The organism is Pararhodobacter aggregans, from assembly GCF_003075525.1.
GTDB lineage: Bacteria > Pseudomonadota > Alphaproteobacteria > Rhodobacterales > Rhodobacteraceae > Pararhodobacter > Pararhodobacter aggregans.
Window position 1 is genome coordinate 1 of record NZ_QDDR01000004.1, and the last position, 56,245, is coordinate 56,245.

The window sequence follows — 56,245 nt, forward strand, 5'->3', positions numbered from 1 at the left end:
CGCGGCTGTCTGTCAGGTCATTCGGCAGCCACGCCGACGGCGTTTGCGGCGCGCGGCAGGACGAAATCGAAGGTGAGAAGCAGGTCGGTGTCCGCGCCGGCCGGGGCCTTGCGGAATTCGCCGATCAGTTCCTCCTTGACGGCAAAGACCGAATCCTCGTCCAGATGCGCGCTGCTCGAATCGTAGATCTGCGAGATGAGCGGGCGGAAGCCTTCGCGCGTGACCATCATGTGCAGGTGCCCGGGGCGCATGCAATGATGGCCCATGTAGCGGATCAGCTCGCCTGCGGTCTCGTCGCCGGGGATCGGGTAGGGGACCGGCCGGATCGCCTGGAAGGCGTAATGTCCCTGGGCGTCGGTCTCGAAGCGGCCGCGCAGGTTGTAGTCGGGCTGGTTCGGATCGTGGTTCTCGTAAAGCCCGTTCGGCGCGTCTTCCCAGACGTCGATGATGGCCCCGGCGACCGGCCGCCCCTCGGTGTCGCGGACATGACCTTCGACCAGCACGGTTTCCTGCCCGTCAAACGCGGCCTGCACGGTCGAGGCGCCCTTGGGCAGGATCGGCGCGTTCTGGCGGAAGAAGGGGCCAAGAACGGTCGAGACCGTCTCGGGGCCTTCGACCGGGTTCGACAGCATGTCGACCAGCACCTCGACCCCGAGGATGTCGCCCAGAAGGATGAATTCCTGCCGCTTGTCCGAGCAGGTCTGCCCGGCACGGGCGAGGAAGTCGCAGGCCTGCAGGAACTCGCCATGGGTCAGCTTCACGTCTTTGCAGAAGCCGTGCAGATGGGTAATCAGAGCCTCCATGATCTCGCGCTGGCGGGCCGAGATCGTGTCGTGGCGTCCCAGGGATGCGATGACGGTATCGGTCACGGTGTCGACGGTCATTGTGCGCATGAGTTCCTCCTCCGGAATTTCGGTGCGTGATGCGCGCGAAGGCTTGCACGATGGGCCGGGCCGCGACCAGACGGACCCGGGGTATGATGCAATACCCGATCCGGTCTGGGCGCGCCGCCTGAGCGGGCGGTATCCGTGGTTACTGCGGACGACGCTGGGCAACACGCCGAGCGTCGACTTCGGCCCGGGTGATCCCGCCTTTGCCCGTCAACCGACCGAGCGTGTCTCGATCAGCCAGCGTGTTGAATGCCGCGCGGTGATCGCCGGCACCCTGTGCGATTGGTGCGGTGTCGCGGCGTGAGCCGCCCCGTCGGAACCGATCACGGGCGCGCTAGGGACGGCCTGCCAGAGCCAGCCGGGCCGAGGCAGGCGCCATGGCCGCCTGTCGGGCCAGATAGATATGGTGGAAGGCATCCACCCGCCCGCCGGGGAGCTGAACATCCTCGCGCTGCCAGTCCCAGCCCTGTTCGCTGAGCCGGTCCTCGAAGGGATCCGAGATCTCGGCCGACCAGAAGGCGGCGATCCCGCCCGGCCGCAGCGCATCGCGCACTGCGTTCAGGCCGTTGCGTTCGTAAAGCCGCTGGTTGTCGCCGCGCACCAGGAAATCCGGCCCGTTGTCGGTATCCATCAAGATGACGTCGAAACCGGCTTCGCTGTCGTTCAGAAGGTCCATGACATCCATGACCCGCAGGTCGACGCGCGGATCGTTGAGCGGATGACCGGCCAGCGGCGCCAGAATGCCGCGGTTCCACTCGGCGATCGCCGGGATCAACTCGCAGACCGTGACCTGCGCGCCGGGTCCCGTGAGGTCGAGCGCGGCGCGCAGGGTGAACCCCATGCCGAGCCCTCCGACCAGGACGCGCGGTTGACGCATGTCCTCGAGCCGCCGCAGGCTGCGCTCGGACAGCACCGCTTCGGAGCGCCACATGATGTTCGACATCAATTCGATGCCGTTGAAGCGGATTTCGTAGATATCATCGCGTTGACGCAAAATGATGTCGTCGCCCGCCTCGGTCGAGGCGCGGGCCAGTTCGGTCCAGAGTGTCATGACATATCCCTCGGCCCCGTCAGGGTGCCGCTGTGGTCTGTTGCAAGGGAATGGTTTGGGGTTGCCCGACGATCAGCGCACAGGCAACCCGGACACATGGCGTGCCGTGGTCCCGATCAGCAGCGGGAAGAGCACCGCGCTGTAAAGGCTGTCATGATCGTAACTCATGGGCGCCCTTGTGCCTCAACGCCTCGCCCGGGGCAATGGCGGGGCGGGCGTCTCAGCGCCGATCCGCATGCAGGGAACCTGCGCGAGCGTCCCGGCGAAGATCGGACAACGAGAAAACACCGATCCGGGGTGTTCTGGTCTTCTGGGACAAGGAGATCAGAAGCCGAAGAAGCGCCGGAGCCGTGACGCCGGGTTCAGGGCCCGTGCGGCGCCGGACGGCGGAGCGGATTTCCTGCGACGCGGCGACCACCGGGGCCCGTGTCGCGCCCGTGCGCAGAGCCTTGTCTCACGGGCAGAAAGCGCCCGTCAAAAGCGGCGTCTCACGCAGCAGCCCGGGCTCTCCTGCGCCAGATGCCGTGCCCCGGCGGAGCAAGGTCACGCCTTGCACCGGGCGCTGCTCCTCTCCACATTGATCCGAATCTTCAAACCGGTCTATCGTCCCCGACAAGGACAGGGAGATCGTGTTGAACCTCTCGCACCGCGAAGCAGATCTGATCTTTGCCATCATGCGCGAGCTGTCGGGCGAGTTTGCCCATGACGAGGTGCGCAAGCGGGTGGGACGGTGGCTGCTGGAGCTGCTCGACGCCGATTTCTTCGCCTCTTATGTCTGGGACGACGAGGCGCAGCGCTATGTCGCAGGCGTCGACATCAACATGACGCCCGACAACCTGTCGCGTTACGAGGGCCATTACCAGTTCCACGACCCGATCACGCCGACCCTGCAGCGCCGTCGGCGCGCCACGCCGGTCAGCGCCATCATGCCCCATGACCGGCTGAGGCGGACCGAGTTCTTCAACGATTTCCTGTTCAAGGACGGCCTCTATTACGGGATAAACTATTTCGCCCGGGACTGCGGCGAAGACATCGGTGACCTGCGCATCTGGCGCTCGCAGCGCAAGGAGGATTTCACCGCCCGCGACGCCATGCTGGTCGATGCCATCGGGCCGAGCCTGGTGAACGCGCTGACGCGGGCGAACCGCCTGAACGGCGGCGCGGGTGCCCGGCGCTTCGCGCAATGCCCGGACATCTGGGAGCTGACCCAGCGCGAGGCGGAAATCGCGGACATGCTGGTCTCGGGCCTGTCCGACGAGGACGTCGTCCAGATCCTGTGCATCTCGAAACCCACGCTCCGCACGCATGTCGGCTCGATCTTTCGCAAGACCGGGGCGCAGCGGCGCAGCCAGCTTGGGTCCATCCTGGCGCGGTCGCGGCGCTGAATCTCATCATTTGTGATGATGGTGGCGGGGGCGGCGCCTCCGCATACTTCGGGTCACTGACCCGGAGATCGCCATGCCCCCTTCCCTGTCCGAGACCCTGATCGCGCTGGAAAGCGGCGCGCTGAGCGCACAATCGCACGCCGAGAGCGTGCTGGAGCGCGCGGCCGAGAGGGCCGATCTGGGCGCCTTCATCACGCTCGACCCCGAGGCCCTGCGCGCCGCCGCTCGTCGCAGCGATGCCCGCCGCGCCGCAGGACAGGCGGGCGTTCTGGAGGGCGCGGCGCTGGCGATCAAGGACAACATCGACACCGCCGATCTGCCGACCACCGGTGGAACGGGGGCCCTGAAGGGACCGGCCGCGGCGGATGCGCCGGCGCTGGCCCGGCTGCGCGCGGCCGGGGCGCTGGTTGCGGGCAAGACCAATCTGCACGAGCTGGCCTTCGGCATCACCTCGAACAACGGCGTCTTCGGCCCGGTCCGCAACCCGCATGACCCCGCCCTCATCGCCGGCGGCTCCTCGGGCGGCACGGCGGCGGCGATCGCGGCGGGCATCGTGCCTGCGGGGCTGGGCACCGACACCGGAGGCTCCACCCGTGTTCCGGCCGCGCTCTGCGGGATCGTCGGGTTCCGTCCCACCACCGGACGCTATCCCGCTGGCGGTGTCGTCCCCCTGACCTCGACCCGCGACACCATCGGACCGATGGGCGGCAGCGTCGCCGATGTCGCCCTGCTGGACGCGGTGTTGGCCGGCCAATCGTCGTCGCCGGCGCTGCCGGATGCCTCTGTCCTGCGCCTCGGCGTGCCGCGCCGGGTGCTGTGGGAGGCACTGGAGCCCGAGGTCGCCGACCGCTGCGAGGCGGCGTTGGTCAGCCTCGCCGCAGCCGGGGTCACGCTGATCGAAACCGACCCCGAGGATCTCTGGGCCGATGACGCGGCGGCGTCCTTTCCGATCGTGCTCTACGAGACGATGCAGGAACTGCCCGTCTATTGCGCCGCGCGCGGCGTCGATTTCGACGCGCTGATGGCGGGCGTTGCCTCGCCGGATGTAAGGGCCATCCTCGAAAGCCAGCTCGGCGAGGGCGCGATGCCGCAGGCCGCCTGGCGTGCCGCGCTGGATGTGCACCGCCCGGCGATGCAGCGCAACTGGGCTGCCTGGTTTGCCACCCACGAATTGCACGGCGCGCTGTTCCCCACCACGCCGCTGCGCGCCCGCCCCATCGGCGCCGATGAGGTCGTGCGCCTGAACGGCGCCGACCTGCCGACCTTCGCCACCTACATCCGCAACACCGACCATGGCTCGGTCATGGGGGTGCCGGGGATCAGCCTGCCGCTGCCGGGCGCGGGCCTGCCCGTCGGGCTGGAGCTCGACGGCCTCGCCGGACAGGACCGCGCGCTTCTGGCCATCGCGGCGCGGCTGGAGGTGATCCTGGCCCACTGACGCCGATATCAACAAGAACAGGGAGAAAGACATGAAACGACTGCTCATTTCGACAGCGATCGCCGGGCTCATGGGCGGAACGGCACTGGCCGAGGTCCGGATCGGCGTGCTGGTTCCCGACAGCGGCCCCGCGGGGCTGTTCGGCCCCTCGGCGCGGCAGGCGGCGGCGCTTGCCGCCGAGGACATCAACGCGGCTGGCGGCATCAACGGCGAACCCGTGGAGCTGATCTTCGCCGATGTGGGCGTACCCCCCGCGCAGGCGGTGCAGGCGGTCCAACGGCTCTGGCGGTCCGACGGCGTGCAAGGCTTCGTCGGCATGCATGACAGCGCGGTCCGCGCCGCCATCACCGGGCAATTGCGCGGTCAACTCCCCTATGTCTACACCGCCGTCTACGAAGGCGGGGAATGCGCGACCGGCACCTATGTCACCGGCGAGACCCCGGCCCAGCAGCTGGCACCGGTCATCCCCTGGCTGGCCGAGAATGAAGGGGTGAGCCGCTGGTATCTGATCGGCAACGATTACAACTGGCCGCGCGACACCAACGCCGCCGCGCAGGAGATCATCGCGGCCTCGGGCGGGACGGTCGTGGGCGAGGAATACGTACCGCTCGGGGCGTCGGATTTCGACGCCTCGCTGGGGCGGATCCGCAGCTCGGGCGCGGATGCGGTGCTGGTGACGCTGGTCGGCGGCGATTCGGTCGGCTTCAACATCGCCTATTCGGCCTTCGGTCTGGACCAGCAGGCGCTGCGGCTGGGCACCCTGATCGAGGAGAACACCCTGGCCGGGATCGGCAGCGCCAATGCCAACCGGCTCTTTGCCTCGATGGGGTATTTCGCCGGGATCGATAGCGACGCCGCCCGCGACTATGCCGCCCGGCTCGGCGCCACCTTCGGGTCGGACGCCGCTCAGCCCAACGGGATGGGGGAATCGATTTATGACGGGCTGATGCTTCTGGCCGCGCTGAGCAATGCCGCGGGCTCGCTCGACGCGGCCGCTGTGGCGGCGGTGGCGGATGGCACCGCCTTCTCCTCGCCGCGCGGCGAGGCGGTCCTCGATGGCAACCATGTGGCGCAGACGATCTTCCTGGCCGATGGCTCGTCCGGCGCCTTCGAGGTGGTGACCCGCTTCGACAGCGTGCCCTCCGGCGTGACCTGCCCGTGAGCAGCGATGCGCTGGTCCTGTTCGCGCTGAACGCGACCTGGCAGATTGCGGCCCTGGCGCTTCTGGCGCTGGGGCTCGGGCTGGTGTTCGGGCTCTTGCGCATCATGAACATGGCGCATGGCGACTTCGTCATGCTGGGCGCCTATGCCCCCGTCTTGACCGCGCAATGGGGCCTGCCCCCGCTCGCGGCAATTCCGGTCTGCCTGCTGATGGTGGGCCTGACCGCGCTGATCGTCGAGCGGCTTGTCATCCGCCATCTCTATGCGCGCATGTTCGACAGCCTGCTGGCGACCTGGGCCCTGTCGATCCTGATGCGCGAGGGGGCGGAACTGGCCTTCGGTCCCCAGTTCCGCAACGTGCCCCTGCCATTCGAGGGGGTCACCCAGATCGGGACTGTCGGCTATCCCAGCTACCGGTTGCTGGTGATCGGGCTGGTGGCGGCGGGGTTTCTGGCGCTCTGGCTCTGGTATCGACGCAGCCTGACCGGGCTGAAGCTGCGGGCGATGGTTGACAACCCCACGCTGGCCGAGGGCGCGGGGATCAACACCGCGCGCCTTTCCGCCGGGGCTTTCGTCGCAGGGTGTCTGCTGGCCGGGCTGGCGGGGCTGTTGCTAGCGCCGACGCTCAGCGTCTATCCCGGCATGGGGCTCGATGCGCTGATCCGGTCCTTCTTCACCCTGATCGTGGGCGGGCTCGGCACGCTCGAGGGGCTGGCGGTCGGTGCCGCGGTCATCGGCGGGCTGCAGGCGGGGCTCAGCGCCTATCTCAGCCAGACGGCGGGCTATCTCGGCGTGCTGATCCTGGCGATCCTGTTTCTCTGGAGGCGTCCGGATGGGCTCTATCGTCACCGTTAACCTGGCCCTCGCCGCCGGGCTCCTGCTGGTGCCGTGGCTGGGGGGCGACTTTCTGGCGTGGCAGATCGGGCTTTTCCTCCTCTACGGCGTTGCAGCCCAGGGCGTGGGCTTCGCCTGGGGGCGGGGCGGTTTCCTGCCCCTGGGCAATGCGCTCTTCTTCGGGCTGGGCGCCTATGGGGCGGCGGCGGTGCTGAAGGCCACGGAGGGCGCGCTCTGGGTCAATCTGGCGGCCATGGCGCTGATCGCGCTGCTCTGCGCGGCCTTGGCCTTCGGCATCGCGCTGCTGCTGTTTCGCGGGCGGATGGGGTCGGGGCCCGGCTTCTCGCTGGTGACGCTGGCGCTGGTCCTGATCGCGGCCCAGATCGCCGAGACCACGCCGGCGCTGACCGGCGGGTTCAACGGCTTCTCCGGCTATCCGCCGCTCGCGGGTCTGGACCCGTTCGGGGGCCTTTATCCCGTCATCGTTGCCCTCGTGGTCGCGGTGACCCTGTCGCTGACGCTGATCGAGCGCCTGCCTGCCGGTCTGATCCTGCGCGGGCTGGTCGCTCAGGAGGAACGGCTTGAGTTGCTGGGCTTTGCGCCCCACCGGGTCAAGGCCTGGGCCTTTGCCGGATCGGCGGGGATCGGCGCGCTGGCCGGATCGCTCTACGCCAGCCATCAGGGGATCGTCACGCCGCAGGCCATCGGCTTCATGCTTTCGGCCGAACTGGTGATCTGGGCGGCGGTCGGCGGGCGCTTCTCGCCGCTCGGGCCGCTGCTGGGGGCGGTGGCCATCGGCTGGGCCTCGTCGGCGCTGAGGGATACCGTCGCCTGGTGGGAGGTCGGTGTGGCCGCGGTCTTCCTGCTGGTCGTGCTGCTGCAACCCGGCGGGGCGATGGACCTGATCCATCGGGGCATCGCGCGGCTCGGCCTGACCCGGCGCAGGCGCGATGCGCCGCCCTTGCCCGCGCCACCCTCGCGGGCGGCGGCGGCGCGCGGCCCGCTCCGGCTTTGCGATGTCGGGCTGAGCGCAGGCGGCATCCGCATCCTCGACCGGCTGAGCCTGGCGCTGCCCGAGGCAGGCATTCTCTGCGTGATCGGCCCCAATGGTGCGGGCAAGACCACGATGCTGAACGCGGTGACGGCGCGGCTGCCGGTCCAGTCGGGGCAGATCACCCTGGGCGCGGTGTCGCTTGGCGGCAAAGCCACGTGGCAGATGCTGGATCACGGCATCGCGCGCAAGATGCAGATCCCGACCGTTTTCGGTGCGCTGACCCTGCGCGAGAACCTGCAACTCGCCGCGCTGGCCGGGCGGATGCGCGGCCTCGACGCCCTGCGTCCATCGCCCCTTCGCTGGCAGACGCCGCCGGTGGCGCGCCTTCTGGCCGATCCCGAGGTGCCCCTCGCCGCGGGTCTCGACAAGGACGCCGGGCATCTGCCGCAGGGCCACCGTCAGTTCCTGGAGCTTGCCATGACCCTCAGCCCCGAACCGCGGCTGGTGATGCTGGACGAGCCCGCCGCCGGCATGTCACCCGCCGAGACCCAGCTGATGGTGCGTCTGGCGCGCGACTACCAGCAGCAGACCGGCGCGGCCATCGTCGTCATCGAGCATGACATGCATCTGGTCGATGCCCTGGCCGACGAGGTCGCGGTCCTCCACCAGGGCCGGACGCTTGCCACCGGCTCCCTGGCCGAGGTCCGCCGGGATCCGCTGGTCGCAGCCGTCTATGCGGGGGGCCACAAATGACCCTGCAGCTGGAGGCGATCACCGGCGGCTATGGCGATACGTTGGTGCATCGGGACCTGTCGCTCGCGCTGCCCGCCGGTCAGATCACGGCCATCGTCGGCCGCAACGGAACCGGCAAGACCACGCTCGCCCGGCTGATCGCGGGCGAGCTGCCGCTGCAGGGCGGCGCGATCCGGCTGGCGGGATACGAGATCGGCGGGCTTCCTGCCCATGCCAGGGCGCGGCGCGGCATCGTGACCATGCCACAGACCGGCATGGTGTTCGATACGCTGAGCGTGCGCGAGAACCTGCACCTGACCGGCGGCACCCCCGACCAGATCGCCCGCATCGCGCAGACCTTCCCCCGGCTGGGCGAACGGATGGCCCAGCGGGCCGGCTCCATGTCCGGCGGCGAGCGCAAGATCCTGGGATTCGCCCGGGCCATGCTGGGAAACGGCAAGGTCCTGGTCCTGGATGAGCCCTCGGAAGGTGTTCAGCCCGAGAACATCCAGCGGATGCAGGCGGAGATCACCGCCCGGAAGGCGGCTGGCGCCGCCATCCTGCTTCTGGAGCAGAACGTGTCGATGATCGTCTCGATCGCCGACCGGGTGCACGCGCTCGACACAAAGGGCTTCACCTTCACGCTGGAACGGGCGGACATCGCCCGGGAGGCGGTGCTTGCCGCGCTTGAGATCTAGGCGTGTCCGGCGGCGGGCTTCGCGTCTGCGGCGCGTGGGCTGCCCCTGTCACGCGCCCGGCGGCTCCGAACCCGAACCGCTCCACCGCGCTATGGCCGCACCGGGAAAGGGCGGAGGCGCGGAAGGCGCCAATTGAACAGCCCCCAGGGCCAGGACCCGTTCATCGCCCTGAGCCCGCCCGGGCTGGATGGTTCAAGCGCCCGGATCGACCGGGGGGTGCTGACAAGCAGTTCTTCTGGCTGGCCGACGAGCCGATGGAGCGGTCGGCGCCGTTCTTTCCCAACCGATCTTGACCCGCAGACCGGAGCGTTCGTGGCACACACCTTTTGCACCACGGCTTTCCGGGGCCGCAACGTCCCCTGTCCCGCCTTCCTCCTCGCCGAACACACCGATGTCGGCGACCGCGAAGGAATGAGCGCGGTGCTGCTCTCGGGCCTCGGGGTGTACTGATCCCGATCGCCGATACGCTGGCGGTGGTAGATGGATGGCGGTCAATGCCCCCGCCCGCTGGCTGCGCCCGAAGTTCCCCGGAACGGCCTCCGCCGGGCCATCCGGCGCCGCCTTGGTCGCCCCTCAGTCCGTGGGCATGTCGCGGGGAACCAGCGATTTGGCGTGATCGGGCAGGTCGGTGTCCGAGAAATATTCGGGATGGGCCGCGGCGATGCTGGGGAGCGCCAGCAGGATCTCGCGCAGATGGCGGCGCATCGCCTCGGCCGCGCCCTCGCCATCGCGCCGGGCGATGCAGTCGAGGATCGCCTGATGCTGGCCGATCAGCACCTTCATCGGCGTGGCATTGGGCAGCGACAGCAGCCGCACGCGGTCGGTCTGGAACCGGGCGGAATCGACGATGCGCAGGGCGAAATCATTGCCCAGCGTATCGGTGATCGTGCCGTGAAACGTCTCGTCCAGCAGGTTGAACCCGGCGAAATCGCCCGCCTCGGCCGCCGCGCGCTGTCGGTCGATCAGCTCCTGCAGCGCGGCGACCTGCTGCGGCGTGGCCAGCCGGGCGGCGTGACGGGCCAGATCGCTTTCGATGGCCTCGCGCACGAAGCGGGCATTGCAGACCTCGCGCACCGAGATCTTCATCACCCAGGTGCCGCGGCTGGGCCGGATCTCGACAAGGCCGGCTTCCGAGAGTTTGATGAAGGCCTCGCGCACCGGTTGGCGCGAGACGCGGAATTGCGCCGCGATATCCTTCTCGGACAGCGCTGACCCGGGCGGCAGGTCGATGGCCGCAATCCGCCGCCGCAGCAGCGCGATCAGCTGCGGGGCCAAGGGTTTCGTGGGTTCAAGCGCGGTCTGCATCAGTCAGTTCCTGTCAGCACGATTTGCGGTTGTCAACGGGAGCCCGATATGCAACATACCGGTATGGTGGTTGGGAGGCAAGCCACGGCTGCAGGGGGGAGAAGGCCCTGCGCGCCTCGATCGCACCAAGGGCCAAGGGAGGAGAGACCATGACCATCGAGACGCTCACCCGGCAGACTCGCCGGAGCTTTCTGGCGACCGGCGCCGCCGCGCTGGCCATGCCTGCGCTGGCGACGCGCGGGCTGGCGCAGCAGACCTATACCTGCCGCATCGCGCATACCGAGGGGATCGGAACGCCGATCACCAACGCCTTCGACGCCTGGACCGAGATGCTGAACACCCGCTCGGGCGGCCGCATCGACGCGCAGCATTTCCCCGCCGCGCAGCTGGGCGGTCTGGCCGAGGCGCTGGAGGGCAGCCGGATCGGCACCATTCAGGTGACCACTGCCGGTCCCGACAGCGAGGAAGCCATCGCCCCCGAAATCGCCGCTTTGGGCGGGGCGCCGGGCTTCATCTACAAGAACGAGGCCCATGTCGACGCCGTGCTGCAGGGCGAACTCGGTCGCCGCGCCTCGCAGATCGCCCGGGAAAAGACCGGGGTCGAATTCGTGGCCTACGGCGAGACCGGCTTCCGCCACATCCTGGCCAAGCGCCCGGTGCAGTCGCTGGCCGATCTGGAAGGGCTCAAGATCCGCGTGCCGCAGCTGCGCATCTGGGTCGATTTCTGGTCGCTGCTGGGCGCCGCGCCGACGCCGCTGCCCTATTCCGAGCAATATTCTGCGCTCTCGACCGGGATCATCGACGCCATCGACTCGGATGTCTTCTCGATCGAGGGCTTCCGCTTTTACGAACAGGCCCGCTATCTGACGCTGACCGGCCATTGGTTCCTGCCGAAGGCCGTGCGCGTCAACGCCGCCTGGCTGGACAGCCTGCCGCAGGATCTGCAGGATCTGGTCCGCTCCTCGGCGCAGGAGGCCTTTGCCGAGCAGCGCCGCGTCAACCGCGCGCTGGCCGACCAGACGCTGGAGGGGCTGCGCGCGCAGGGGGTCGAGATCTTCGCCCTGCCCGAGGCCGAACTGGCGCAGATGGAGGCACGGACCGAACCCCTGTTCGAACAGTTCGGATCGGTCAGTCCCGAAACGGCCGAGATGATCGCCGCCATCCGCGCCCTGGGCTGAGATTGACGGCATGACTTCTGCATCCCCCGCAGGCGCCCCTCTGGTGGCGCCTGACCCCGGACCCGTCCCGATGCTGCGCCGCCGCGTGGATCAGGGCGTGGAATTCGCCTGCGTCGCCCTGCTGCTGGGGGCCGTGGGCGTGGCCTGCCTGCAGGTCGTCATGCGCTATGTCTTCCGCGCGGCCCTGCCCTGGCCGGAAGAGGTGGCGACCTGGCTGTTCACCTGGGCGGTGATGCTGGGCATGGCGCTGGCCACAGGACGGGGGGCGCATATCGCCATCGACCTGGTGCCCCGGCTGCTGCCGGGGCGCGCCAGGCGGGGGCTGGAGTTCGTGACCCTCGCGGTGATGGTCGCGGCCTCGCTGGTGCTGGTCATCCACGGCATGGATTACGTGGACCGCGCCATCGCCGCCTCGCCTGCCTTGCAGATGCCGATGAAATACCTGTTCCTGGCCGTGCCGGTCGGCGCGGCGCTGAACCTCTTCTTCCTGGCCTGGCCCGACGGGCGGCGCGGCTTCTTGCAGGGGCTGGGGACCCTGGCCCTGGGCGGGCTGATCTACTGGTCCGTCCGCCATGGCGCAGGCTTTCTCTATTCCCCGGCCTCGGGGCCTTGGGTGCTGGTGGGCGTGGGGCTCGGCGCCATCCTTCTGGGCGTGCCGGTGGCCTTTTCGCTGATCCTCGGCACCTTCACCGCCTTCGCCTCGGCCAACCCGATCCTGCTGGTCACGCTGGCGCAGAACATGGGCGCCTCGCTCAATTCCTTCACCCTGCTGGCGATCCCCTTCTTCATCCTTGCCGCGGCGGTGATGAATGTGGGCGGCATCACGCCGCGGCTGATCGAGCTGGCGATGATGCTGGTCGGCCATCTGCGGGGCGGGCTGGCGCAGGCCAATGTGGTGACGAACACCATGCTGGCGGGCGTTTCGGGCTCGTCCACCGCCGATGCCTCGACCGTCGCCAAACTCTTGGTGCCGGAAATGGCGCGGCGCGGCTATGACCGGCCCTTCGCCGCGGCGCTGACCGCCGCGGGCTCGACGCTCGCCAACCTGATCCCGCCGTCGCTGGGCCTCATCATCTATGCCGCGCTGGCCTCGGTCTCGGTCGGGGCGCTTTTTGTCGCCACGCTGGTGCCGGGCCTGCTGATGGCCGCGGCGCTGATGATGGTGGTCTATGTCATCTCTCGTGCGCGGGGGTACGGCGGCGACATGCCCAAGGCCAGCGGCCGCGACCGGCTGCGCGGGCTGGTGATGGCGATCCCGGCGCTGATCCTGCCGGTGCTGATCGTCGGCGGCGTCCGCTTTGGCGTCTTCACCGCGACCGAGGCCGGGGCGGTGGCCATGATCTACGCCCTTTTCTGTGGCGCCTTCCTCTATCGCAAGCTGACCGGCCGCGCCCTGGTCGCCGCCGTGCGCGAGGCGATGATGGACACGGTGGTGATCGTCGTCATCATCGCCGCCGCCGCCCCCTTCGCCTGGGTGCTGGCCTATGAGCGCGTGCCGCAGCGCATCGCCGCGGGCCTCGCCGTGCTGGTCGAACGTCCGTGGCTGCTGATGCTGGCGATCAACGCCTTCCTGCTGATCGTCGGCCTCTTCATGGAGATGATCGCGGCGCTGGTGATCCTGGTGCCGATCCTGGTGCCGCTGGTCGTGCTGGCCGGGTTCGATCCGATCACCTTCGGCCTCGTCATCGTCATGAACCTGGTGATCGGCGCGCTGACCCCGCCGTTGGGGGTCTTGATCTTCACCACCGCGCGGGCGGGCGGGGCCGATCAGGTCGCCACCTTCCGCGCCGTTCTGCCCTTCCTTGCCGCGATGCTGGTGGTGCTGATGCTGGTGGCCTTCGTGCCGGCGCTGACCCAGGTCCCGCTGCGCTGGCTGGGACAATGAAAGGAGCCGCGGCATGAGCCGTCTGTGTATCGCCATCGTCGGGCTGGGGATGGCCGTGACCCCCCATGCCCGCGGGCTGATGGATCTTTCCGACCGGATCGAGGTGCTGCATGCCTTCGCGCCCTCGGCCGCCCGGCGCGCGGCGTTCGGCGCGCGCTATCCCTTCCCGCTGACCGACAGTCTGGACAGGATCCTGGCCGACGATCGGGTCGAGGCCGTCGCCGTCTTCACCCCCGCCAGCAGCCACGCCGAGATCGGCCTCGCCTGCGCGCGGGCGGGCAAGCATGTGCTGATGGAAAAGCCGCTCGACATCTCGACCGGGCGGGCCGAGGCGCTGGTCGAGGGTTGCCGCGCGGCAGGGGTGCGGCTGGGCGTGGTCCTGCAACACCGCTTCCGCCCCGCCGCGATACGGGCGGCCGAACTGCTCGCCGCGGGCGCGCTGGGGCGGGTCGTCGGCTGTTCCACCACCATCCGCCTCTGGCGGCCGCAGGCCTATTACGACGAACCGGGGCGGGGGACGCTGGCGCGGGACGGCGGCGGGGTGCTGATCTCGCAGGGGATCCACACGCTGGACCTGATGCTGTCGCTGGCCGGTCCCGTCGAGACGGTGACGGGTTTCGCCGAAACCACCGCCGTCCACCGGATGGAGACCGAGGACATGGTCTGCGCCGCCGCCCGCTTCGCCTCGGGCGCCATCGGCACCATCGACGCGACCACCGCCGCCTATCCCGGCTTCCATGAGGAAATCACCCTGACCGGCACCGCGGGCACGCTGGCCCTGCGCGGCGGGACGCTGCTGGCGCGCTTCCACGACGGGACCGAGGAACGGGTCGAGGCCGATACCGGCGCGGGCGGCACCGGGGCCGATCCGATGGCCTTCCCGCACGATTGGCACCGCGCCGTCATGGCGGATTTCGCCGAGGCCATCGCTGACGGCCGCGACCCCCGCGTAACGGGTGAGGAGGCCTTGCGGGTTCACCGCCTGATCGACGCGCTGATCGAGACCGGAGCCTCCGGCCAGCCGGTGCAGGTGCGGGCATGACGCTGCGCTTTGCCGCCATCGGGCTGGACCACCGGCACATCTATCACATGGTCGGCGAATTGCTGGCCGCGGGGGCGGTCTGCGCCGGCTATTGCCCGGAAACCAGCGACCCGCGGGTGCTGGAGGGGTTCCGCGAGCGTTTCCCCGACCTGACCCCGCGCCCGCGCGAGGCGCTGTTTGACGACCCCGATATCCAGATCGTCCTCTGCGCCGCGATCCCCGTGGACCGCCCGGCCATCGCCATCCGCGCCATGCAGGCGGGCAAGGACGTGATGCTGGACAAGCCCGGCGCCACGGCCCTCGATCAGGTCGCGGCGCTGGAGCAGGTCGCAGCCGAGACCGGGCGCCTGCTGTCGATCTGCTTCTCCGAGCGTTTCGTCGTGCGCGCCTGCGAGACGGCCTCGCGGCTGGTGGCCGAGGGCGCCATCGGCCGGGTGATTCAGACCACGGGCCTCGGCCCCCACCGGCTGAACCGGGCGATCCGGCCCGAGTGGTTCTTCCGGCCGCAGGCTTTCGGCGGCATCCTCACCGATATCGCCAGCCACCAGATCGACCAGTTCCTGCATTTCACCGGCGCGGAAACCGCCCGCATCGCTGCCGCCGCCACCGCCAACCGCGCCTTGCCCGATCTGCCCGATTTCCGCGATTACGGCGATATCCTGCTGGACAGCGGCGAGGCGCGGGGCTTCATCCGCGTCGATTGGTTCACGCCCGACGGCTTGCCGACCTGGGGCGACGGACGGCTGTTCCTGACCGGGACCGAGGGCACGATCGAGCTGCGCAAATACCTCGACCCGGCCGGGCGGCCCGGGGCCGATCACCTGTTCCTCTGCGACCGGCACGGCATGCGGCATCTCGACTGCTCGGCCGAGCCGCTGCGCTATTTCACCCGCTTCCTGGCCGATGTGCGCGACCGCACCGACACCGCCATGCCCCGGGGCCATGCCCTGAGGGTCACGCGGCTGGCCATCGAGGCGCAGAGTCTCGCCGATGGAGGCCCGCGATGAGGCACAGCTGGCGCTGGTTCGGTCCCCGCGATCTGATCCGGCCTGAGGATATCGCGCAGGCCGGGGTGCAGGGCGTCGTTTCGGCGCTGCATCACGTGCCGAACGGCCGGGTCTGGACGCCCGATGCCATCGCCCAGCGTCAGGCCGAGGTGGCGACGGCCTCGGACGGCACGCCCTCGGGCCTCGAATGGGAGGTGGTCGAAAGCCTGCCGGTCAGCGAGGACATCAAGAAGCAGAAGGGCGAATGGCGCGCGCATGTCGCGGCCTACAAGACCTCGCTCGAACATCTGGCGGGGGCCGGAATCCGGGTGATCTGCTACAATTTCATGCCGGTGCTGGACTGGACCCGCACCGATCTGCGCTGGCGCCGACCCACGGGCGCGCGGACCATGCGCTTCGACATGGCCGATTTCGCGGCCTTCGACATCCACCTGTTGCAGCGCAAGGGCGCGGCGCAGGATTTCGCGCCCGCCGTGGTCGAGGAAGCCGCCCGGCGCCTCGCCGCGATGGACGACACGGCCCGCCGCGCGCTGGCCGATGCCATCACCATGGGCCTGCCCGGCTCGACCGAGGCGATGGACATGGGCGCCGTCCGCGACCATCTGGCCGAATATGGCGCGATCAGCGCCGAGCGGCTGCGCGGTCATTTCATCGACTTCCTGTCCGAGGTGGTGCCGGTGGCCGAGCGTCTGGGCCTCAGGCTTTGCTGCCATCCCGACGATCCGCCCTTCCCCCTGCTGGGCCTGCCGCGCATCATGTCCACCGCCGGGGATTACGCCACCGTGCTGGGCGCGGTCGACAGCCCCGCCAATGGCATGACCCTGTGTTCGGGGTCGCTGGGGGTGCGGGCGGACAACGATCTGCCGGCGATGATGGATCGTTTCGGGGCGAAGGTGCATTTCCTGCATCTGCGCAACGTGACGCGCGAGGCTGACGGCTCGTTCTTCGAGGACGAGCATCTGGAAGGGGAGACCGACATGGTCGCGCTGATCGCCGCCGTCCTGCGCGAGGAGGCCCGCCGCCGCGCTCAGGGCCGCGAGGATTGCGACATCCCCATGCGCCCCGACCACGGGCAGGAGATCGTCGACGACCTGCGTCGCGGCGGTCAGCCGGGCTATCCGCTGGTGGGGCGGCTGCGGGGGCTGGCCGAATTGCGCGGGGTGGAGCGGGCGCTCAGGGTCACGGGGGCCTACGCATGAGCCTGGGCGACGGTTTCCTGCATCCCGACCGGCTGCTGCCCGCCGATCCCGGCCTGCGCCGCATCGCCCGCGACCTCTACGACGGCACCCGCGATCTGCCGATCGTCAGCCCGCACGGCCATACCGACCCCGCCTGGTTCGCCAGTGACGCGCCCTTCACCGATGCGGCCAGCCTGCTGGTCACGCCGGACCATTACCTGCTCAGGATGCTGCACAGCCGGGGGGTTTCCTATGACGCCCTGGGCGTGCCGCGGCTGGACGGGGCGCCCGTCGCCTCGCCGCGTGAGGCATGGCGCTGCTTCGCCCGGCATTACGGGCTTTTCACCGGCACACCCTCGGCCCTGTGGCTGGATCACGCCATGGGTGCGGTGCTTGGCTGTCCCGAGCGGCTGAGCGAGACGAACGCCGATGCGCTCTTCGATCATATCGGCGGGGTGCTGGCCGGGCCCGGCCTGCGCCCGCGGGCGCTGATGGACCGTTTCGGGGTCGATGTCATCGCCACCACCGACGGCGCGCTGGACAGTCTGGAGCATCACGCCGCGCTGGCGGGGCAGGGCTGGGGCGCCCGGGTGCGCCCGACCTATCGCCCCGATGCCGTGACCGACCCCGAGGCGCCGGGCTTCGCCGCGGGCCTCGACCGGCTGGGCGCGCTGACCGGCTGCGACACCGCCGACTGGGCCGGGATGATCGAGGCGCATCGCCACCGCCGCGCCGCCTTCCGCGCGCTGGGGGCGACCGCCACCGACCACGGCACGCCCTCGCCCCTGACCGCCGACCTGCCGCTGGCCGAATGCCAGCGCCTGCTGAATGGCGCCCGCGCGGGCAGTCTGACCCCGGCCGAGGCTGAACTGTTCCGCGCCCAGATGCTGACCGAGATGGCCGGCCTCTCGGCCGAGGACGGGATGGTCATGCAGCTGCACGCAGGCTCGCGGCGCAACACCGACCGGGGGATGTTCGCCGTCCGGGGGGCGAACATGGGCGCCGACATTCCCCATCGCGCCGATTGGGTCGGCGGGCTTAACGCGCTGCTCAACCGGCACGGCCATGCGCCGGGGCTGCGGCTCATCGTCTTCACCCTCGACGAAAGCGCCTATGCGCGCGAACTGGCGCCGATGGCTGGTTATTGGCCCTGCCTGATGCTGGGGCCGCCCTGGTGGTTCCACGACAGCGCCGAGGGGATCCGCCGCTACCTCGATCAGGTGGTGGAAACCGCGGGCTTCGCCAATCTCGCCGGGTTCAACGACGACACCCGCGCGCTGCTTTCGATCCCCGCCCGGCACGATGTCTGGCGCCGGGGTGTGGCCGGGTTCCTTGCCCGGCTGGTGGCCGAGCATCGGCTGGACCGCACCGACGCCGCGCATCTTGCCGCCGATCTGTCGGGCGATGCTGCCAGAAGGGCCTATGCGCTGTGACCCATCCTCTCGCCGCCCTGTTGAGCCACCCCAACCGCCCCCGCCCCGGCATCCTGCATCTGGGCCCGGGCGCCTTTTTCCGCGCGCATCTCGCGGTCTATACCGAGGGCGCGCTTCAGGCGACCGGCGGCGATTGGGGGATCGAGGTTGCGGGCCTGCGCGACGGGGAAACCGCCCGGCAGTTTACCGCGCAGGAGGGCTGCTTCACCCTGCTGGTCCGCGATGGGGCCGAGACGCGGGCGCAGGTGCTGGGCCCGGTGCGGGGCGGCGTGGCGCCGGACGGTATCCTGTCCCGCATGGCCGCGCCCGAGATCCGCATCGTCACGCTGACGCTCACGGAAAAGGCCTATGGCCTCGATCCCGCGACCGGGGGGCTGGACCCGCACCATCCCGCCATCGCGGCCGACCTGACCGGCAGCGCCCCGCCCCGCAGCGCCGTGGGCCTGATCGTCGCGGGGCTCGCCGCCCGGCGGCGGGCCGGTCTGCCGCCCTTCACGCCGCTGAGTTGCGACAACCTCGCGGGCAACGGCCACCTGCTGCGCCGGCTGGTCCTCGATTTCGCGACCCTGCGCGACCCGGCGCTGGCCGAGTGGATCGCGGCCGAGGTGCCGTTTCCCAGCACCATGGTCGACCGCATCACCCCGGCCAGCACCCCGGCCACGCTGGCGGATGCACGGCGCCTGACCGGCGTCGACGATCCGCTGGCGGTGGAAACCGAGCCCTTCCTGCAATGGGTGATCGAGGATCGCTTCGCCCAGGGCCGCCCGGACTGGGACCGCGCCGGGGCGCTGTTCGTTGAGGATGTCGCGCCCTACGAGGCGATGAAACTGCGCATGCTCAACGGCACGCATTCGCTGCTGGCCTGGCTGGGGCTGGCCGCGGGGCATGAATACGTGCGCGACGCCATCGCCGATCCCGCGATCGCCCGGGCCGCGCAGACCCATCTGGAGGCCGCGGCGCTGACCCTCGCGCCGGTGCCGGGGGTCGAGCCCGCCGCCTATGCCGCGGCCCTGCTGGAGCGGTTCGGCAACCGCGCCATTGCCCACCGGCTGGAACAGATCGCCATGGACGGCACCCAGAAACTGCCGCCCCGCATCCTGACCCCGGCGGCCGAGGTGCTGGCGCGGGGCGGGGATACCGACAGTTTCGCCCGGGTGACGGCCGGTTGGGTCTGGCACGCGGCGCAGCACGAGCCGCTGCGCGACCCCCGGGCCGAGGAGATCCGCGCCCGCCTTCAGGGCGTGCCGCGCGATCCCGTCGCGCTGACCGCGGCGCTGATGGCCTTGCCCGGTCTGGTCCCGCCGCCCCTGCGCGATGACCCGGTCTGGAACCGGCAGGTCGCCGGGCATGTGGCGGCGCTGAAGGGCGGTGCCGCGTGATCCGGGTGGCCTCGGTCGGGGAATGCATGCTGGAGCTGCAGGCGCGCGGGCCCGGCTGGCATCTGGGCCACGCCGGGGACACGTTCAACACGCTCTGGATGCTGCGCGCGCTGCTGCCGCCCGGGGCCGAGACGGATTTCATCACCGCCTTTGGTGATGACCCGTTTTCCGACCGGCAGCGCGACTTCATGGCCTCGCAGGGGATCGGCACCGCCGCCAGCCCGCGCCTGCCGGGGCTGCGCCCGGGGCTTTACGCCATCACGCTCGATGCGGCAGGCGAGCGGTCGTTTTCCTACTGGCGGTCGGACAGCGCGGCGCGGCGGCTGGCGGATGATCCCGCCGCGCTGCGCCTCAGCCTTGCGGGGCGGGATCTGATCCATGTCTCGGGAATCACGCTGGCAATCCTGACGCCCGAGGCCCGGCGCGTCCTGCGCGAGGAACTGGCGCGGGCGCGGGAAGGCGGCGCGCTGGTGGCCTTCGATCCGAACTGGCGCCCGGCGCTCTGGCAGAGCCCCGAAACCGCCCGCGCCGCCATGAACGACCTGCTGGCGATCTGCGACATCGCCTTGCCGAGCTGGCCGGACGAGGGCGCGCTTTTCGGCGATGCCGATCCCGAGGCCTGCTGCCGGCGACTCCTGTCGCTGGGCGTGCCCGAGGTGGCGCTGAAGCTGGGCGCCGACGGGGCGTTGATCGCCGCGCCGGGGGCGCCAGGACAGACAATCCCCGCCCGGGCCGACGTGACGCCGCTCGACACCACCGGTGCCGGTGACGGGTTCAACGGCGCCTATCTGGCGGCGCGGCTGGAGGGGCACCCGCCCGCCACCGCCGCGGCGCTTGCCAATCGGATGGCGGCCGAAGTCATCGGCGTCTATGGCGCGCTGGCCGAGCCCGGGGCCCTGCGGCGCTGCTGGATCGAGGCAGGGCGCGACAACGGCCGGGCGGGTCGCTGAACCCGGCCCGGCGACACCCGGGACCAGCCACCGGCCCGTCCGCGATCCAGGCGCTTTCAGGGCGGAAGCGGTCGGCGATCTGACGCGTCGGGCCAAGGGAAACAGGCCTCTCACCATTGGCAAGAAAACCGGGCTGTCGGGCCAGATTTCCTTGAAAAATTTCCACTATTGCCGCCGGGATCCTGCGCCGCTTCCTCGGCCAAGATTGCAAGGCCTTCGCCAGCAGACGGGCAATTGCGAAACAATGTGTTTCACAAGTTAAGCCAATCATGGTCTAATCGCCCGGTCGCGTATCGAGTCACCCGGGAGTATTTCACCATGCCGCCGACCACCGGTTACGTTGTGGGAACGTCGTCGAATGACGTTTTCGATCACTTTGATTACGGACAAGTCTGGGGCAGGGCGGGAAATGACACGCTGACGCTCACCGCGGGAATAGGCTATGCGGCTGACGGTATTCCCTATCAGATCCACGCCTGGGGCGAGGAAGGCGACGATACCCTCAATCTTTCGTTTCGCTCGGTTGCCACGCCGGGCGGATACCGGCTCGGGCATCATGTCAGAGGTGACAACGAAGAGCGGGATGGCAATGAAATCACGCTCGGCGAGGATACGTTCAACTTTGTGGATATCAACAACGTTCAGCCGGGGAATGTCGCTGTCGGGCGGCTTGAGGATTTCGACGCGTCCCGGGACACGATCCAGATCGAGGGCGTGACGCTGAATCTGCAAAGCCTGCCGTCGAACGTCCGGATCGTCGAATACAACGGCACGCACGATCAGTACGAATCCTCCGAACCGCAGCAATGGCTCCTCATCACCAATTCCGTCGGCGGCAGGATCTTCTATGCCTTGGAGGGCGCCCGGGTTGACATGGATCCGACGATCCCCGGCGCGGGCCATGGCGGGATGGAAGAAGCCCATTTCATCCCCTGGACTTCGATTGCAACCGTCGATGCCCTGCCGGACGTAGCCTTCATCGACAAGCAGAACTTTATCCCCGCCGGATACACGAAAGTGGCAGGCGGCCTCTATATCAATGACGGTGACGCCAACAACGGCAGATGGGATCAATCGGGCGATCCCACCGTTCAGGAGAACGTTCTTGCCGTGGTCCAGGGCGGAAGCGGTCACGACCTGATCGCGGCAGGCCAGAACAACGACATGGTGCAGGCGGGCGGTGGCGCTGACACGGTCTGGGGCGGGTCGGGTTACGACACCCTGTACGGCGGCACGGGCAACGATTCCCTCATGGGAGGGACCGGAAACGACCTGCTTCGTGGCGAGGGTGGCCTCGATATCCTGGACGGGGGCCTCGGCGACGACACGATTTTCGGCGAGGCGGGCAATGACATCGCAACCGGGGGCGATGGTCAGGACGTGATCCATGGCGGAGCGGGCCACGACACGCTCTCGGGCAATGTCGGAAACGACACGCTCTTCGGAAACGGCGGCAATGATTCTCTGGCTGGCGGTTGGGGGAATGACTATCTGGATGGCGGCCTGGACAATGACGTCTTGTCCGGCTGGGATGGCAACGACACTCTATTGGGCGCCGCCGGGAACGACACGCTCTTCGGGGAAAACGGCAATGATCTTCTCAATGGGGGTGACGGCGCGGATTCGCTGCTTGGCGGGATCGGCAATGACACGCTGCTGGGTGAAATCGGCGACGATACGCTGAATGGCGAGGATGGGCTCGATTCACTCGGGGGAGGAGACGGGGCAGACCTCGTTCTGGGCGGGAACGGTAACGACACGCTGCACGGAGGGGCGGGCAACGATCACCTTCAGGGCAATGTCGACAACGACACCCTTTATGGCGACGCAGGCAACGACCTGCTCGAAGGTGGCTGGGGCGATGATTATCTCGACGGGGGCGACGATCACGACTTCCTTTCTGGCTGGGACGGGAGTGACACGCTGCTGGGGGGCAACGGCAACGACACGTTTCAGGGCGGAAATGGCCATGACTATCTCAACGGCGGAAGCGGAGCGGATGCGCTGAACGGCGGCGCCGGCCGAGACACGCTTTATGGCGGCGGCGGGCGCGATGTCTTTGACGGAGGGTCGAATGACCTTGCGGCCGATGTCTACCGGATCGAGAATTCCTGGGAATCGCCGCTTGGTGCAGGCAACCGGGATCAGTTCCTCAATTTCGAGCTTGGACGCGATAAGATCGACCTGACCGAGATCGACGCCAATTGGAATGCCGCGAATGACCAGGGCTTTTCCTTCGCGGGGATCGTGCCGACGGCGCATTCGATCTGGTATGTCTCGCTCGGGGGCGACCTGCTTATCCGGGGCGACATGAGCGGCGACGGGGTCGAGGATTTCGAGTTCGAAGCCGATGGTCTCAATGCGATCGGCGCATCCGACTTCCTCCTCTGACCGGCCTTTTGAAATGCCGGGGTCCGCTCTCCGGAATTGCCGGGCCTGCCCGAGGACAGGCAGGTTCCGGGCCGGGGCCGGGATGTGCCGCCCCCGTCGTCGGCAGGAGACAATCGCACGGCCCTTGGGTATGGTTATTTCTCTTTGTGTCCGAGGTCCTCTGGTCTCGGGCGTTGTGACTGTCAGGATGGATGGACGTGGATACCGACTTCCGCGAGGCTGCAGATACCCGATCCCGAGCCGACCGGCAGCCGACCCCTTCGGCATCGGGTCTGCCGCCTGTGCTGACGTTTCGGGACGTTCTGGCCGGACCATCGGCTGATCGGAACACGCCGGGCGTGCTGTGGCCGGATTTCGACTCCCAGACCCATGCCCGCCTGTGGCGGCGCAACCGCGCGGTCTGCACCCGGCCCGAGATCGACGGCAGCAATCCGGTTATCGTCACCGACCCGGGCATGTTCGTCTCGATGTATGACAATCACTTCGGCCACATGGTCGCAGAGACCGTCCCGCGGCTTCCCCAGTCGCTGGTCGAGGCGCCGGACATGCCGCTTTGTTTCACCTGCGACCGGCCGATGCGGGTTGACCAGACCTCGGGCATGTTCCGGTCGGTGCTTGGCTGGCTGGATGTGCCGCCGGAGCAGGTCCGGCTCATCCACGAGCCGACAATGTTTCGCGAATTGCATGTGGCCGTGCAGGCAGAATATCTCGACGGGCCCCCGCCGTTGCAAGGCTATCTCGATCTGCTCGAAGCGCGGATTGGCCACAAGATCGACCCTGTGCGCCCTGAGGGGATTACCTTTGTCACCCGCGAGGGCCTCGCGCCGCAGAAGGGCCGTCACGCCGCCGAAAGCTACCTCACCGCCTGCCTGAAAGAACTTGGAGTGCGGATCGTCCACCCCGAGGCCCTGCCGCTGCCCGATCAGATGCAGATCTACGCGAGCAGCCGGTATCTGGTCTTTTCCGAGGGCTCGGCCGCGCATGGCCGTCAGCTTCTGGGCCGGGTGGATCAACACATCTCGATCCTCAGGCGCCGATACCGCAGCCAGCTGGCCATGAACCAGTTGCAGCCGCGCTGCGCCTCGCTCAGCTATGTCCCGTCTTTCGGCGGATCCCTCCATGTAGCCGACGAGTGGGGCAAGAAGATCCGGCACGCGATGGCGTCGCTCTATGCCGTCGCGCCGGTGCTGGCGCATTTCGAAGCTCTGGGCGTGCCGTTGCGGCGGGTGTGGGACAACGAGACCTATCTGCGGTTGCGCGACGAGGATGTGCTGGAATGGGTCAAGCGGATGTATCGCTCCGATATCCAGCCATGGCTCAAACCCTACAACACGGATGCCTATCTGCTCGATCAGTTCGAACCGCTCGGGTTGGGGCATCTGCGGGCCCGGGCCGCCGCGCTGATCGGTGCGAGCCGGCCGCCTGTCGCGTCGGTGCACCCAGCCGCGGCGCAGAAGGTGCCGCCGCCACCGCCGCCCCAACCCCCGGCCACTCAGGCGCCCGGCACCGATCTGCGGCGGTCCACGATCGCGCTGCGGGGCGAACGCGGCATCGACCTCTTTGCCCGGATCATGGAGCCTGGGCAGATGCGGCCCGGTTTCCGCTGCATCGCGACCCTGGTCGGGCAGGGGGCCGAGGCGCGGCTTCATCTCTACCGGCATGCGCTGATCCCGCATATCCGCGTGCTGACGGGTGTCGCCGCCGAGGCGCAGAACGACCCGGTGCTCGCCGCCCGCTTTTCCCTGTTCGACCCGGAGGGCTGGCCGCAGCCGGGCGGCGCCGATCCGTCGCGGATCGTGCAGTATCACGACCTCATCGCCGCCTGGCAGGTCGCCGATGCCGTCGCCCGGCGGTTCCTTGCGCGGCTGGAACACAGGCCGGATGGTTTGTTGGCAGAGCCGGGCGCCCTGGTCTCGGGCATCGGTCCGCTGCATGATTTCAACCGCCTGACCCTTGGCGTGCAGGCCGCGCGGCTGTTGGAACCGGTTCTGGCCAAGCGTCTCGACACCCGGCAGCCGCTTGGCGAGGCGACGGAAAGCACCGGCCAGGCCCTGAGATTGCTGGACGATTTGTGTACCCGGGCAGGCGAAGCGGAACTGGCGCGCGCCTGCCGCGCACTGGCCGCCCGGATTGAGGCGTGAGCCGGTCGCGCTTTTGCCGCCCTTGAAGGCGGGCGACATTGCGGCGCGCCAGGTCACCCGGCGCCGGGCAGGGCCCCCGGCGATATCCGTGCGGCGGGTTCCCCGCAGGCGGCAGCGCCGAGATCGAATCGCTGGCCCGGCCGCCCGCGGGCAAGGCCCGTCCGCGCACCCGACCTGAAACCCGCGCCATAGCCGCGACCCGGGTCCAGCCCCCTCGGAGGCGTGTGAAGCCTGTCGGTCCCGCTCACGATCGGAGCCGATGCAGGGCCGTTGCGGGGCGGGGTGGTCAGGTGTCGCTTGACTTGCATACGAATGCATTGCATACGAATGCAAGACAGCGGGCCCGGGGAGGGACGCCGCGACTCACATCCGGGAGGAGACCATGAAGACACCGTTTCTTGCGGCGCTGACCCTTGCGGCGAGCCTGCTTGCCACCACGTCGATGGCGCAGACCGTCATCCGCATCGCCCATGCGCAGCCCGAAAGCTCGCCGCTGCATCAGGCGATGGAGCATTTCCGCCAGACGCTGGAAGAGCGGTCGGACGGCGGGTTCGAGGTCGAGATCTATGCCGGCGGCCAGCTGGGCAGCGTCACCGAGACGCTGGATCTGGTGCAATCGGGCAATATCCAGATGGCGACCGGCGCCTCGGTCAACCTGTCGCCCTCGATCCCCGAGCTGGGCGTGCTGGACCAGTTCCTGCTGTTTTCGGACGAAGAGCACGCCCGCGCCACGCTGGACGGCCCGGCCGGCGACAGCCTGAACGCAGCGATGGAGGCACGCGGCCTGGCCGGCATGGGCTTCCTCGAACTCGGCTTCCGCAGCTTCTCGGGCAACCGGGCGCTCGACAGCCTCGCGGCGTTCCAGGGTTTCCGCCTGCGTTCGGCCGACAACCCGGTGCAGATCGCGGCCTGGCGGGCCATCGGCGCGGTGCCGCTGCCGCTGGCCTGGGGCGAGATCTATTCCTCGCTGCAACAGGGTCTGATCGACGGTCAGGAAAGCGCGCTGTCCTCGATGGTGGTCGAACGCTTTTACGAGGTGCAGAGCAATGTCTCGCTGACCGGCCATATCTACTGGCCCGAGGTCTGGTTCGCGAACCTCGACTTCGTCAACAGCCTGTCCGAGGAAGACCGCGCGCTGATGAGGGAAGTCGCGGCCGAGACGGTGACGCTGCAGCGCCAGCTGGTGGCCGAGGCCAATGCCGCGACGCTGGCCCAGCTGACCGAAGCCGGCCTCGAGGTCACCGAACTGCCGGCCGAGGATCGCCAGCAGATGGCCGCGACGATGAACGCCGCCATCGAAAGCCTGATCCGCGAGCGGGTCGGCGACGCCTTCTTCGACCAGTTCCGCGCCTCTCTCGCGCAGTAACGGGCTTGCCGGTCGGCCAATCCGGCCGACCGGCGCACCAGGCATCGCGCAGGAGGAGCGCCCATGCAACGCTGGCTGCGACTGGCCGAGAGGTATTTCGAGCCGATCATCATCGTGACCAGCCTCGGGGTGGTCATCGTCCTGCTCTTTGCCGATGTGGTCGCGCGTTTTGCCTTCCAGACCTCGGTTCCCTGGGCCGGAGAGGTCGCGCGCTTCGCCTTCGTCTACATGATCTATTTCGGCATCAGCTATGCCATCCGGGAAAAGCGGCACCTGCGCGTCACCATCCTGGTCGACGCGGTGCCGAGCGCGCTGCGCCGCTGGATCATGGCCTTCGCCGAGGCGGTCTTCCTGGCCTATTCCGTCGCCGTCTGCGTGCTGGGCGTTCAGATCACCGCCAATGCCATCGAGCGCGGGCAATCGCTGTCGGCCACGCAATGGCCGACCGGCTGGCTCTATGCCGCGATCATCTTCTCGGGCGCGCTGTCGGCGCTGCGGCTCAGCCATTCTCTGTGGATGATCCTGCGGCACGGCCAGGAACCCCTGCGGGAGAACACTGCGCTTGAGGATGAGGGGATTCAGCGCGAGGGAGCGGGCTCATGACCACCGCCATTCTGTTCGGCAGCTTCGCGGTCCTGCTGCTGGCGGGCGTGCCCATCGGCATCGCCCTCGGCGCGGCCAGCCTGCTTGCCATCGCCTATATCCCCTTCCTCGGCTTCGATTTCTACGCCCTGGGGCTGGTCAGCGGGATCAATTCCTTCACCCTGATCGCCGTGGTCCTCTTCACCCTCGCCGGCAGCGTCATGAGCCGCGGCGGCATCTCGCGCCGGCTGATCGCCGTGGCCGAGGCGTTTTTCGGCAACGCGCCGGGGGGCTTGGGCACCGTTACCATCATGGCCTGCCTGTTCTTCGCGGCCATCTCGGGCACCGGCTCGGCCACGGTCGCGGCCATCGGTCTGGCGATGATCCCTGCGCTGGCGCGGCGCGGCTATGACCGGGCCTATGCCGGGGCCATGGTTGCCTCGGCCGGGGCGCTGGGGGTGATGATCCCGCCCTCGGTGGTGATGATTATCTACGCGGTGACGGCGCAGGTCTCGGTCTCGGCCCTGTTCCTCGCGGGCATCATCCCGGGCATCGTCATCGCCATCGCGCTGATCCTCTACAACATCTACCAGACCCGCAAAGGCGGCTGGGAGGCCAAGGGCGTCGCCGCCACCTGGCGCCAGCGCTGGCAGGCCGTCAACCAGGCCAAACTGGCGTTGCTCATGCCGCTCGTGGTGCTGGGCGGGATCTATGGCGGCATCGTCACGCCGACCGAATCCTCGGCCGTGGCCGTGGTCTATGCGCTGCTCGTCTCGACCTTGGTCTACAAGGAATTGTCCTGGCGCGAGCTTGGCACGATCATGCTGCAATCGGCCCTGCTGGTCAGCGCGGTTCTGGTCATCATCGGCGCCTCGGTCGCCTTCGGCCGGATCATCGCGCTGGAACGCATCCCGCTGGAGCTGTCGCGCTTCGTCCTTGGCATCACCGACAACTGGATCGTCGTGCTGCTGGCCATCCTGGTGCTGCTGCTCATCATCGGCACCTTCCTCGAAACGCTGGCGGCCATCGTCATCCTCACCCCGGTCCTGTTGCCGATGGTGACGCAGCTGGGCATCGACCCGATCCATTTCGGCGTCATCATGATCGTTGCGCTGGCCATCGGCTTCGTGACGCCACCGCTGGGCGCCAACCTGTTCATGGCCTCGCAGGTCGGCGGCATCCCCTTCGACGATCTGGTCAAGCGGATCTTCAAATGGGTGCTGGTGATGACCGCGGCCCTGCTGGTGATCAGCTTCTGGCCGGATCTGTCGCTCATCCTTCCTCGCCTGTTTCTGGGCTACGGGTCATAATCAGGAGTTCCCATGACCATCACCTATCTGAAGACCGCCAAGCCCGCCGCCGAGCGTGCCGAGGATGATGCAAAGGTCCGCTCCACTGTCGAGGCGACACTGCGCGAGATCGAGACCGGCGGCGATGCGGCCATCGCCAGCCTGAGCCAGAAATTCGACGGGGTGAGCCGTCCCTCGTTCCGCCTGACGCCCTCGGAGATCGAGGCGGCGATGTCCCGGGTCAGCACCCGCGACATGGAGGATATCCGCTTCGCCCAGACCCAGATCCGCCGCTTCGCCGAGGCGCAGCGCGCCTCGATGACCGATATCGAGGTCGAGACGATGCCCGGCGTGGTCCTCGGCCACCGCAACATTCCGGTGCAGAGCGTCGGTTGCTATGTGCCCGGCGGCAAGTTCCCGATGGTCGCCTCGGCGCATATGTCGGTGCTGACCGCGACCGTCGCCGGCGTACCGCGGATCGTCGCCAGCGCTCCCCCGGTCAAGGGCGAACCCCATCCCGCCATCGTCGCCGCCATGCATCTGGGCGGCGCGCATGAGATCTACGTGCTGGGCGGCATTCAGGCGGTCGGCGCCATGGCCATCGGCACCGAGACCATCGAGCCGGTGCATATGCTGGTCGGTCCCGGCAACGCCTTCGTGGCCGAGGCCAAGCGCCAGCTCTATGGCCGCGTCGGCATCGACCTGTTTGCCGGGCCGACCGAGACCATGGTCATCGCCGACGACACCGTCGATGCCGAACTGGTGGCGACCGACCTGCTGGGGCAGGCCGAACACGGCTACAACTCGCCCGCTTGCCTGATTACCAACTCCCGTGCGCTGGCCGAAGCCACGCTGGCCGAGATTGACCGCCTTCTGGCCATCCTGCCGACGGCCGAGACCGCCTCGGTCAGCTGGCGCGATTATGGCGAGGTCATCCTCTGTGACAGCCATGACGAGATGCTCGCGGTGGCCAATGACATGGCCTATGAGCATGTGCAGGTGATGACCGACCGCGACGATTGGTATCTGGCGCAGATGCACAGCTACGGCGCGCTGTTCCTCGGTCCGCGCACGAATGTGGCGAATGGCGACAAGGTCATAGGCACCAACCACACCCTGCCGACGAAGAAGGCGGGCCGCTATACCGGCGGGCTCTGGGTCGGCAAGTTCCTGAAAACGCACTCCTACCAGCGCGTCACCAGCGACGAGGCGGCGGCGACCATCGGCGCCTATGGCTCGCGGCTGTGCATGCTGGAAGGCTTCGTCGGCCATGCCGAGCAATGCAACATCCGCGTGCGCCGCTACGGCGGGCGCAATGTCGGCTACGGCATGGCCGCGGAATGAGCCTGCCCCGCACCCCGTCGTTCCGGCTCGAGGGCAGGCGCGCCCTGGTGACCGGCGCCTCCTCCGGCATCGGTCTGGCCTGCGCGAGCGCGCTGGCCGATGCCGGGGCCGAGGTCATGATGGTGGCGCGCGGCGCCGACCGGCTGGAGGAGGCCGCGGCCGAGCTGCGGTCCGGTGGTGCCAAAGTCGGTAGCCGCGCGCTCGACATCGCCGATATACCGGCGCTGCGGGCCTTCGTTGCCGCAGACGGGCCCTTCGACATCCTCGTCAACGCGGCGGGGATGGCGCGGCACGGCGCGGCGCTGGACACGACCGAGGCGGATTTCGACGCCGTCGCGGCGGTCAACATCAAGGCCGCCTATTTCACCGCGCAGGCGGTGGCGCAGGGGCTGATCGCGGCGGGCAAGCCCGGCAGCCTGATCCAGATCTCCAGCCAGATGGGCCATGTCGGCGGCGTGGATCGCGCGGTCTATTGCGCGACCAAGCACGCGGTCGAGGGGATGACCAAGGCCATGGCGATGGAATGGGGGCCGCAGGGTATCCGGGTCAACACGATCTGCCCGACCTTCATCCTGACGCCCCTCACGCAATCGACCTTCGACGATCCCGCCCGCCGCGCCTGGATCGAGGAGAAGATCAAGCTCGGCCGCGTCGGCCGGGTCGAGGACGTGATGGGCGCGGTGCTGTATCTTGCCTCGGACGCGGGTGCGATGGTCACCGGGACGGCGCTGAAGGTCGACGGGGGATGGACGGCAGGATGAGCACCAAGGGTCGCATCACCGCACAGGATGTCGCGCGTCTGGCCGGGGTCAGCCAATCGGCGGTCAGCCGGGTTTTCACGCCGGGCGCCTCGGTCTCGCCCGCGACGGTCGACAGGGTGCGCGCGGCGGCCGACACGCTGGGCTACCGGCCCGATGCGCTGGCCCGCGCCATGATTACCGGCCGCAGCCGGATCATCGGGCTGGTGGTCGCCTATCTGGAGAACCAGTTCTATCCGCTGGCCATCGAGAAGCTGTCCCGCGCCCTGCAGGCGCGCGGCTATCACGTGCTGATCTTCATGGCCGAGAACGCCACGGACAATGTGTCCGAGGTGGTGCGCGAACTGATTGACTACCGTGTTGACGGGATCATCACCGCCTCGGTCTCGCTGTCGAACGAGCTGACCGGACGGCTGGCGGGGCAGGGCATCCCGGTGGTGAATTTCAACCGCGGACAGGAGGATCCCCGCCTGACCGATGTCACCTCGGACAATGTGGCGGGCGGGCGCCGGGCGACCGACTACCTGATCGCCGCAGGACACCGGCGCATCGCCCATATCATGGGCTGGCAGGGCTCCTCGACCGGGCGCGACCGGGCCGAGGGCTTCCGGCAGGCGATGGCGGCGGCGGGGCTGGAACCCGTGGCGATGATCGACGGGATGTACGACCGCGAGGCGACGATCCGGGCCACGCGCGACCTTTTCACCCGCCCGGACCGCCCCGATGCGCTGTTCGTCGGCAACGACCATATGGCTTTCGCGGCGATGGACGAACTGCGCTTCGGGCTGGGCCTCGGCGTTCCGGGCGATGTCTCGGTCATCGGCTATGACGATGTGCCGATGGCCGCCTGGCCCGCCTATGACCTGACCACCATCCGCCAGCCGGTCAACCGCATGGTCCGCGCCACGGTCGAGGCGATCCTCGGCATGATCGAGGGCGATGTCGCCCCCCAGAAAACCCACATCGACGGCCCGCTGGTCGAGCGGGGCTCCGCCCGCCGCCCGGATACCAACCTGAAGGAAGCATCAAGATGACGCCTGCCCAGATGGACGCCCGCATCGTCCGCTACGGGGATCTCAAACCCTGCAAGACCGCCTTCATTGACGCCCATACCCCGGGCAGCGATCAGAAGGAGAATTTCACCATCATCGGCGGCGGCGTGTCCGAAAGCGCCGACCAGCATGTCCATATCACCGAGACGCCGGGCTTCAACATCGGCGCCGCCGGGCAGCCGCCGAAATGCCGCAACAGCCTGCACAGCCATCGCACCGCCGAGGTGTTCTTCGTGCTCAAGGGCCGCTGGCGCTTTTTCTGGGGCCGCTGGGGCAAGGCGGGCGAGGTGGTGCTGGAAGAGGGCGACATCATCAACATCCCGACCGGCATCTTCCGCGGCTTCGAGAATATCGGCACCGATTACGGGATGATCATGGCGGTTCTGGGCGGGGACGACGCCGGTGGCGGCGTGATCTGGGCGCCGCAGGTGATCGAGGATGCGCGCAACCACGGGCTGGTACTGGGCGAGAACGGCAAGCTCTATGACAGCAAGAAGGGTCAGGCCCTGCCTGCGGGCGTCTCGCCCATGCCGCTGCTGAGCGAGGAGCAGTTGAAGGACTTCCCCGAGCTTACCACGGCGCAGGTGCTGCCCGATTATGTCGCCCGCTACTGGGACATGGTGGCGCTGTCCGATCGCCAGCCCTGCAAGGTGCTGGGCGCCGAGGGGCTGTTGCGCGACCGGCCGGGGTTCGAGATCGACTTCCTGACGCGCGGCTCGATCCCCGGGACCGCCTATGCGACCGACCGGCACGAGGTGCTGATGCCGGTGCGCGGGTATTGGCGGATGGATTGGGACGGCGGCAGCACCGTGCTGAACCCGGGCGACACCGCGGCGATCCCTCCGGGCCTGTCGCACAGCCTGACGCCCGCGATGACCGGCGAGGCGGCACTCTACCGGATCCGCAACACCGACGATCCGGCGGGGCTCACCGGGCGCCTGTCGTGACCCGCCGGCCGGTCGGGGGGTGGCGGGCATGACGCCGCTGGTCCTGGTGCCGGGCATGATGTGCGACGCGCGGATGTGGGGGGCGATCCCGTCGGCCCTTGCCCCGCGCGCCGTCCACCACGCGCTGCCCACGGGGGCCGGGACCATCCCCGCTATCGCCGCCGCCCTGCTGCGCGACCTGCCCGAGCGGTTCGCGCTGGCCGGGCTGTCGATGGGCGGCATCGTGGCGATGGAGATGTTGGCGCAGGCACCGGGCCGGATCGAGCGGCTGGCGCTGCTGGACACCAACCCCCTGGCCGAGGTTCCCGAGGTCCGTGCCCGCCGTCTCCCGCAGGTGAACCGGGTCCTCGTCGGAGGGCTGGATGCGGTGATGCAGGACGAGATGATGCCGCATTACCTGGCCGATCCCTCGGACCGTGAGACGCTGGCCCTTTGCCTCGACATGGCGCGCGGCCTGGGGGCGGAGGTCTTCCGCCGCCAGTCGCTGGCCCTGCGCGACCGCGCCGACCGGACCGGGGCGTTGCGCGCCTACCAGGGCCCCGCGCTGGTGTTGACGGGCGAGAGCGACCGGCTCTGCCCGCGCGACCGCCACGACCTGATGCATCGGCTGATGCCGCACTCCCGGCTGGTGATCGTGCCGGGCGCCGGGCATCTGCCGCCGCTGGAACAACCCGCCGCCACGCTTGCGGCACTCAAGGAATGGCTCGAGACATGACACCGACACTTCTGGATCTGCTGCGGCGGGTCGATACCCCCACCGTCTGCAACGCCATCGAGGTGGTGCAGGGCAAGCGTGGTTTCGGGGGCTTCACCCGCGGCACCATGCTTTGTTCCGAGCCCGGGCACAGCGTCGTCGGCTATGCCGTCACCGCGCAGATCGCCGCCCTCGCCCCGCCGAGCGAACCGGCCGAGGTGATCCGCGCCCGGCGCATGGCCTATTACAAGGCGATGCACGATGCGCCCAAGCCTTCGGTCGCGGTGATCGAGGATCTGGATTACCCGGCCTGCATCGGCGCCTATTGGGGCGAGGTCAATACCACGATCCACAAGGGCTTCGGCATGGCGGGGGCGCTGACCAATGGGGTGATGCGCGATCTGGGCGACCTGCCCGCGGGCTTTCCGGTCATCGCCGGCAGCATCGGCCCCAGCCACGGTTTCGTGCATGTCCGCAGTCTGGGCGAGCCGGTCACCGTCTTCGGCCTGCGGGTGGCGCAGGGGGATCTGGTCCATGCCGACCGCCACGGCGCGGTGGTCATTCCGACCGCGGTGATCCCCGGGCTGGAGGCGGGGATCGGGACGCTGCTGGCCTCAGAGAAGCTGATCCTCGACCCGGCGCGCAGGGCCGGTTTCGACTTCGCCGCCTTCGAGAAAGCCTGGACCGCCTTCGAGAACGCGCGCACCTGACGCCTCCACGCGGGGAAGCGGGAGAGCCGGAAGGCTGGGTCGCTCAGGGCGCGCCTTGCCCCCTGGCGGGGGACGCCGGAGGGGGGATGGCGAAGGCCGCATGCCCGCCGGACCCGCTGCGTGGACCCCGCATACCCCGGGGGGCGTTTCGTGAAGGGGCGAGGGCCCGGGCCGGACAAGCCTCAACCGGACCGGCATTGCGGCAGGATGGCGGGGCTGCATCGCAGGCGGCCCGGCCCGACGCGGGGCGTCGCCGGACGACGGACACCGACCGCCTCGCCCGGGCCCGCCTTCTGTCGCCGGTCCATCTGGAGGGGCCGATCCGGCTTGCCTCGTTCGATCTGCCGACGGCGGAGCCGCGCGTCACCCCCAGCGCCCTCCGCCCGCAGACCGGGCGGATCAAGGAGATCCCCGGCCACCGGCTTTTCGCCACTGTGGCCAATCGCCTGCAGCCGAGGCGATGCGCTGCCGCTCCTGATCCTCGGGCGGGGCAGGCTGGCCGCGCAGGCCTTGCACCGTGGCAAAGATCCCCGCCAGCAGCCTGACCCAAGCCCCGACTTGCGGGAAGATCCGGCCGAGCACCCGCATGCCGCTCACCGATCAGAGCGCAGCGGCAGGGATCCTTTACCGCGGGATCGGCATCACAGGCCGTTGCGGGCGGCTCGCGGCAGGGCCGCCGTGCCGCCGCCAGGCGCTGGCAGGATGCCGACGACATGCCCCGCCCCCGCAAAGAGCGGACAGATCAGGGCCAAGATCGTGAAAAGACCCGGAACCGCGTCGCGCATTGCTCCGCCCTGCAGGCCGGGGCCACGCCGGGCGCGGGCGCGGGCTGGCGAGGAGGTCATCCGTCTTGATTGCGGATCGGCAAGGCCGATGTCTGGCGGGGCGGCAGGCTAGTCGATGCCCAGCCGATAGAGCGCGCGCACCGCGGCGGCGTCGTCGATCCGCGCCGCGGCCTCGGCCAGAAGGCCGTCGTAACGCGCCTGCGCCTCGTGCCGGGTATGGGGCCAGTCGCTGCCCCAGACGAAGCGGTCACGGGGCAGAAGCGTCAGAAGCCGGTCGAGATGCGGGCGCGGATCCGCAGCGGCCCGGTAGGGCGCGCTGATCTTGACATGAATCCCCTCGCGCGCAGGCAGCGCCTCCAGCGCGTCGAGCCAGGGCTCGACCGCGGCCTCGGCCCGGGGCAGGCCCAGATGGTCGATCACCACCGGGACCGGCAGCGCGGCCAGCACCGGCAGATACCCGGCCAGCCGCGGGCTTTCCAGCTGAACCTCCAGATGCATGCCCAGATCCCGCAGCAGGGCGACCAGCCGCGAGACCGCTGCCTCGGCGGGATCGGGGAGCTCGGCGCCGGACACCAGATTCCAGCGCAGCCCGGTCACGCCCGACTCGGCCAGCGCCTGCAATTCGGCCTCGTCCACGTCCAGCGCGGTGACGGCAACCCCGGCAAAGCGCCGCCGGTCGAGCCCGGCGAGCGCCCGCAGCAATTGCGAATTGTCGGTGCCGAGGAAGCTGACCTGGACGATCACACCGCCGGCGAGTCCGGCACTGTCCTGACGGGCAAGCCATTGCGCGAGCGACGCTTTTTCAGCCGGCACATAGCGGGCACCGGCCATCGGCAAAAGCTGCTCGTAGACATGCGCATGACAATCGAAACGGATCACGGGGGCCTCTCTTCTTCACTTCTATATAGAACTAGTTGACTGGTGGGGTCAATTGGCCTATCCCGAAACAAGGAGGAGCCCGATGACCGCACCCAGCCCCCAGAGCGACACCCGTCTGCCGGCCTATCTGCGCCTGCGCGACGACATTGCCCGCCGCATCGCCGCCGGGGAATGGGGCCCGGACGACCTGCTGCCTTCCGAAAACAAGCTCTCGGCCCAACACGCGCTGAGCGTGGGCACGGTGCGCAAGGCGATCCAGCAGCTGGTGGACGAGGGGCTTCTGGAACGCCGCCAGGGTTCGGGCACCTTCCTGCGCAAGCCCGCCTTCGACGCCACGCTCTTTCGCTTCTTCCAGGCGCGCGAGGCCGATGGCGCACCCAGCATCCCCTCCAGCCGCCTGATCTCGCGCACCCGTGTCACGGCGCCCGCCGCGGTCGCCGCCGCGCTCGGCACCGGGGACGTGATCCGCATCGAGCGTCTGCGCTGCCTGTCGGAACAGCCCTTTCTGGCCGAGACGCTCTACATCCCCGCCGCCCGCTTCCCCGGCTTCGAGGCCATTCCCGAATCCGAGATCGGGCCGCTGCTCTATCCCGTCTACCTCGACCGGTACGGCGTCTTCGTCGCCCGGGCCGAGGACGAGGTGCGCTTCGGCACTGCCGATGCCGCCACGGCCCGTCGCCTCGGCATCGCCGAGGGCGCGCCCGTCGCGCTGATCGAGCGCCTCGCCTTCGCCATGTCTGGCGAGCCGGTGGAATGGCGCATCGCCTGCGGTCCCGCCGACCGCTTCCGCTACCGCAGCCGCATCGGCTGACGACAGACCATCCAAGGGAGGATACCCGATGAAGACCCTCATGCTCGGCGCTGCGGCGCTGGTTCTCGGCACGACCGTAGCCCAGGCCGACTACCCTGAGCGCCCCATCGAGATCACCGTCCCCGCCCCGGCGGGCGGCGGCACCGACACCAGCGCGCGCATGCTGGCCACGCTGCTGGAGGGCGAGCTGGGCACCTCGATCGCCATCCTGAACGCGGCCGGCGGTGGCGGCTCGGTCGGCGTCACGCAGTTCATGCAGGCGCGCAACGACGGCTATTCGTTGCTGGCCACCTGGAACAGCCCGATCACCACCGTGCCGCAGATGCAGCCCACCGCCTATGCGCCCGACAGCTTCGTGCCGGTCGCCTCGACCTCGCAGACCGCCTACACGCTCTGCGTCGCGCCCGCCTTCCCGGCCGAGACCGGCGAGGAATTCCTGGCCGAGCTGGCCGCCAACCCGGGCCGCTACACCTATGGCAATGACGGGATCGGCGGCACCATGCAGCTGGCGGCCGAGCGCATCTTCCAGGCCCGCGGGATCGAGACCATCGCCGTGCCCTTCGGCGGCGCGGGCGAGACGTTGCAGAACTTCCTCGGCGGTCACGTCGACATCTACGGCGGCTCGATCTCGCCGGTGCTGCCCTATGCCCAATCGGGCGAGGCGAAATGCCTGATCGTCACCTCGGCCGCCGCCGTTCCCGCCCTGCCGCAGGCCTCGGGGCTTGAGGCGCTGGGTCTGGGCGACAAGGAAACGCTGCTGTGGCGCATGGTTCTGGCCCCTGCGGGGACCGATCAGGCCATCGTCGACCGGCTGATCGCGGCGCTGGAAACCACGGTCAATTCGCCCCAATACACCGAGTTCCTGGCGGGCGTGGGCGAAGTCCCGAACGTCGTCACCGGCCCGGCGCTGGGTGAGCGCCTGCAGGGCGAGTTCGACGCGCTGGCCGAGGTCGCGCAGTCGCTGGGCCTCGCCCAATGACCGCGCGCGGGCAGGACATGATCCTTGGCCTGCTGTTCGCAGGCCTCGGATTGGCCGCGGCCTGGCAGGCGACGGGTTACCGTGGTGCCAGCGGAACCTATCCGCAGGTGCTGGGCCTGAGCCTGGCCGGTCTGGGTCTCCTGCTCGCGCTCAAATCCCTGTGGCGCGGGGCCAGGGTGCCGCGCCCTCTGGTCGACCATCCCGGCCGCGTGGCGGTCACCGTGGCAATCGGCGCGGGCTATCTGGCGCTGGTGCCGGTGCTGGGCTTCTACGCCGCCTCGGCGCTGGTCGCGGTGGTGCTGCCGGTGGCGCTGGGGTTCCGGCGCCCGCTCTACACGCTGCTCGCCGCGGCGGGCTTCATGGCCGTCGTCTGGCTGGTCTTCACCGGCCTTCTGGCCAAACCCCTGCCGACCGGCTTCTGGTCGGGCTGGTAAGCGGGAGCGCCTGACATGGACCTTCTGACGCAGATCGCGGGCTCCGTCTTCTCGCTGGGCTCGGTCGCGGCGATGCTGGGTGCCTCGCTGCTGGGCGTGCTGATCGGCGCGCTGCCGGGGCTGAACCCGGTGATGGCCATCGCGCTGCTGTTGCCGCTGACCTATTCGATGGAACCGCTCATCGCCCTCGGCATGGTCGCGGGGATCTATAACGGCTCGATGTACGGCGGGGCGATCCCGGCGATCCTGATGCGCATTCCGGGCACGCCCGCGGCCATCGCCACCACCTTCGACGGCTTCCCGATGACCCAGCGGGGCGAGGCCGCCCGGGCGCTGAAGATCGCCTGCTGGTCCTCGGCCATCGGCGGCACCGCCTCGGCGCTGGCCTTGATGACCATGGGCCCGCTCTTGGCCCGCGCCACGCTGCATTTCGGCCCGGCCGAGTATTTCTGGATCGCCATGTTCGGCATGGCCTCGATCGGCGTTCTGGTCGGGGACGACGCGCTGAAGGGGCTGATGGCGGCGGTGCTGGGCCTGCTTCTGGGCACCGTGGGTCTGGACAATCTGTCAGGCATCCCGCGCTACACCTTCGGCGAGCCTTGGCTGCTGGGGGGCCTCGACCTCGTGGTGATCCTTGTGGGCCTCTATGCCCTGCCGCCGGTGATCGCGCTGGCCGAACAGGCGGACCTGAAGGGCCTGTCGGCCGCGGCGCTGAAACTGGGCCGCGCGCGGCTGGGCTGGGCCGAGATCCGGGGGCTGATCCCGACCTGGCTGCGGTCCTCGTTCATCGGCATTGGCGTGGGCATCCTGCCGGGCGCGGGCGGCAATATCGCGGCCTTCCTCAGCTACAGCGCCGCGAAAAGCGCGAGCCCGGACCCCGACAGCTTCGGCAAGGGCAACCCGCAGGGCGTGGCAGCGGCGGAATGCGGCAACAACGCCGACAACGCCGCCTCGATGATCCCGGCGCTGGCGCTGGGGATCCCGGGGAACGTGGTCGCGGCACTGGTGCTGGGGGCGCTCTTGATCCACGGATTGCAACCGGGGCCGCAACTCTTCCACCAGAACCCGGCGCTGGTCGGCGGCTTCATGGCGCAGATGCTCATCACCTCGCTCCTGATCCTGCTGGTCGGCGGCGCCGCCGCCACCCGGGTATTCGCCCAGGTCCAGCGGCTGCCGGGCGTGCTGATGGTGCCGATGATCCTCGTGCTGATGGCGGTCGGCGTCTATGTCATCAACGGCCGGGTGGTCGATCTGTGGGTGATGTTTGCCGCGGGCCTCGCCGGCTATGTGCTGGAGAAACTGGCCTTCCCGCTGGCGCCGGTGGTGCTGGGCCTGATCCTCGGCCCGATGGCCGAGCAGAGCGTGCGCCGGGCGCTGCTGATAAGCCGGGGCGATGCGACCGAGCTGCTGACGCGCCCGATTTCGGCGGTGATCGCGGTGGCCACGCTGGCGCTGATCCTGTGGCCCATCCTGCGCGCATGGCAACGTCGCCGGCACGGCGCGAAGGCGCCCTGAACAAAAGCGCCCCGGGGATTTCCCGGGGCGTCTTGGTCTCAGCGCATCAGATTGGGCAGGAAGAGCGTGATCTGCGGGAAGCCGATCAGCAGGGCCATGACCACGACCTCGGCCAGCAGGAACCACAACACGCCCCGATAGATCGTCCAGATCGGCACCGAGGGCGTCACGGATTTCACCACGAAGACGTTCATGCCAAGGGGCGGCGTAATCATCCCGATCTCGACGTATTTCACCACGATGATCCCGAACCAGATCAGATCGAGCCCCAGCGCCTTCATCATCGGCAGGAAGACGGGCAGGGTTATCAGCATGATCCCCAGCGGATCGAGGAACATGCCCAGGATCAGGAACACGACCGAGATGGCCAGGATCACCATCAACGGGTCGCCCGCATAGCCGCCGACCATATCGGCCAGCAGGGTCGAGACGCCGGTCAGTGACAGAAGCCGCGTGTACATCACCGCGCCCATGCCGACGAAGAAGATCTGCGCCGTGCCCGACATCGATTCCTTCAGGGAATCGATGAAACTGGTCATGTTGATGCGGCGCTGCAGGATGGCGATCAGCAGGGCCAGCGCGGCGCCGGTGGCGCCTGCCTCGGTGGGCGTGACGATGCCGCCATAAAGCCCGCCGATGATGCCGAGGATCAGCGCGGTGACCGGCCAGACCTCGCGCAACGCCGACAACCGGTCGGCCTTCAGCGTCTGCAATTCCTCGTCCGAGAGCCTCGGCGCCAGCGCCGGGTTCAGCTTGCAGCGGATCACGATCAGCGCGACATAGGCCGCCGCGGTCAGGAATCCCGGCACGATCCCGGCGATCAGGAGGCGCGAGATCGAGACCTCGGCGAAGACGCCATAGAGCACCAGCATGATCGAGGGCGGGATCAGCGCGGCCAGCGTCCCGGCCGAGGCGACGACGCCGGTGGCCAGCGCCCGGTCATAGCCCGCGCGCAGCATCTCGGGGATCGCCAGCCGCCCCATCGCGGCCGAGGAGGCCAGCGACGAGCCGCAGGCCGCCGCGAAGCCGACCGAGGCCATGTTGGCCGCGACCGCCAGCCCGCCGGGCAACGCGCTGAACCACAGCCGCGCGGCGCGGAACAGGGCCGAGGAAATCCCGGAATGGTTGGCAATCGCCCCCATCAGCAGGAACATCGGGATCGCCGTCAGGTCCCAGCTTGCGGCAAAGGCGAAGGGGCTTTCGCGCAGGATCGACAGGGCGATGGGAAAGTTGCGGACATAGGCGAGGCCCAGCACCGAGACCACGCCAAGGGCCACGCCGATCGGCACGCGCAGCGCGATCAGGCCCAGCATGCAGCCCAGGGTTATCAGGCCGAAAGTCAACGGATCCATCAGGCGTTCTCCTTGCCCAGCCGCTGGCCGGTGATCGGATCGGTTCGCGTCAGCCGGGCGGCCAGCCGGAAGATCATGGCCAGCACCATCGCCGCCCCGGCGATGGGCAGGATCCAGCGGGTCGGCCAGATGGGCAGGAAGCCGCCCAGAATCTCCCAGACCTCGCCGCGCCGGGTGCGGGCAAGGGCCGATACCCAGGTCTGCCAGACGAAGGCCGAGACATAGAGGATGACCAGCAGATCGACGAGCACGGCGATGACCGCGCGCATCGGGCCGGGCAGGGCGCTGACGAAGATGTCGGCGGTGACATGTTCGTCGCGCAGCGTCACCCAGGCCAGCGGCAGGAAGGCGACGGCGATCATGTAATAGCTGGCAGTGATCTCGCCGGTGCCGGGCAGCGGCGCGTTGAACAGGGTCCGCGACAGAACGTCGATGGTCACATGCGCCATCATCAGGACGCCGGCCGCCAGCGACACGGCGAAGAGCGCATCGGCGATCTTCGAGATTATTCTATGGAGGGCTTTCATGATCGGCCTTCGGTCCGTCAGAGGGGAATCGGGGGCGCGATACCGCACCCCCGCTCTTGTCTGTCCCGTGGGTCTCAGAGGGTCGAGGGATCGACGTTGGCGAAGACCTCGTCCCAGATGCGCTGGGTCCAGGCGTCCACATCGGTGCCCAGTTCCGCGGTCACCGGGCGCCAGCGATCGACGGCCGCCAGATAGGCGTCGATCAGCGCTTCGGGATCCTCGACGCCCAGCGTCTGGCCCACGCCGATCAGGCGGGCGCGGTCGTGCTCGGCAAAGCCCTCGACCATGGCGCGCAGGTCATCGGCCGGTTCGACCAGTTCGACGCCGTTGACCTGTTGCTGGTTCTCGAAGCTCTCCTGATCGCGCAGCACGTAATTGCCGATCGTGTGCTTGGCGGTGATGAAGGCCGAGGCGCGCATCACGGCGGCCTGTTCCTCGGCCGAGAGGCCGGTGAAGAGGTCGCGGTTCATCAGCAGGCCGACGGCGGGCGCGGCGTTGCCCAACGGCAGGTCGGTGACGTAGCGGGCGTATTCGCCGTAGCCATAGGTCTGCAGCCATTCGCGCGTCGCCATCAGGCAATCGAGGCCGCCGCGCTGCAGAAGGCCCACGGCTTCGGTCAACGTGACGGACATCGGCGTGGCGCCGCCCATCACCGCCATCTCGCCATAACCGCCGGTGGCGCGGACGCGGCGCCCGGACATGTCGGCCAGCGACGCGGTCGGCTGGGTGCACATCAGCCGGTAGGAGGCCGAGGCGAAGCCGCCGAACAGCAGCGCGTTGTTCTCGCGCGCCTCGGTCAGGCAGGAGGGGCAGTGCAGGAACACCGTCTCGGCCGCCGCCGCCGCCACCGCCATCGGGTCATCGCCCGGCACGACGATGGAATAAAGCAGCGTCAGCGAGGGCATGGCCTCGGGCGTGTAGACCGGGATCTGCAGGCCGCCCTGCATCAGGTCGTCAGTCACCGCCGCCAGCGTGCCGCGGCCATCGGCCAGCTGGCCGCCCGCGATCAGTTCCCATTGCAAAGCGCCGCCGGTGGCCTCGGACATCATGGCGAAGGCCTCGGGCAGGGTGTCGGTGTTCAGGTAATCCGACGCGGGCGGCCAGGAGCCGTAGATCGGCGTCTGGGCCAGCGCGCCCGAGGCCATCAGGCCCAGGGCGGCGGTGGTCAGGGTCAGGGTCTTCATGGTCATTTACTCCTCCCAGTAAATCGCGCCGACGTGGCGCTGGACGAATGGTCTGTCAGGCTGCGGTCAACCGGGCGGGCAGGCTGTGATAGCCGCGCAGCCAGTTGATGTGCACATTCTCGGGTTTGCCGGTCAGCTCGATCCGCGAAACCTTGCGGGCCAGCGCGCCCAGCACCGATTCCGCCTCCAGCCGCGCGACCATCTGGCCGACGCAGCCATGGATGCCGGTGCCGAAGGCCAGATGCCCCACGGTGCGGCGGCTGATGTCATAGGTGTCGGGATCGTCCCAGCGCTCGGGGTCGCGGTTGGCGGCAGCCAGCCACATCATCACCTTCTCCTCGCCGCCCAGTTGGACGCCGGCCAGTTCGGTCGGGCCGCTGGTGGTGCGGCCGATGACCGGCGAGGGCGCGAACCAGCGCAGCCCCTCCTCGAAGGCGGCGCGGGCCAACGTCGGATCGGCGCGCAGCTTGGCCCATTCGCTGGGGTGCTCGATCAGCGCCTTCATGGCGATTCCGATGCCGAAGACCGTGGTGTCGATGCCCGCCGAGATGAAGGCGCGAACCAGCATGCCCGCATCCTCGGCGCTGATCTCGCCGCGGTGGACATAGGAATAGATCTCTTCGCCAAAGCCGCCCGGGACAAGGTTTTCCTCGGCCATCTGGGCCGCGACATATTCGAAGGTGCCCTGTTCCTCGACCACCTTGCGGGCCGCGTAATAGAGGTCGTTCTTCGGGCCCATCGCGTTGAAATTCAACTCGGAATAGGGCATCAGATGATGCCGCCCGCTGGGTTGCAGGCCCACCGCGTCGGGCAGCACCTTGAACGGGAAGGCGAAGGCCAGCTCGCTTGCCAGATCGACCTCGCCGCCGCGTTCCAGCAGCGCATCGACGATCCGCTCGGCCTCGGCCCGGAAATCATCGGCCATCTTGCGCAGCGCGGCGGGCGACAGGACGCGGGCCAGCACCTTGCGGTTGGGCGTGTGGACCGGCGGATCGGCCTCCAGAATGACCGAGGGTTTGCGCCAGGGCTCGTCACGCACGACATTGGTCAGGCCCGTGCCGAAGGCCGAGGAGAAGCGGCGCCAATCCTCGAAGACCTCGCGCACGACCTTGTCCCGGCCGGTGATCCAGAAGCCGTATTTCGGCACCCAGGCCACGGGACCGGCTGCGCGGATCGCCTCGTCCAGGGCGATGGGGTTGTCCATGCTTTCCCGGCTGAACGGGTCGATGTCCAGAATGGGCCGGTCGAGCGAGTCGCTTGCGGGCATGGGGTCTCCTCCTCCGTTGCTAGTTTAATTAGCAACTCATTTAATTTGCAAGTGGATTGTATCTTTGGAAACAGTTCACCGTCTGGCGGCGGCCTGAAGCCAGAGCGACACGGCCACGGCGCCCGGATCGGGATGGCCCAGAACCCGGTCGCCGACATAGCTGGAGCGTCCGCGGCGGGGCTTCATCGCCTTGGTCGCCTCGGCTCCCTGAAGGGCGGCGGCGGCGGCGGCGCTCAGGCGTTCGGCCGGGTCGCCGCCCCGCGCCATCGCCGCAACGGCCGGGGCCAGCGCATCCACCATGGTCCGGTCGCCGGGGGCCGCGCCGCCCAGCTCGCAAAGCGCTGCCACACCCTGGGCGAAGGCTTCGGCCAACAATGTGCCAGCCTCACCCTCGGTCACTTCCAGCGCATTCGCGACGCCGAAGGCGAGGATGGCGTAGAGCGGGCCCGAGGTGCCGCCGGTCGAACGGCGCACCACCGCGCCGACATGGCGCCAGAAGGTGGCGCCGGTCAGCCCCTCCAGCGTGGCGCGTTCGGCCAGCAGCGCCTCGGCCCCGCCGGCCAGCGAGCGGCCGATATCGCCGTCGCCGACGATCTGGTCCATGCGCGTGAGTTCAGGTTCGGCGGCAATCAGCGCCTCGCACCCCGCGACCAGCGCGGCCATCACGGCGGGATCGGCGTGGCCCGTCGCGGTGACGGGTTCGGCCACCGCCGGGGCGGGCAGGGTCATCCCCTGACGCAGACCCGGCAGGGTCCAGGCCGGAGCCTCGGCCGGGGCGTCCAGCGCTGCCAGCCTGTCATCGTCCAGCGCCATCAGCGAGAGAGAGACGCCCGCCATGTCGATGGCGGTAAGGTAGGTGCCCGACCAGACCCGCGCGACCTCCAGCCCCAGCCCTGCGCAGGCCGCCAGCGCGTCGCCCGCGACGATGGAAATCTCCATCGGCGGGGTGGAGCCGAGGTTGTTGACCAACAGCGCCACGCGATCCCCGGCCTTCAGCCCGCGATCCCGGGCGATGGTGCCGATCAGCGCCTCGGCCAGATGGGCGGCAGGGCGCAGGGCCTCGCGGCTGAGGCCTGCCTCGCCGTGGATGCCGAGGCCCAGCTCGATCTCGTCATGCGCCAGCTCGAAATTCGGGGTCCCGGCGGCGGGGACGATGCAGGGGCTGAGTGCCACACCCATCGAGCCGGTGGCGGCCACCGCGGCCTCGGCCCGCGCCTTGACCTCGGCCAGCGGCAGCCCGGCTTCGGCCGCGGCACCGGCGATCTTGTGGACCAGCACGGTTCCGGCGATGCCGCGCCGCCCGGCGGTCTTTTCCGCCGATCCCAGCGCCGCGTCGTCATCGACGATCACCACCTCGCAGGCGATCCCCTCGCCCCGGGCGATCTGCGCCGCCAGACCGAAGTTCAGCCGGTCGCCGGTGTAGTTCTTGACGATCAGCAACACGCCGCCGGGGCCCGCCACCGCGCGGATCGCCGTCAGCACCGCATCGGTCGAGGGCGAGGCGAAGACATCGCCCGCCACCGCCGCCGTCAGCATCCCGCGCCCGACATAGCCCGCGTGGGCCGGTTCATGCCCCGAGCCGCCACCCGAAATCAACGCGACCTTGCCCGAGGCGCGCAGCACTTCCAGATCCGCGCGGACAACGATGGTCGTCCCCTCGATCAGCCGCAATCCGTTCGAGGTCGCGACCAGCCCGGCCAGCGCCTGCGGCACGACATCCTTCACCTCGTTGATAAGCTTTTTCATCGCGGCTCCCCTCCCGGTTTGCAATTAAACAAGTTGCTGGCTAGACAGGCCCCAGTCGCAGGAGGCCCTGGCATGAACGATCCCGACCTCATCACCGAAAGCGGTCTTTCGGTGCAGGCGGGGCGCTATGCGCCCTATTATCTGTCGGTGCTGAACAACCGCCTCGCCTGGGGCGCGTCGCAGCTGTACCTGCATCTCTTCGACATCGGTCTGAACGAATGGCGCATCCTCTCGGCCCTGCGCAACGAGCCCGGCATCCAGGCCCTGCGGGTGGGCGAGATGGTGGCGATGAACAAATCCGTCGTCAGCCGCTCGACCCGGCGGCTGGAGGATCTGGGCTATGTCGTGGCCCGGCTGGACCGCGCGCGGCGCCTGTTGTGGCTGACGCAGGCGGGGGCCGAGCTGCATGACAAGATCATCGCCATCGCCCTGCAACGCGAGGCGGCGCTGCTCGACGGGCTGGACGAGGCCGAGCTGGACCGGCTTTTCGCGCTGATGGAACGGCTGCGCGAGAACCTCGCCAAGGTCGATGCCGTCGACCGCGCGCTGATGGGCCGCGACTGACGCTGGGCTCAGGGCAGGGCTGTTCACTGCTGGGTTTCCGGCAGATGGACCACCAGCCCGTCCAGGTCAGGCTCCAGTTCGATCTGGCATCCCAGGCGGCTGCGCGCGTCAATCGGCGCGGCGGCGCAGTCGAGCATCGCTTCTTCCATGTCCTGCATCGGTGGCAGCCTGTCGGCGAAGTCCGGGTCGATATGGACATGGCAGGTGGCGCACATCGCCGAGCCCCCGCATTCGCCGATGATCCCGGCAACGCCGTTCTGGACGGCCGCCTGCATGATGCTGGTGCCTGCCGGAACCGACAGCTCGGTGCGGCGCCCCTCGGCGCTGACAAAGGTTAGATTGACCATGCGGGACACTCCTCTCACGCGGTTCATAATACAACCAGTTTAATTTGCAACTCGATTTGTGAGGGAAGAGGCCGGGCTCGACGGCCCGTTTCAGGCGTCGCCGCCGCCCCTCGTTTGCGCGCCGGTCGGCGGCGGACCGGGCAAGCGGCCCCTAACGACCGCGGAATTCGAAGGAGAAATCGCGCTGCGCGCCCGGGGGAGGGGCGGGGAAGGGCGCGGCACGACGGAGGTGATCCAGCGCGGCCTGATCGAGGTCGGCGCTGCCCGAGGACCGGGCCAGCGCGGCGGAGGCCAGACGGCCATCCGCGGCGATGGTGAAGACCACGGTGGCCGCCCCCCGCGCCCGAACCCGCGCCTGCCGCACGCGCTGGATCTGACGCATGACCTCGCCGGGATAGGAGGAGACCGCAGCAGTCCCGGGGGCGCTGGCCCGGGTGGCGGCTTGGGTCTCGGCCTGTCCCCGGGCGCCATCGGCGCTGCCGCGGCGGGCGGAGCGGTCGCTGTCGCCGCCCGTTTGTGCGCGCCGCGCGGGGCGCGCCGCGCGGTCCGGGCGTCGTTGCGGGCGGGGCGTATCGGCGTCGGCGGTCAGGACGGCGATGGCGCTTTCGGCCGGTGGGGAAGGGGCGGGTGTCGTCCCTGTCGGGGATGGCGCGCTGGCGGCCATGTCGGGGACCGTGGGCACAGCGCCCCGCGCGAAATCGCGAAAATCGCTGCCGAGCGCTGCCGGGACCGCTGCGCCGCCTCCGGCGATTGCCACCTCGACGTCCGGCGGCGCCAGCGTGACCAGTACCGCGCCATGGGCGAGGAGCGACAGAACCCCTGCCAGCGCAATGCCCTTCCAGCCGGGCCCGGTGGCCATGGCCTGACGCGACAGCCTCATGCGGCGCGCCTCCGGTCGGATGCCTTGGATCCGGGGTCAGCCGCACCCGCGACCCGTCCGGCGAAACCCGCCCCCCTCACCGCACGCCCCGTTCACCCAGGATCACCACCCGCGCGGCCCCGCCCTCGGTCAGAGCGGCGGCAAGGGTGACGAGCGTGCTGGCCGGGACCTGTCGGTCGGGCAGGATGCGGGCCACCCGCGGCTCGGTGAGGGTGGCGAGATAGCCGGCGGCATCGGTCTCGGCCCCGCCCTGCAGCAACTGCCCCTCGGCGGTCAGGACCAGCGCATCGGGCGGCGGCTGCAGCGGCGTATCGCCGAGATCCACCAGGGCGATCCCCTCGCCGGGCGAGGGGGCGAGCGTCCCGGCGATCAGGAAGAAGATCAGCATCAGGAAGACGACGTTTATGAGCCCGATCACCGGCTCGCCCTTGGTGCGGCGGACGGGTCGGTGCAGGCTCATGGCAGCACCCGGATGCCGAAAGGCGCGCCGCGCAGGGTGGCGAGAATATCGACCAGCCGCTGCGCCTCGACCCCCTCGGACAGCGCGATCAGCACCATGCCGCCTTCGCCTGCCAGCGCAGCGAGACGGGCGGCGAGGTCGGCGACCGGCGCTTCCACGGCGTTGACCCGCAGGCTGTCAGGCGCGAGCTGCACGAAGACCGGCGGGCGGTCGCTGGCCCCGCCGCCCGGCCCTCCGGGCGAGAGGTCCAGCTCGCCCAAACGGGTGAAGGTCGAGGTCAGCATGAAAAACAGAAGCAGCAGGAAGATCACGTCGATCAGCGAGGTGAGCGACAGCGCGGCCCGGCGCGGCGGCGGGACGAGGCTAGCCATCGGCACCGAGACCGGCGCAAAGGGCGGTGTCGATGATCCGTTCGGCCATCAGCGCCTCGCGGGCGATGCGGGCGTCGAACCAGTTGAGGATCAGCGAGGCGGGCATGGCCACGGCCAGGCCCACGGCGGTGGTCAGGAGCGCCACCCAGATCCCGCCCGCCAGTACCGAGGGATCGACGGCGGCGCCCGCCGCTTGCAGGCCCTGGAAGGCCTCGATCATGCCCAGCACCGTGCCGAAGAGCCCCAGCAGCGGCGCCACCTGCGCCACGGAATCGAGCAGCCTGAGCCCGGCCGAGAGCCGCGCCAGACGGGCCGCGGCAAGCCCGGTCAGCCGCGCCCGCACCGCGTCTTGCGCGGGGTTCGGGGCGGCCCGCAAGGCGGCGACCGCGAGGGCCGCCAGATGCGAGGGGGCGGCGGCGGCGGCCTGCGTGGCGCGCTCGGCCTCGCCCCGGTCCCAGGCCGCGAGCGCCTGCTCCAACGCGCCATGCCGCCCGACACCCAGCCGCAGGAACTGCCCCAGCTTGACCAGGATCAGCGCCAGCGCGATCACCGACAGCGCGATCAGGATCATCACCACCGGGCCGCCCAGATCGGCCAGTTTGCGCAGAGCCTCGGGGAGCGGGCTCATTGCAGCATCTCGACCGGCACCCGGGTCTCCAGGGCGAGGGGCGCGGCGCAGGCAGGTCCCTCGGGCGCACAGCTGTCGATGCCGTTGACCAGAAGCCGCGCGATTCTGTCGCAGGCAAGACCCGCCATCCGGAACGACCGGACCCGCATCCGCGCCGCGGGCAGGTTCTGCAGATCAAAGAGGGTCAGCGCCGCGACCTGTCCCGCGGTGTCGAACAGCACCGCCTCCAGCACCAGCCGGTCCAGATCCGCACCGCTGTCGTTCTGGGCGACAAACACGATCTGGCAGGCGTCGTCCTGGGGTTGCAGCGCGTTCAGTTCCAGCCGGATTGGCCCCGCCGTGGCAGGGCTGGCGGCAAGGATGAGCGCGAGGGTCAGGCAGCGGGACAGCAGCGTCATGTCAGGCTCCGTGCAGCGGGGCAGGGGCGCGGTCGGCCCCCGGATGGGCAAGGGCGTAGGGCAGCAGGAACCGGCCCTCCGCCGTGTCGATGAAGCCGGCGCGCAGGCCGAAGACGGTGGCGAGGCGCGCTTCGGTCAGGACTGCGGCGGGCTCGCCATCGGCGACGATCCGGCCGCGCTCCATCACCACCAGCCGGGTGCAGAAGCGCGCCGCATGGCCCAGATCGTGCAGCGAGACCAGGATGCCCCGCCCGCCCTCGGCCAGCTGCCGCAGCCGCTGCATCAGGGCGATCTGTTGCGCCGGGTCCAGCCCGGCCGCGGGTTCGTCGGCCAGGATCAGGGGCGTGTCCTGCACCAGCACCCGTGCCAGCAGCACCCGCGCGAGCTCCCCGCCCGAGAGGTCGGTCGCCGACCTGTCGGCGAAGGCGGCGAGATCCAGCGCGTCGAGAACCGCTTCGATCCGGCGGGTCGCGCTGTCAGGGGTGGCGGCGCCCGGCCCCCGGTGCGGCAGCAAGCCCAACGCCACCAGATCGCGGACCGGCATCGGCCAGGCGACGGTGCGGGTCTGCGGCAGGAAGCCTGCGTGGCGGGCGCGGGCCGCGGCGTTCATCTCGGCCAGCGAGGAATGCCCGGTGTGACGGATCAGCCCCAAGGCTGCGCGCAACAGCGTGGTCTTGCCCGCGCCGTTCGGCCCGATCAGCCCGACGCAATCGCCGGGACGCAGGCTGAGCGAGGCACCGGACAGCAGCGCGCGCCCGTGCCGGCTGACGCCCAGCTCCCGCAGATCAAGGAGGGGTGCGCTCAATGTCCGAGCCTTTCGGGCGTGTCCTCGGGCGCCTCGACCCCGCCGTCGTGCATCAGCAACCAGCGCCCCAGCAGGTCGGCATCCACCCCGCCCTCGCGCGCCGCCTGCCTGAGGCCCACACGCAGGGTGCGGCGCTGGTCGCGGCCCTCGGGCAGGATCAGCACCTCGGGCGCGACGCCCGCCCGCAGATGCTGCATCAGCTCGGTCTTCAGAAGCGCCAGATCCGCAGGGCCGAAGCGGTCGTAAAGCCAGGCCCAGCCGCGGGCGGCCTCGGGGTCATAGGGTTTCTCGCGGCCCTCGCCATCGGTGAAGGGGCTTGGCGGATGGAGCCCGGCACAGGGCACGAGGCCCGGCGGGATCGCCTGATTGGCGGAATGCGTCCGCCCGCCGCGCAGAAGCCGGGGCAGGACATGGGTATGGGGCCCGGGGGGCGACACGCCGCCGGTATCGGGCCCTCCGATCTTCTGGAACACCTCGACCCGGCCCAGCCGGGTCAGGGCCACGCGATGCGGATGGGCCCGCAGGATCGCGGCCATCGCCGGGTTGTCGGGCGCCATCAGCGATTGCCCGGCGGCGGCACGCAGCACGGCCAGCAGGGCGGGATCGGCGGTGCGGATGCAGAAATCGACCTGCGGCTGGGCCAACCCCATGTCGAAAAGAACCGCTCCGCGGTCCTCGGGGCGCAGGGCGTCACGGTCGGGGCCAAGCTCGGTCAGGACCGCACGCCCGGACATGGCGGCGGCCTCGGTCGGCAGGCACAGCATCAGCGACTGCCCCCAGCGCCCGGCGCGGGGCGAGAGCGTCTCGCAGGCCACCGGCTGCAGCTCGGATGGCAGCGACAGGCGGATGCCGCCGCGTGCGGTGACCCGCATCATCGCCTCGGCCGAGGCGGGTTCCTCGGGGTCGTGGCGGAACTCGGCGATGGCGCCGAACGAGCCCATCGACCAGCCGGTGCCGGGATCGGCAAGATGGCGTTCGAGCAGCGAGACGGTGGCAGTCAGGTTCATGGCGGACCTCAGGCGTTTTGCGCGAAACGGGTGCGCAGGATGAGCATCAGGAAGAAGGGCGCACCGAGGATCGCCAGCAGCACCCCCAGTTTCAGATCGCGCCCCGGCAGGATCAGCCGCACGGCGATATCGGCGGCGAGCAGCAGCGCCGCGCCCCCCAGCGCCGAGACCGGCAGCAGCCGCGCCGGATCGCCCCGCGTGGCGCGGCGCAGGACATGCGGCACCATCAGGCCGATAAAGCCGATGGCTCCGGCCACGGCGGTGGCGGCGCCGACCACGGCGGCGGTGCCCAGCAGCACGGTTGCCCGCAGCCGGCCGAGGCTCACGCCCATTGAGGCGGCGGCATCCTCGCCGAGTGTCAGCGCGGAAAGGGCGCGGGCCTGGGTCAGGAGCAGGGCGCAACCGAGAATGATGAAGGGCAGGGCGAGGGCGACATGGCTCCAGGACCGATCGGCCAGCGAACCCATCAGCCAGAAGACGATCTCCTGCGCGGCGAAAGGATCGGGCGACAGGTTCAGCACCAGGGCCAGCCCCGCGCCCGACAGGGCCGAGACGCCGATCCCGGCCAGGATCAGCGTCAGCGCGCCGCCCGCCGGGCCTGCCAGCAGCGCCAGCACCAGCACGGCGATGAAGGCCCCCGTGAGGCCTGCGAGCGGCAGGGCCAGCGCGAAAGCGGCGGCAAGGCCGGTCTGCAGGGCCAGCACCGCCCCCAGGGCGGCCGCGCCCGAGACGCCCAGAAGGCCCGGCTCGGCCAGCGGGTTGCGCAGATAACCCTGCATCACCGCGCCCGACAGCCCGAGGCCCGCGCCGATGGCGGCGGCCAGCACCGCACGCGGCAGGCGGAGTTCGCGCATGACCAGCGTCAGCGGCCCGCCATCGCCCCGAAACAGCGCGGACAGGCTGTCCGTGACCGGCACCGAAGCCGGGCCGATCAGGATCGAGGCGAGGAACAGCAGCGCCACCAGCGCGACAAGGGCGGGAACAAGCAGGCGGTTCATGGCGTGGTCTCGTCGATCAGCCGGGCAATGGCGTCCAGCACATGGGGCGTGCCGCAGACCCAGTCGCGGTCATTCGCCGCGACCCCCGCGCGATAGGCGCGGCTATGGCGCAGGGCCGGGTGATGCAGCAGGGCGCGGGCCTCGGACCAGCCGTCGGGGCTGCGGCCGGGCTGGCCGAGGATCAGCCGGTCGGGATCGGCCATGAGCAGCGATTCCAGCGTCACCATGCCGCCCCAGGTGAGACCCAGCTCATCGGCGATATTGCGCAATCCGGCTTCGCGCAGGATGTCACCCGAGAGGGTCCGCGACCCCCCGGTCCAGCCCCGCGCGGAATAGAGGACCGCGCGCGGCCCCTCGGTCCCGGCGCGGGCGTCGCGCAGGGACGCGGCCAGCCGGGTACGGTCGGCGCGGAACCCGGCGATCAGCGCTTCGGCCTCGGCCTCGCGCCCCAGCGCCGCGCCCATCTGCGTCAGGGCGCCCTCGATCTCGTCGAGGCTGTTCTCGGGCTCGAAGCGGATCACCGGCACGCCGAGCCGCTGCAGCATCGCCACCGTGGCGACGGTGGAATAGCGCCCTGCCAGCACGAGGTCCGGCTGCAGCATATAGATCTCTTCGGCCAGCCCGTGATTGGCGGGAAGGGCGCGCGCCGCGTCCCGCAAGGGGGCCACGGCGCCGTCATGGGCGAGGTAGCTGACCGAGATCAGCTGTCCGGGCGCCGCCAGCATCAGCGCCAACTGGTCGGTGCAGAGGTTCATCGACACCACCCTCGCGGGCGGCGCCGTCTGCGCCGCGCCGGCGCCGGCCCAGAGGGCCAGCGCCAGCACGGCGGCCAGCCCCTCAGAAACGCGCGCGAAGACCGACATAGGCCGACCGCCCCCGTCCTGCGTAGCCCCAGACATCCATCACCTCGGCGTCGAACAGGTTCGCCACCCGCCCGACCAGCGTCACCCGCGGGCTCAGCTCGTATTGCGCGGCGAGGTCGAGGGTGGTGTAGGCGGGCAGTTCGACCGTGGGATTGGCGCCCCAGAACTGCGTGTCCCAATTGCCCCGCACATGGCGCAGATCCGCGCTGAGGCTGCCGCGACCCTGCGCGAAGCCCCAGGTGGCGCCCAGCGACAGCTCGTGTCGCGGGCGGCGGATCTCGACGCTGCCATCGGGGTTTTCTGCCCGGAGCCAAGTATAGGCCATCCGCAGCCCGAGCGTTTCGGTCAGCTGCGTGCGGCCGCTGACTTCCACCCCATGCCGCAGGCTGTCGCCGCTCTGGTTGATGTAGCTCCAGCTGCCGGGGCCGGTCGAAACGGCGGTGATCTCGTCGGTCATCACCTCGCGGAAGAGGGTGACATCCAGCACGCCCTCGCTTCCCAGCGGCATCTCCAGCCCCAGGTCGAAGGACAGGTTGCGCTCGGGCCGCAGATTGGGGTTTCCGATATAGCCGAAGGCGGCGGCGTAGAGCTCGAAATAGCTCGGGTTCACCACGCCGGTGCCGGCCGAGCCATGCAGCCGCCAGCCGCCGCCGAGGTCATAGGCCGCGGCCAGCGTCCAGGTGGCCGCATCCTCGAAGACCCGGTTGTCGTCGTAGCGCCCGCCCATCTGCACCGAGAGCCCGCCGAATTCGCCCCGGTATTCCAACGCATAGGAGGTGCTGGCCCGGTCATAGAGCGGGTTCGAACTGCTCGAATCCCGCTCCCATTCCAGCATCGCGGTCAGAAGATGCGCGGCGCTCTCGACCGGCGCGCCGTCGAGGCCGAAGCTCAGCCGGTAATGCACGGCATCGGTCCGCGTCTCGGTCGGGGCGCCGCCGCTGCTGGCCTGGCTGTTGCGCGTCGTGGCCAGCGAGAGGCGATGCACCAGCCGCCCGCCCGCCTGTTCATAGGTCAGGCCCAGGCCCGCCGTCAGCTCGTCGCGGTCGCTGAAGAGGGTCGGGTCGTCGACCACATAGCCCCGCCAGTCGGTCGCCATCCAGTCGGTCGCATCGTAATCGTAATGCTCGCGCGACCGGCGCAGGGTGAAATCGACGCTCAGGTCGTCGCTCAGCGCGTAATCGCCCGACAGGATCGCGGAGCTGCGGCGGATGCCGTCCCGCTCGCCGCCGCTGCCGGAATTGTCGTACCCGAGGTCATCGAGGTGCGAAAGCGCCAGCGACACACCGCCCCGCTCGCCGCGCCAGCCCAGAAAGCCCGAGGCCCGGTGCGCCGCGCCGGTCTCGACCGAGACTTCGCGCGTCAGGCCGGGCGTGGCGCGGCGGGTGACGATGTTGATGACCCCGGCCGAAGCATTCGAGCCATAGACCACCGATTGCGGCCCGCGCAGGACCTCGATGCGCTCGATCATCGCCGTTTCCAGCCCGCTGAGGATGTATTCGCCATCCCCGCCCGCGGCCTCGATCCCGTCGATCAGGATCAGCGTGTGATTGGCCTCGGCCCCGCGGATGCGGACCTGGGTGAAGCTGTCGCCCGAGCCCGAGACCGCAACACCGGGCAGCGCGCGCAGCGCCTCCTGCACGGTGGTCAGGCCGCGTTCCTCGATTTCCTCGCCGGTGACAAGGGTCACGGCGCGGCCGAGGCTGTCTTCCTCGACGGGCGTCAGGCCCGCGCTGAGGATCAGCGTGCCGAGGTCGTAATAGGTCTGCGCGCTGGCAGGTCCGGCCACCAGGGCCAGGCTGGAGACTAGGGAAGGCAATAGGCGCATGGAACCCCCGAACGGATGCGCAGACACCCGGGAAAGGTGCCGTCGAAACAACGATGTGCGGGGTGATGAGACCGCCGCGGGTGAAACTCACCGCGACGGCATGGCCGTTGCCCTGGCGCCCTCCGCGCCCGGAACAGGGTGATGTGCCGGCAGGTCTCCTGACTCGCGGGTCATCGCTTGGCCGGGCCTTCCCGGGGCAAGGGGCCCCAGTGGCATATCCGACCGCACTCGCCGCTCACAGTTGCGGGGGCAGTCCCGGAATAGCGCCCCATGGCGGGGCACGCACCGGGTTCCCTTCTTGCGTCCTGCACGGTGACACCGCGCAGGAACCGGAACGCCCTTTGGGTAGCATCGCGGTTCGACCAAGGTCAAGCGATGCCGGTGCCCGGCGGGAAGTGTCCGGGATGGCTGATGGCGGCGATTGCCCGGGGGCGGAGCGGTGCCGGGGACTAGAGATCGCGGACCAACCGCAGGCCCAGATGCGCCGGGGGTGTGCCGGTGGCGCAGCCGCCGCGGGCCGGGTCGCGGACCAGATAGGACAGCGGCGCCAGATGCTCGCCGCCGACGTAGAAGGCGGCGCAGCGGTCAGGTGCCACATCCGGGCCCTGCACACAGTCCGAGGTCCATTCCCAGACGCTGCCGTCGAGATCGGCGATCCCCTCGGCCGTGGTCGAGAAGGCGCCCTGTGCGCGCAGCCGGCGCGGGGCGTTGGTCTCCAGCAGATAGGCCGAGGCCCAGCGGAGATTGGGGTCGGTGAAGATCGGATCCGGGGCCTCGGGCAGCACGGATTTCGCCATCGCCTGCCATTCGGTCGAGCTGGGCAGCCGGTAGCCGCCACCGCTGCGCCGGTTGAACCAGGCGAGGTAGTCCTGCGCGTCCAGATAGTTGATGCCGGTGGCGGGCGTGGTCGCGGGGTCGAGCGCCGCCGGGGCCTGAAGGGCAAGGCCGCAGGCGCCTTCGGCATGGCAGCGGTTCCATTCGGCGACCGTCACCTCGAAACGCTGCACTTGAAGCCGGTGTCCGTCCGGCAGGAGGATGGCCTCGGCGGCCATTTCCGGGCCGGGCAGCAGGTCGGGGCGGGCCGGCATCAGGCCCGCCCCCAGGGTGATGACCGCCGCCAGAAGTGCCAGACCCGCGGCGGCGAACCGGGACGCTGGGCGCCGGGCGGGCAGGGCGGGGATTGCGGCGGCGGTCATGGCGGGGACTCCGGTCGGCAGGTCAGAAGGCGCGCGGCGCCACGACCTGTTCCATCAGTTCGTTGTTCCAGGCCCCTTCGACCACCACATGCGCCGTGGCGCCGAGGATCGCGGCCTCGATCAGGTTATGGTTGACATAGGCATAAACGCCCGGCTGCTCGAAGGTGTACAGCACCGCCACGGCCGAGCCGCCGCGCACGAACCAGGTCTCCATCCCGGTCAGGGGCGGATCCGAGAACGAGCTTTCCCAGACGTAATTCCCGTGCCCGCCGATCAGATGCGGGCGGCTGTCGCGGTTGGCCTGGTTATGGACCATCAGCACGGTTTCACCGACATTGGCGCGCAGCGCATTCTCCCCGGTAAGGGCGCCGACCGCCCCGTTGAAGACGCTGTGCGTCGGCGTCAGGCTGCGCATCGCCTCGATCGATTCGGCGTAATCGTCGCCCGCGGCGGCATAGGTCTTGTAGGTGCCGTCCTCATCCACCGGCAGGTAGAAATCCTGCTCGCCGATGTAGAAGATCCGGTCATAGCTCAGCGCATTGCCGTCGCGGTCCTTCAGCCCGTCGCGCGGCAGCACCATGACCGCCCCGTTCATGCCGTGGCAGACGTG

General features: G+C 69.5%; 54 protein-coding genes and 1 riboswitch (1 of these 55 cut by a window edge). Of the genes, 32 read left to right on the plus strand and 22 right to left on the minus strand.

Going from position 1 to position 56,245, the window contains the following annotated elements; all coding sequences use genetic code 11:
* Positions 1-17: 17 nt before the first annotated feature.
* On the minus strand, positions 18-893 hold the full coding sequence (locus DDE23_RS09005) for a dioxygenase family protein (RefSeq protein ID WP_107750950.1): 876 nt from the start codon (positions 891-893) through the stop codon (positions 18-20).
* On the opposite strand from DDE23_RS09005, the gene DDE23_RS09010 reads away from it, so the two are divergent.
* Positions 853-1,194, plus strand: coding sequence for a hypothetical protein (locus tag DDE23_RS09010; RefSeq protein ID WP_133239535.1), 342 nt, complete (start codon positions 853-855; stop codon positions 1,192-1,194). The two genes, DDE23_RS09005 and DDE23_RS09010, sit on opposite strands and share 41 nt — an antisense overlap.
* 30 nt (positions 1,195-1,224) lie before the next feature.
* Here DDE23_RS09010 and DDE23_RS09015 read toward each other — a convergent pair whose 3' ends face one another.
* Positions 1,225-1,941, minus strand: coding sequence for a spermidine synthase (locus DDE23_RS09015; protein ID WP_107750952.1), 717 nt, complete (start codon positions 1,939-1,941; stop codon positions 1,225-1,227).
* A 632-nt stretch (positions 1,942-2,573) separates the two neighbouring features.
* On the opposite strand from DDE23_RS09015, the gene DDE23_RS09020 reads away from it, so the two are divergent.
* The 7 genes from DDE23_RS09020 (at position 2,574) to DDE23_RS25035 (ending at position 9,633) form a co-directional block, all read left to right on the plus strand.
* On the plus strand, positions 2,574-3,326 hold the full coding sequence (locus DDE23_RS09020) for a helix-turn-helix transcriptional regulator (protein ID WP_107750953.1): 753 nt from the start codon (positions 2,574-2,576) through the stop codon (positions 3,324-3,326).
* 73 nt (positions 3,327-3,399) lie between these two features.
* Positions 3,400-4,764 (plus strand): indoleacetamide hydrolase, encoded by a 1,365-nt coding sequence (iaaH, locus tag DDE23_RS09025; protein WP_107750954.1) that lies wholly within the window; start codon positions 3,400-3,402, stop codon positions 4,762-4,764.
* A gap of 31 nt (positions 4,765-4,795) precedes the next feature.
* On the plus strand, positions 4,796-5,926 hold the full coding sequence (locus DDE23_RS09030) for a substrate-binding domain-containing protein (protein WP_107750955.1): 1,131 nt from the start codon (positions 4,796-4,798) through the stop codon (positions 5,924-5,926).
* Positions 5,923-6,780 (plus strand): branched-chain amino acid ABC transporter permease, encoded by an 858-nt coding sequence (locus DDE23_RS09035; RefSeq protein WP_107750956.1) that lies wholly within the window; start codon positions 5,923-5,925, stop codon positions 6,778-6,780. Before DDE23_RS09030 ends, DDE23_RS09035 begins: the two co-directional genes overlap by 4 nt.
* Entirely contained in the window at positions 6,758-8,506 is a 1,749-nt protein-coding gene (locus DDE23_RS09040) for a branched-chain amino acid ABC transporter ATP-binding protein/permease (RefSeq protein WP_107750957.1), read from the plus strand. Before DDE23_RS09035 ends, DDE23_RS09040 begins: the two co-directional genes overlap by 23 nt.
* On the plus strand, positions 8,503-9,183 hold the full coding sequence (locus tag DDE23_RS09045) for an ABC transporter ATP-binding protein (protein ID WP_107750958.1): 681 nt from the start codon (positions 8,503-8,505) through the stop codon (positions 9,181-9,183). Before DDE23_RS09040 ends, DDE23_RS09045 begins: the two co-directional genes overlap by 4 nt.
* 312 nt (positions 9,184-9,495) lie before the next feature.
* Positions 9,496-9,633 (plus strand): hypothetical protein, encoded by a 138-nt coding sequence (locus DDE23_RS25035; RefSeq protein WP_157957994.1) that lies wholly within the window; start codon positions 9,496-9,498, stop codon positions 9,631-9,633.
* Between the two features lie 123 nt (positions 9,634-9,756).
* On the opposite strand, the gene DDE23_RS09050 is transcribed toward DDE23_RS25035, so the two are convergent.
* Entirely contained in the window at positions 9,757-10,488 is a 732-nt protein-coding gene (locus DDE23_RS09050; RefSeq protein WP_107750959.1) for a GntR family transcriptional regulator, read from the minus strand.
* 149 nt (positions 10,489-10,637) lie between these two features.
* Here DDE23_RS09050 and DDE23_RS09055 point away from each other — a divergent pair, with 149 nt between their 5' ends.
* From DDE23_RS09055 to DDE23_RS09145, 19 genes are all read left to right on the plus strand, one after another.
* Positions 10,638-11,666, plus strand: coding sequence for a TRAP transporter substrate-binding protein (locus tag DDE23_RS09055; RefSeq protein ID WP_107750960.1), 1,029 nt, complete (start codon positions 10,638-10,640; stop codon positions 11,664-11,666).
* A 10-nt stretch (positions 11,667-11,676) separates the two neighbouring features.
* On the plus strand, positions 11,677-13,551 hold the full coding sequence (locus DDE23_RS09060; protein WP_107750961.1) for a TRAP transporter large permease: 1,875 nt from the start codon (positions 11,677-11,679) through the stop codon (positions 13,549-13,551).
* A gap of 13 nt (positions 13,552-13,564) precedes the next feature.
* Positions 13,565-14,593 (plus strand): Gfo/Idh/MocA family protein, encoded by a 1,029-nt coding sequence (locus DDE23_RS09065; RefSeq protein ID WP_107750962.1) that lies wholly within the window; start codon positions 13,565-13,567, stop codon positions 14,591-14,593.
* The gene (locus tag DDE23_RS09070) at positions 14,590-15,600 is read left to right on the plus strand and encodes a Gfo/Idh/MocA family protein (protein ID WP_107750963.1); all 1,011 of its coding nucleotides are present in this window, start codon (positions 14,590-14,592) and stop codon (positions 15,598-15,600) included. Before DDE23_RS09065 ends, DDE23_RS09070 begins: the two co-directional genes overlap by 4 nt.
* Positions 15,597-16,799, plus strand: a complete 1,203-nt coding sequence (uxuA, locus tag DDE23_RS09075) for a mannonate dehydratase (RefSeq protein WP_107750964.1) — start codon at positions 15,597-15,599, stop codon at positions 16,797-16,799. Before DDE23_RS09070 ends, uxuA begins: the two co-directional genes overlap by 4 nt.
* Positions 16,796-18,211, plus strand: a complete 1,416-nt coding sequence (uxaC, locus tag DDE23_RS09080) for a glucuronate isomerase (protein ID WP_107750965.1) — start codon at positions 16,796-16,798, stop codon at positions 18,209-18,211. The genes uxuA and uxaC overlap by 4 nt, the downstream gene beginning before the upstream one ends.
* The gene (locus DDE23_RS09085; protein ID WP_107750966.1) at positions 18,208-19,590 is read left to right on the plus strand and encodes a mannitol dehydrogenase family protein; all 1,383 of its coding nucleotides are present in this window, start codon (positions 18,208-18,210) and stop codon (positions 19,588-19,590) included. Before uxaC ends, DDE23_RS09085 begins: the two co-directional genes overlap by 4 nt.
* A gap of 5 nt (positions 19,591-19,595) precedes the next feature.
* Positions 19,596-20,540 carry a sugar kinase gene (locus tag DDE23_RS09090; RefSeq protein WP_272947875.1) on the plus strand — a complete coding sequence of 315 codons (945 nt, stop codon included), beginning with the start codon at positions 19,596-19,598 and terminating at the stop codon, positions 20,538-20,540.
* A 318-nt stretch (positions 20,541-20,858) separates the two neighbouring features.
* Complete coding sequence (locus tag DDE23_RS09095) at positions 20,859-22,931, plus strand: calcium-binding protein (protein ID WP_107750968.1); 2,073 nt, start codon at positions 20,859-20,861, stop codon at positions 22,929-22,931.
* 338 nt (positions 22,932-23,269) lie between these two features.
* A complete protein-coding gene (locus DDE23_RS09100) occupies positions 23,270-25,072 on the plus strand; it encodes a glycosyltransferase 61 family protein (protein WP_157957995.1) in 1,803 nt (600 codons plus the stop codon).
* A gap of 382 nt (positions 25,073-25,454) precedes the next feature.
* The gene (locus DDE23_RS09105) at positions 25,455-26,438 is read left to right on the plus strand and encodes a TRAP transporter substrate-binding protein (protein ID WP_107750970.1); all 984 of its coding nucleotides are present in this window, start codon (positions 25,455-25,457) and stop codon (positions 26,436-26,438) included.
* 63 nt (positions 26,439-26,501) lie between these two features.
* Positions 26,502-27,041, plus strand: a complete 540-nt coding sequence (locus tag DDE23_RS09110; protein ID WP_107750971.1) for a TRAP transporter small permease — start codon at positions 26,502-26,504, stop codon at positions 27,039-27,041.
* Positions 27,038-28,330 carry a TRAP transporter large permease gene (locus DDE23_RS09115; RefSeq protein ID WP_107750972.1) on the plus strand — a complete coding sequence of 431 codons (1,293 nt, stop codon included), beginning with the start codon at positions 27,038-27,040 and terminating at the stop codon, positions 28,328-28,330. The genes DDE23_RS09110 and DDE23_RS09115 overlap by 4 nt, the downstream gene beginning before the upstream one ends.
* A 12-nt stretch (positions 28,331-28,342) precedes the next feature.
* On the plus strand, positions 28,343-29,653 hold the full coding sequence (gene hisD / locus DDE23_RS09120) for a histidinol dehydrogenase (protein WP_107750973.1): 1,311 nt from the start codon (positions 28,343-28,345) through the stop codon (positions 29,651-29,653).
* A complete protein-coding gene (locus DDE23_RS09125) occupies positions 29,650-30,414 on the plus strand; it encodes an SDR family NAD(P)-dependent oxidoreductase (RefSeq protein WP_107750974.1) in 765 nt (254 codons plus the stop codon). The genes hisD and DDE23_RS09125 overlap by 4 nt, the downstream gene beginning before the upstream one ends.
* On the plus strand, positions 30,411-31,445 hold the full coding sequence (locus DDE23_RS09130; RefSeq protein ID WP_107750975.1) for a LacI family DNA-binding transcriptional regulator: 1,035 nt from the start codon (positions 30,411-30,413) through the stop codon (positions 31,443-31,445). Before DDE23_RS09125 ends, DDE23_RS09130 begins: the two co-directional genes overlap by 4 nt.
* The gene (locus tag DDE23_RS09135) at positions 31,442-32,410 is read left to right on the plus strand and encodes a cupin domain-containing protein (protein WP_170121799.1); all 969 of its coding nucleotides are present in this window, start codon (positions 31,442-31,444) and stop codon (positions 32,408-32,410) included. Before DDE23_RS09130 ends, DDE23_RS09135 begins: the two co-directional genes overlap by 4 nt.
* Positions 32,411-32,438: 28 nt before the next feature.
* Positions 32,439-33,125, plus strand: a complete 687-nt coding sequence (locus tag DDE23_RS09140) for an alpha/beta fold hydrolase (RefSeq protein ID WP_107750977.1) — start codon at positions 32,439-32,441, stop codon at positions 33,123-33,125.
* Positions 33,122-33,814 (plus strand): RraA family protein, encoded by a 693-nt coding sequence (locus DDE23_RS09145; RefSeq protein ID WP_107750978.1) that lies wholly within the window; start codon positions 33,122-33,124, stop codon positions 33,812-33,814. The genes DDE23_RS09140 and DDE23_RS09145 overlap by 4 nt, the downstream gene beginning before the upstream one ends.
* A gap of 893 nt (positions 33,815-34,707) precedes the next feature.
* On the opposite strand, the gene DDE23_RS09150 is transcribed toward DDE23_RS09145, so the two are convergent.
* Positions 34,708-35,478 (minus strand): amidohydrolase family protein, encoded by a 771-nt coding sequence (locus DDE23_RS09150; RefSeq protein WP_107750979.1) that lies wholly within the window; start codon positions 35,476-35,478, stop codon positions 34,708-34,710.
* Between the two features lie 82 nt (positions 35,479-35,560).
* On the opposite strand from DDE23_RS09150, the gene DDE23_RS09155 reads away from it, so the two are divergent.
* The 4 genes from DDE23_RS09155 to DDE23_RS09170 are packed head-to-tail and all read left to right on the plus strand — an operon-like array spanning position 35,561 to position 39,217.
* Positions 35,561-36,289: a GntR family transcriptional regulator gene (locus tag DDE23_RS09155; protein ID WP_107750980.1), complete on the plus strand. Its 729-nt coding sequence runs from the start codon at positions 35,561-35,563 to the stop codon at positions 36,287-36,289.
* 28 nt (positions 36,290-36,317) lie between these two features.
* Positions 36,318-37,268 carry a tripartite tricarboxylate transporter substrate binding protein gene (locus DDE23_RS09160; RefSeq protein WP_107750981.1) on the plus strand — a complete coding sequence of 317 codons (951 nt, stop codon included), beginning with the start codon at positions 36,318-36,320 and terminating at the stop codon, positions 37,266-37,268.
* The gene (locus tag DDE23_RS09165) at positions 37,265-37,702 is read left to right on the plus strand and encodes a tripartite tricarboxylate transporter TctB family protein (protein WP_107750982.1); all 438 of its coding nucleotides are present in this window, start codon (positions 37,265-37,267) and stop codon (positions 37,700-37,702) included. Before DDE23_RS09160 ends, DDE23_RS09165 begins: the two co-directional genes overlap by 4 nt.
* Positions 37,703-37,717: 15 nt before the next feature.
* Complete coding sequence (locus DDE23_RS09170; RefSeq protein ID WP_107750983.1) at positions 37,718-39,217, plus strand: tripartite tricarboxylate transporter permease; 1,500 nt, start codon at positions 37,718-37,720, stop codon at positions 39,215-39,217.
* Between the two features lie 38 nt (positions 39,218-39,255).
* Here DDE23_RS09170 and DDE23_RS09175 read toward each other — a convergent pair whose 3' ends face one another.
* From DDE23_RS09175 to DDE23_RS09195, 5 genes are all read right to left on the minus strand, one after another.
* The gene (locus DDE23_RS09175; protein ID WP_107750984.1) at positions 39,256-40,569 is read right to left on the minus strand and encodes a TRAP transporter large permease; all 1,314 of its coding nucleotides are present in this window, start codon (positions 40,567-40,569) and stop codon (positions 39,256-39,258) included.
* A complete protein-coding gene (locus DDE23_RS09180; RefSeq protein ID WP_107750985.1) occupies positions 40,569-41,096 on the minus strand; it encodes a TRAP transporter small permease in 528 nt (175 codons plus the stop codon). Before DDE23_RS09180 ends, DDE23_RS09175 begins: the two co-directional genes overlap by 1 nt.
* Before the next feature lie 74 nt (positions 41,097-41,170).
* Entirely contained in the window at positions 41,171-42,286 is a 1,116-nt protein-coding gene (locus DDE23_RS09185; RefSeq protein WP_107750986.1) for a type 2 periplasmic-binding domain-containing protein, read from the minus strand.
* A gap of 49 nt (positions 42,287-42,335) precedes the next feature.
* On the minus strand, positions 42,336-43,547 hold the full coding sequence (locus DDE23_RS09190; protein WP_107750987.1) for a cytochrome P450: 1,212 nt from the start codon (positions 43,545-43,547) through the stop codon (positions 42,336-42,338).
* Between the two features lie 75 nt (positions 43,548-43,622).
* The gene (locus tag DDE23_RS09195; protein ID WP_107750988.1) at positions 43,623-45,293 is read right to left on the minus strand and encodes a dihydroxyacetone kinase family protein; all 1,671 of its coding nucleotides are present in this window, start codon (positions 45,291-45,293) and stop codon (positions 43,623-43,625) included.
* Positions 45,294-45,365: 72 nt separating this feature from the next.
* On the opposite strand from DDE23_RS09195, the gene DDE23_RS09200 reads away from it, so the two are divergent.
* Positions 45,366-45,857, plus strand: a complete 492-nt coding sequence (locus DDE23_RS09200; RefSeq protein WP_107750989.1) for a MarR family winged helix-turn-helix transcriptional regulator — start codon at positions 45,366-45,368, stop codon at positions 45,855-45,857.
* A 23-nt stretch (positions 45,858-45,880) separates the two neighbouring features.
* Here DDE23_RS09200 and DDE23_RS09205 read toward each other — a convergent pair whose 3' ends face one another.
* The 13 genes from DDE23_RS09205 to nirK form a co-directional block, all read right to left on the minus strand.
* On the minus strand, positions 45,881-46,204 hold the full coding sequence (locus DDE23_RS09205) for a 2Fe-2S iron-sulfur cluster-binding protein (protein WP_107750990.1): 324 nt from the start codon (positions 46,202-46,204) through the stop codon (positions 45,881-45,883).
* A gap of 151 nt (positions 46,205-46,355) precedes the next feature.
* Positions 46,356-47,084, minus strand: a complete 729-nt coding sequence (locus tag DDE23_RS09210) for an energy transducer TonB (protein WP_238149941.1) — start codon at positions 47,082-47,084, stop codon at positions 46,356-46,358.
* A gap of 76 nt (positions 47,085-47,160) precedes the next feature.
* On the minus strand, positions 47,161-47,544 hold the full coding sequence (locus tag DDE23_RS09215; RefSeq protein WP_107750991.1) for an ExbD/TolR family protein: 384 nt from the start codon (positions 47,542-47,544) through the stop codon (positions 47,161-47,163).
* Complete coding sequence (locus tag DDE23_RS09220; RefSeq protein WP_107751232.1) at positions 47,541-47,915, minus strand: biopolymer transporter ExbD; 375 nt, start codon at positions 47,913-47,915, stop codon at positions 47,541-47,543. The genes DDE23_RS09215 and DDE23_RS09220 overlap by 4 nt, the downstream gene beginning before the upstream one ends.
* A complete protein-coding gene (locus tag DDE23_RS09225) occupies positions 47,908-48,543 on the minus strand; it encodes a MotA/TolQ/ExbB proton channel family protein (RefSeq protein WP_107750992.1) in 636 nt (211 codons plus the stop codon). The genes DDE23_RS09220 and DDE23_RS09225 overlap by 8 nt, the downstream gene beginning before the upstream one ends.
* Positions 48,540-48,941: a hypothetical protein gene (locus tag DDE23_RS09230; RefSeq protein WP_107750993.1), complete on the minus strand. Its 402-nt coding sequence runs from the start codon at positions 48,939-48,941 to the stop codon at positions 48,540-48,542. Before DDE23_RS09230 ends, DDE23_RS09225 begins: the two co-directional genes overlap by 4 nt.
* A gap of 1 nt (position 48,942) precedes the next feature.
* Positions 48,943-49,746: an ABC transporter ATP-binding protein gene (locus tag DDE23_RS09235; protein ID WP_170121801.1), complete on the minus strand. Its 804-nt coding sequence runs from the start codon at positions 49,744-49,746 to the stop codon at positions 48,943-48,945.
* Entirely contained in the window at positions 49,743-50,753 is a 1,011-nt protein-coding gene (locus tag DDE23_RS09240; protein WP_107750994.1) for a DUF6925 family protein, read from the minus strand. The genes DDE23_RS09235 and DDE23_RS09240 overlap by 4 nt, the downstream gene beginning before the upstream one ends.
* Positions 50,754-50,761: 8 nt before the next feature.
* On the minus strand, positions 50,762-51,751 hold the full coding sequence (locus DDE23_RS09245; protein WP_107750995.1) for a FecCD family ABC transporter permease: 990 nt from the start codon (positions 51,749-51,751) through the stop codon (positions 50,762-50,764).
* Positions 51,748-52,614: an ABC transporter substrate-binding protein gene (locus DDE23_RS09250; RefSeq protein WP_107750996.1), complete on the minus strand. Its 867-nt coding sequence runs from the start codon at positions 52,612-52,614 to the stop codon at positions 51,748-51,750. The genes DDE23_RS09245 and DDE23_RS09250 overlap by 4 nt, the downstream gene beginning before the upstream one ends.
* Positions 52,589-54,439, minus strand: coding sequence for a TonB-dependent receptor plug domain-containing protein (locus tag DDE23_RS09255; protein ID WP_107750997.1), 1,851 nt, complete (start codon positions 54,437-54,439; stop codon positions 52,589-52,591). Before DDE23_RS09255 ends, DDE23_RS09250 begins: the two co-directional genes overlap by 26 nt.
* Before the next feature lie 131 nt (positions 54,440-54,570).
* A riboswitch (cobalamin riboswitch) is annotated at positions 54,571-54,788 on the minus strand.
* A gap of 100 nt (positions 54,789-54,888) precedes the next feature.
* A complete protein-coding gene (locus DDE23_RS09260; protein ID WP_238149942.1) occupies positions 54,889-55,635 on the minus strand; it encodes a formylglycine-generating enzyme family protein in 747 nt (248 codons plus the stop codon).
* A 22-nt stretch (positions 55,636-55,657) separates the two neighbouring features.
* Positions 55,658-56,245, minus strand: partial view of a copper-containing nitrite reductase gene (gene nirK / locus DDE23_RS09265; protein WP_107750998.1) — the end only. Its footprint extends 618 nt past the window's final position; only the last 588 of its 1,206 coding nucleotides appear in the window; its start codon lies beyond the right edge, outside the window; its stop codon occupies positions 55,658-55,660.

Bases quoted from the DNA above. Each gene is read 5' to 3' on its own strand.
- DDE23_RS09165 (WP_107750982.1), top strand. From the start codon at position 37,265: ATGACCGCGCGCGGGCAGGACATGATCCTTGGCCTGCTGTTCGCAGGC.
- hisD (WP_107750973.1), top strand. From the start codon at position 28,343: ATGACCATCACCTATCTGAAGACCGCCAAGCCCGCCGCCGAGCGTGCC.
- DDE23_RS09195 (WP_107750988.1), bottom strand. From the start codon at position 45,293: ATGAAAAAGCTTATCAACGAGGTGAAGGATGTCGTGCCGCAGGCGCTG.
- DDE23_RS09220 (WP_107751232.1), bottom strand. From the start codon at position 47,915: ATGGCTAGCCTCGTCCCGCCGCCGCGCCGGGCCGCGCTGTCGCTCACC.
- DDE23_RS09215 (WP_107750991.1), bottom strand. From the start codon at position 47,544: ATGAGCCTGCACCGACCCGTCCGCCGCACCAAGGGCGAGCCGGTGATC.
- DDE23_RS09005 (WP_107750950.1), bottom strand. From the start codon at position 893: ATGCGCACAATGACCGTCGACACCGTGACCGATACCGTCATCGCATCC.
- DDE23_RS09060 (WP_107750961.1), top strand. From the start codon at position 11,677: ATGACTTCTGCATCCCCCGCAGGCGCCCCTCTGGTGGCGCCTGACCCC.
- DDE23_RS09125 (WP_107750974.1), top strand. From the start codon at position 29,650: ATGAGCCTGCCCCGCACCCCGTCGTTCCGGCTCGAGGGCAGGCGCGCC.
- DDE23_RS09050 (WP_107750959.1), bottom strand. From the start codon at position 10,488: ATGCAGACCGCGCTTGAACCCACGAAACCCTTGGCCCCGCAGCTGATC.
- DDE23_RS09175 (WP_107750984.1), bottom strand. From the start codon at position 40,569: ATGGATCCGTTGACTTTCGGCCTGATAACCCTGGGCTGCATGCTGGGC.
- DDE23_RS09105 (WP_107750970.1), top strand. From the start codon at position 25,455: ATGAAGACACCGTTTCTTGCGGCGCTGACCCTTGCGGCGAGCCTGCTT.
- DDE23_RS09145 (WP_107750978.1), top strand. From the start codon at position 33,122: ATGACACCGACACTTCTGGATCTGCTGCGGCGGGTCGATACCCCCACC.
- DDE23_RS09190 (WP_107750987.1), bottom strand. From the start codon at position 43,547: ATGCCCGCAAGCGACTCGCTCGACCGGCCCATTCTGGACATCGACCCG.
- DDE23_RS09225 (WP_107750992.1), bottom strand. From the start codon at position 48,543: ATGAGCCCGCTCCCCGAGGCTCTGCGCAAACTGGCCGATCTGGGCGGC.
- DDE23_RS09010 (WP_133239535.1), top strand. From the start codon at position 853: ATGACGGTATCGGTCACGGTGTCGACGGTCATTGTGCGCATGAGTTCC.
- DDE23_RS09045 (WP_107750958.1), top strand. From the start codon at position 8,503: ATGACCCTGCAGCTGGAGGCGATCACCGGCGGCTATGGCGATACGTTG.
- DDE23_RS09160 (WP_107750981.1), top strand. From the start codon at position 36,318: ATGAAGACCCTCATGCTCGGCGCTGCGGCGCTGGTTCTCGGCACGACC.
- DDE23_RS09095 (WP_107750968.1), top strand. From the start codon at position 20,859: ATGCCGCCGACCACCGGTTACGTTGTGGGAACGTCGTCGAATGACGTT.
- DDE23_RS09070 (WP_107750963.1), top strand. From the start codon at position 14,590: ATGACGCTGCGCTTTGCCGCCATCGGGCTGGACCACCGGCACATCTAT.
- DDE23_RS09015 (WP_107750952.1), bottom strand. From the start codon at position 1,941: ATGACACTCTGGACCGAACTGGCCCGCGCCTCGACCGAGGCGGGCGAC.
- DDE23_RS09065 (WP_107750962.1), top strand. From the start codon at position 13,565: ATGAGCCGTCTGTGTATCGCCATCGTCGGGCTGGGGATGGCCGTGACC.
- DDE23_RS09185 (WP_107750986.1), bottom strand. From the start codon at position 42,286: ATGACCATGAAGACCCTGACCCTGACCACCGCCGCCCTGGGCCTGATG.
- DDE23_RS09230 (WP_107750993.1), bottom strand. From the start codon at position 48,941: ATGACGCTGCTGTCCCGCTGCCTGACCCTCGCGCTCATCCTTGCCGCC.
- DDE23_RS09170 (WP_107750983.1), top strand. From the start codon at position 37,718: ATGGACCTTCTGACGCAGATCGCGGGCTCCGTCTTCTCGCTGGGCTCG.
- DDE23_RS09130 (WP_107750975.1), top strand. From the start codon at position 30,411: ATGAGCACCAAGGGTCGCATCACCGCACAGGATGTCGCGCGTCTGGCC.
- DDE23_RS09040 (WP_107750957.1), top strand. From the start codon at position 6,758: ATGGGCTCTATCGTCACCGTTAACCTGGCCCTCGCCGCCGGGCTCCTG.
- DDE23_RS09260 (WP_238149942.1), bottom strand. From the start codon at position 55,635: ATGACCGCCGCCGCAATCCCCGCCCTGCCCGCCCGGCGCCCAGCGTCC.
- DDE23_RS09240 (WP_107750994.1), bottom strand. From the start codon at position 50,753: ATGAACCTGACTGCCACCGTCTCGCTGCTCGAACGCCATCTTGCCGAT.
- DDE23_RS09200 (WP_107750989.1), top strand. From the start codon at position 45,366: ATGAACGATCCCGACCTCATCACCGAAAGCGGTCTTTCGGTGCAGGCG.
- DDE23_RS09140 (WP_107750977.1), top strand. From the start codon at position 32,439: ATGACGCCGCTGGTCCTGGTGCCGGGCATGATGTGCGACGCGCGGATG.
- DDE23_RS09115 (WP_107750972.1), top strand. From the start codon at position 27,038: ATGACCACCGCCATTCTGTTCGGCAGCTTCGCGGTCCTGCTGCTGGCG.
- DDE23_RS09110 (WP_107750971.1), top strand. From the start codon at position 26,502: ATGCAACGCTGGCTGCGACTGGCCGAGAGGTATTTCGAGCCGATCATC.
- DDE23_RS09030 (WP_107750955.1), top strand. From the start codon at position 4,796: ATGAAACGACTGCTCATTTCGACAGCGATCGCCGGGCTCATGGGCGGA.
- DDE23_RS09055 (WP_107750960.1), top strand. From the start codon at position 10,638: ATGACCATCGAGACGCTCACCCGGCAGACTCGCCGGAGCTTTCTGGCG.
- uxaC (WP_107750965.1), top strand. From the start codon at position 16,796: ATGAGCCTGGGCGACGGTTTCCTGCATCCCGACCGGCTGCTGCCCGCC.
- DDE23_RS09155 (WP_107750980.1), top strand. From the start codon at position 35,561: ATGACCGCACCCAGCCCCCAGAGCGACACCCGTCTGCCGGCCTATCTG.
- DDE23_RS09250 (WP_107750996.1), bottom strand. From the start codon at position 52,614: ATGTCGGTCTTCGCGCGCGTTTCTGAGGGGCTGGCCGCCGTGCTGGCG.
- uxuA (WP_107750964.1), top strand. From the start codon at position 15,597: ATGAGGCACAGCTGGCGCTGGTTCGGTCCCCGCGATCTGATCCGGCCT.
- iaaH (WP_107750954.1), top strand. From the start codon at position 3,400: ATGCCCCCTTCCCTGTCCGAGACCCTGATCGCGCTGGAAAGCGGCGCG.
- DDE23_RS09210 (WP_238149941.1), bottom strand. From the start codon at position 47,084: ATGAGGCTGTCGCGTCAGGCCATGGCCACCGGGCCCGGCTGGAAGGGC.
- DDE23_RS09255 (WP_107750997.1), bottom strand. From the start codon at position 54,439: ATGCGCCTATTGCCTTCCCTAGTCTCCAGCCTGGCCCTGGTGGCCGGA.
- DDE23_RS09180 (WP_107750985.1), bottom strand. From the start codon at position 41,096: ATGAAAGCCCTCCATAGAATAATCTCGAAGATCGCCGATGCGCTCTTC.
- DDE23_RS09135 (WP_170121799.1), top strand. From the start codon at position 31,442: ATGACGCCTGCCCAGATGGACGCCCGCATCGTCCGCTACGGGGATCTC.
- DDE23_RS09205 (WP_107750990.1), bottom strand. From the start codon at position 46,204: ATGGTCAATCTAACCTTTGTCAGCGCCGAGGGGCGCCGCACCGAGCTG.
- DDE23_RS09245 (WP_107750995.1), bottom strand. From the start codon at position 51,751: ATGAACCGCCTGCTTGTTCCCGCCCTTGTCGCGCTGGTGGCGCTGCTG.